Below are 56120 nucleotides of genomic sequence, written 5' to 3' on the forward strand. Positions count from 1 at the left end.
AACTGTACCAGACTCAAAATACTTCACGTCCGGGTCGCCACCGACGCGGCCGACCAAAGTCACAACATTAAGACTCATAAATTTTTTCGGGAATGTGCTCGATTGGTGATGTAGTTAAAATCTCCCTGAACGGCGAGATCCTCCAAAATTAACTTGGAACAGCGCGAATCAGGGCTTCATCCTGATTTTACACCCACTTACCAGAACATATTTATTGTGGATGATTGGCGAGCCTGAATTCAACATATGCTCGACAATGTACATTTCTGACTAGACTCAGGATGAAAAACGTAATAGAATCCACCTCGGTTACACTTTTGTAACAACATTATTGCACACATTAGTATTTTAGTTTTGGGGGGGTACAAATCAGTGGGTCTTCTCAATCGATTTTCCTTATCTAGAGATATGGGTATCGACCTCGGTACTGCTAACACGCTCGTTTATGTATCCGGCAAAGGTATTGTTCTGCAAGAACCGTCCGTAGTGGCGATCGATCAAGACTTGAAAATACCGCTGGCGGTTGGAGAAGATGCTAAAAAAATGCTCGGGCGCACGCCTGGGAACGTCATAGCACTGCGCCCGCTGCGTGACGGGGTAATCGCCGACTTCGATACTGCCGAACTCATGCTCAAGACTTTTATCCGCAGGGTTCACGAAGGCAAAAGCTTAGTTTCGCCGCGGATCATTATTGGCATCCCCAGCGGTGTCACTGGAGTCGAGAGGCGGGCTGTCATTGAGGCGGCTACTCAAGCTGGTGCTAGAGAAGTACGGTTAATTGATGAACCTATCGCTGCGGCGATCGGGGCTGGACTGCCTGTGGCTGAGGCGACTGGCAATATGATTATAGATATCGGTGGGGGTACGACGGAAGTTGCGGTTTTGAGTTTGCAAGGTACGGTGATCAGTGAGTCAGTCCGGGTGGCGGGCGATGAACTCAATGAGGCGATCGTCCAATACATGAAAAAAGTTCACAATTTGGTGATCGGCGAACGTACTGCTGAAGAAATTAAAATTCAGGTTGGTTCAGCATATCCAACTCCACAGGATGACGACGTGATGATGGAAGTGCGTGGGTTGCACTTGCTCTCCGGTTTGCCACGAACTGTTACGATCAAAGGCCCAGAAATTCGCGAAAGTATGTCGGAACCTCTTTCAGTAATCGTGGAAGCCGTCAAGCGTACTTTGGAACGCACTCCCCCGGAATTAGCAGCAGATATTATTGACAGAGGAATTATGCTGGCCGGTGGTGGGGCGCTGATGAAAGGTTTAGATACTCTGATCAGTCACGAAACAGGAATTGTCACTCACGTGGCAGCAGATCCTCTGTGCTGCGTAGTTTTGGGAACCGGTAGGGTCTTGGAAAACAAACAGTTGGAACGGGTTTTCAGCGGGCAGTCGTCACGCAATATGTAGTTAACAAATTTAGGATTTTGGATTTAGAACTAGGGCTGCCATCTAAAATCTAAAATCCTGACATAACAATTTTAGATTAGTGAGATTATGCTAAAAAACACACTCCGCAGGTGGTGGGATCTGCGTCTACAAATTGCTCTTTTAGGTTTAGCTGTAACAGCCGCTTGGGGAGTTCGACAAACACAAGGTGCTGCACTATTTGAAGTTTACAATTGGGTGACTCGTCCGTTTCACGCCAACGGCTCTGGACAAGAGCAGCTCATCTCGGCGCGCACTCAAGAATTGCAAGCACAGGTATTAGAATTAGAAACTCAAAATCAGAAGCTAAAAGAGCTTGTAGGTTACGTGTCTGCTAAGAAATCTAAAGGGATTGTCGCTCCTATTGTCGGCCGCAGTGCTGACCACTGGTGGCAGCAAGTAACTTTGGGGCGCGGCAGTAATGATGGTATCAAAACAGATTTTACTGTGATGGGCCCGGGCGGTTTAGTAGGTCGGGTTGTCAGCGTTACTCCTAATACTAGCTTGGTGCTGTTAGCTAGCGACCCTACAAGTAAATTGGGTGTGGGAATTACCCGCAGTCGCAACATGGGTTTTATGCACGGTAAAGGCGGAAATCAGGCTGTGATGGAGTTTTTTGATAATGTTCCCAATGTCAAGCCTGGGGATGTGGTTTCAACTTCTTCTTTCAGCCAGTTATTTCCTGCTGGTTTGCCGGTGGGAAAAGTGGTTTCGGTGGATCTGAATAAAACTCCGGCCCCGGAAGCTATTGTTGAGTTTTCTGCACCGATGAATTCTCTGGAATGGGGGGTAGTTTACCCCCACGATAAGCAAGCCGAACTCAAGGCTTCGCAGGGTGAATCTTCTGCACCGTCAGGGGGAGCAAAGCAGCAATGAAGCGTTTACCTCGGATGTCTTCGCGATTGCGCCAATTTCTCAACTTCGGCGTTACATTTGTTTCTGTGATGCTGTGCATATTGATATTGCCCACCCGGATGCCGGGAATGGAATTGTTGGGAATTAGCCCGAATTGGCTGTTAATTTGGTTGGTAGCTTGGAGTATTAAGCGGAAGCGTACAGTTTTGGGAGCTGCTAGCATGGGTATGGCTTTGGGGTTTCTTCAAGATGCGATGACTGCTCCTCATCCCACCCATGCTGTAAGTCTAGTTGTTGTCGGTGTCTTAACTGTTGTTTTGCAGAAAAGCTGGTCGATTCCGGCTGATATTGTTGAGAGAGATCCGATTCCGATCGCCTTAATTGTGTTTGGGATGGCGGTGGTGGCGGAAACGGTGATGGGCCTGCAATTTTTCGCTATGGGCGATCGGGCTTTACTGGACATTTGGAGTTATCACCAGCGTGTGGCTTTGTGTTCTGCTATTCTCAGCAGTCTTTGGGCTCCGGTGATTTATTTTCCCCTCAATCGCTTGTGGGAAATGACAAAGAAATTAGAAAAATCTTAGTCAGTTGACAGTTGACAGTTGACAGTTGACAGTTGACAGTTGACAGTTGACAGTTGACAGTTGGTAGGGGCGGTGCCCCCGTTCCCGCCCCTGACAGGTGTAGGTTTTCCCCTGGCAAAACCCAGCAAATCTAGACAGTGCAAAGGTTTTGGGCTTTTGCCTCTTAAAATCTCAAACTCTTATGGGATAAGGCTTTTACCAAAAAACTACACCCGTCAGCGTGCCCGCCCTCTCTCTCTCTCAGTTGACAGTTGACAGTTAACAGTTGGCAGTTTTCATTAGACCTCTTGCAAAAATCGGAAAACACCCTGAAATTATCTGCGTTTATCTGTGTTTATCTGTCTGAAATCTGCGGTTGAAGGATCGATCGAAGACTTATGCAAGAGGTCTATTAGTTAGCTTAATTGGGGCTTACACACGGGTAGCGAGAAACCGGGTTTTTTACGAAAATACTTCTAATCAGCCCACTGATTCGGTAAAAAACCCGGTTTATAAAATTCGGAATGCGTCCAAGACTGTAGTCAGTCTACTATCACTTGTGGTGCTGAACCTAATAAGTGATGAACGGCAATAATCAAGTCGCTAAGAATGAAATTCGGCTGGTGCTTTTGCAGTTGATAGCGGCTGCGAATGCCGCAGGTAACGGCAATTGTAGGTATTCCCAATGCTTGTCCGGCGAGGATATCTGCTTCGGTATCTCCGATCATCCAAGCCGAGTTCAGGGATGACTCAAATTCTTCTGCAACTTCAGCCAACAATTCAGTTTTTAAGGCTGTATAGTTGTGATATGCAGCATCCGGCATCTGAGTGCCACGAATGCTGGTAAACAATCTGGCTAAACCGTAATTTTGCAATAGTTGAACGGCTTGATTTCTCGGCCGCAAGGTGACTAAAATCAGTCGCACGCCGCGAGAATGCAGAAGTGCGATCGCCCATTGTACTCCTGGCTGGATGCGATCTAAGTGCAACAAGTCTGGCTGATTGACAATCCGACTCACGCATCCGAGAAAAATGTGAATTTCTTCTCCCGACAAGCCGGAACTTTTGGCTATTTCAGTATCGGGGACTCGGTTTTGTTTCATTTGCCAAAACTGCTGTTTGCTGAGAATTTGGAGTTTGAGGTTGATTCCCTGGGCCGCGTAGGCTGCTTGGGTGTCGGCCAATCCCTGTTGATAGGTTGTGTAATAGCGATCGGACACATCGACAATAGGCCCGTCTAAATCGCAAAATACGGTCATCCGGGGGGACGAGTCAGCGTCTGATGGTAGCTTGTATTGAAGGTTTTCGGAGTCTGGGGTAACAGCAGTTAACATATAAGGTTAAGTAAATCTGGGTAGCGATACATTTATTTACTTTAGCAAGAATTGTATAAGTTAGAATAGAAAGATTAAACTTAGATTATTAAGAAAACCTATTTAAATTCGGGATCCTCTTCGAGGGCTGCGCCAACGGGCGATCGGGCATGGAATGGGGCATTAATCTGCCTGCTGACTAATGACTAATGACTACTGACTAATGACTTCTTCATTCTTTTTGCATTTGTTGATGATAGCTGGAGACATTAAACTTTAGACTTAAGTTTTTAGCCATTTGTCCTCATATGCTCAAACACAGCGATTTTGCGCGGAACGTAGAAACCAATCGGGTTCAGGTGCTTTCAGAAGCACTGCCTTACATTCAACAGTTTGCCGGCCGCACGATTGTGGTCAAATACGGCGGCGCGGCAATGAAGGATGGCCGTCTCAAAGAAAAGGTAATCCGAGATATTGTGCTGCTATCCTGCGTGGGGATGCGTCCGGTGGTGGTTCACGGTGGAGGCCCGGAAATTAATATTTGGCTGGAAAAGCTGGGCATTGAGCCGCAATTTAAGGATGGTTTGAGGGTGACTGATGCCGCGACGATGGAAGTCGTGGAGATGGTTTTGGTGGGGAAGGTGAATAAGGAAATTGTTTCGTTAATTAACCAAGCTGGTGGCAAGGCAGTAGGGTTGTGCGGCATTGATGGCAATCTGATTCAAGCTCGTCCAGATGGCCGGGAGGGGATTGGGTTTGTGGGCGAAGTCAGCGGCGTAAAAATCCAGATTTTGGAGTCTTTGGTCAACAGCGGATATATTCCGGTGGTGTCGAGTGTGGCTGCGGACGAAAACGGTCAATCTTACAATATTAATGCTGACACGGTGGCTGGAGAGATTGCGGCTGGTTTGGGAGCAGAAAAGTTAATTCTGATGACTGATACTGCGGGAATTTTGGAGGATTATCACAACCCAGACAGTTTGATTGTGAAGTTAGATATTCAAGAGGCCCGACAGTTAATTGAGTCTGGGATTGTTTCTGGGGGGATGATTCCGAAGGTTAATTGTTGCGTGCGGAGTTTAGCTCAGGGCGTTAAGGCTGCTCATATTATTGATGGTCGCCTGGAACACGCTTTGCTGCAAGAAATTTTCAGCGATTCGGGTATTGGGTCGATGATTGTTGCTTCGGGATACGGTGGGACGAAGTAAAATGTATTGAAGGGCGATCGCACTTTCGGACAATAAGGGCGATCGTCCTTTTTTCAAAACTGTAGCAACCAATAGTCAAATCGCATAAAAGGTGAGTAATTGACTTGCTATACTTAAAGCATCATGCTAGTTTGTAAGTCAGATGAACACCATCGCGATCGCCCTTTCAGATGAACGCCTACTAAAATTACAACAAGTCGCGAACAACTTAAATGTCTCGATAGAAGAGTTAGTTTTAATAGGCATAGAAAACTTACTCGCACAGGAAGAAGTTTCTTCACAAAATACCGCTCAAAATATTCTCAACAAAAATGCTGAAATCTCCCCTGAGATAGTTGAGAAATTTTATGCACTAGCCTCGGATTGGGAGGAAGATGTTGCTGGACTGTCTTCAACTGCCCAAATGTCTCAGCATCCTGCCTATCAGGAAATTATTAGTATGGGAACTCAAATCCTACCGCTGTTGCTATCAGAATTGAAAAAAAATCCTGTTTACTGGTTGTCGGCTTTGGGTGCAATTACGGGTGAAAATCCGATTAAACCAGAACAAAGGGGAAGGATAAAACAGATGGCTTCAGCTTGGATAGAGTGGGGTAGAAATCAAGGCTACGCGATTGAATAGAATGTATAGAAGACCAGAATTTGAATTTAAGTGGCCGAATTTGTCTGGCACGGATTATCAAGTTACCAGTCCGAAATCTCAAGAATATAACTGCTTTGCATGGGCTGCTGAGGAAGACGATCGTTGGTGGCAACCGATACCTGGAGAGCAATTTTATTGGCCTGACGGTGTGCCACAAGAGGAGACTCTAGAAGCGTATATTCAGGCTTATGAGACGCTGGGATATGAAATTTGCAAGGACGATATATTAGAAGTTGGATATCAGAAAATAGCGATATATGTTGACTCAAGCGGTATTCCAACTCATGCAGCTAGACAATTAGCTAATGGTAAGTGGACGAGTAAGCTTGGCTGGTTAGAAGATATTGAACATGAACTCGATGGATTGGTTGGCGACAGGTACGGAATTATCGGTCAAATTCTCAAACGTGCGGTAAATTAGGGAAGAGCGATCGTGATAAAATACTAAAATAAGCTTAACAATAAAAAAGTAAAAGTTAAGTTATGTTAAAATATCCTCAACAAGACCGCTTTTCCACCATACCGCACAGGAATCAGTGCCATGTCCATTTCTCAACCTGAAAAGCCACAGTATTTAAAACCGATTAATCCCCCCGATCTTCAAATGCGGGCGATCGCCTACAGTTTAGATACTTTAATTCCAGGGCTCTACATTTGGCTGGGTGTGATCAGAATTCGGATTGGGGGTAGCGAGCCCGAAGAAAGCTATCCGGGGACTATTCATAGTCCAATTGGCATTGCTTTAGTATTCCCTGGCTACCGCATCTACAGCACTTATCAAGGTAGCTATGACTCTACGGATAACTATTTATGGTAAAGCGGAGTTAGGATGGTACCAAGAGATGGTCAAATAATTAAACATGATCGATGATGAATTACGACAACAAATTTCAGAAATAGCTAGTAAATTTAAGCTGTTTGAATGTAATACTTGCGCTTTAAGCATCCAAGAGTTTTTAATTCAAAGGGGTATTTCTGGAAAAAAAGTCAAAATTTACACTGGCAGTGCTAAGGGGAAATATGGTAATATTACCATGATGACCTCAGACAAAATATTGCTACGAATGGAAGGCATGAAGCGATTGCAGTTCAAATTAATGGGGAGGAATTAATTTTTGATAATATCCACAATCAAGGAATTTCTAAACAAGAGTGGTTGGGAAATTTTTATTGTTTGGCGATCGAGCTGGGCGGTCAATTTGAAATTGCGGAAATTGAATTTTAGCTGAAAGGAGATGAAACAATGTTAGATTTGTATGATTTGCTAGGAAAAATCAAGCAAAGATCGTCTTTATACTTGGGGAAGCGATCGCTTAGTCATCTTCATGTTTTTTTGGACGGTTATACCTTTGCCCGCCGTCAACTTGGTATTCCTATAACAGAACAAGAAACAAAGTTTGAAGAGTTTCAAGAATGGATAGAGAATCGATTTAACCAAGCAGACACTCAATCTTGGAGTCGGATTATTCTTTTTTATTCTGAGGATGAATCAGATGCTCTGAAGCGCTTTTTTGATTTATTTGAAGAATTCTTGAATAGTGAACAGTTACCAAAAGATGATGCAACAAATAATTGCGAAATGTCTGATGAGTTGAGTGTTGTAGGTGTAAATGGTTGAGTCGGATATTGAGAGGGATGGGAAAGGGCGATCGCACTTTCGGACAATAAGGGCGATCGAGCTTTGACGAGTTTTTATAGATGCCGACTTGCCTGACTTAGACAAGCTAAATTCGCTTCTTTTAAGTTATGTTAAAGTGTAATCAACAAAAACGAGTTTTAGGGTAAGTTATAATCAAGATCGATGTGTCCGGTTAATCTCCCATGACTACACAATCTGCTTCGCGTTATGTCGCACGTCACCCTGAAATCTTACAAGGGGAACCAATAATTGCAGGAACGAGAACTTCTGTTCGTGCGATCGTGGAATTGTGGCGTTTGGGTATTACTCCTGAAGAAATCCCGATGCACTTACCTCATCTGAAATTAGCTCAAATTTTTGACGCACTGAGCTTTTATTTGGATAACCAGGAAGAAATAAATACTTATATTGAGCGCAATCGAATTCCCGAAGAATTGATTCATCCTGCTGTGAAAGCTGCCATGAAAAAACCGTGAAACTATTTGCAACTATTCATACAGATGAAGATGTTTCTAGGCTGGTAGCGACTTTGCTGCGGGCTAGGGGTTTTGATGTGACGACAACGAGCGAACAGGGAATGTTGAGTCAATTGGATAATCAACAATTGGCTTATGCTGCATCTGTCGATCGATGTTTGCTCACTCACAATCGTGTGGATTTTGAGCGATTACACCTAGAATATATGACAGAAGGATGGGAACATTCTGGAATTATTGTGACTCCTCAAAAGAACGCCTATGAGATTGTCCAACGGGTTGCTATTCTATTAAATACGTTGACGGCTGATGAAATCGCCAATCAGCTTTTATATGTGTAAATTGAGCGTCTATTGAAAAATGAGCGATCGCCCTTTGGGATTCGGCATGGGAAAGGCGATCGCACTTTCGGACAATAAGGGCGATCGTACAGCGACAAAGCATCTACCTTACAATAAAAATTGAAACTAATTAGGGGGTGAGCAGGAGTTATAATGAAACTACCCAATGGCGATCGGGCTGAAGTTTCTCTGCAAAAGCTAGTCGGCTACTGCTTAAATCCAGATCGTTCTCGTGGAAAACACAAAGCCAGAGTCTTTGCATCGGTTTTGGGAATTACGGCTAATAATGCAGAAGTTTTGCAAGAGCTTATTCAAAAAGCAGCCATTGAAGGTGAAGTTGTCCAAGAAAATACTACTGATTTTGGGCAACAGTTTAAAGTTGATTGGACTGTACCCGATACAGCGGGGATTGAGCTTCGGACAATCTGGAAAATTACTTTGACTAATTCTAACCCTCGTTTGATTTCAGCTTTTTTAAACCATGATAAAAAACTTTAGACTTTTGGATTTTGTGGCGATTCTCAAGCCGGTTTCAAATACGCGATTAACTCTAGTGGAACCGGAATACGAATCTGTTTCTAGTTTGCCAGTAGGACTTGTTGGAACTATTGTCGAAGTGTATGATACGGGAAAGGAATGTCAGTATTTAGTGGAGTTTTCTGATAGTCAAGGGATTGAATATGCTATGGCTATTTTGAAGGCAGATGAAATTTTAGTTCTGCAATATGAACTCGCAGTTGCTTAGGAATGTGAAGGGAATAGAAGTTCGATAAGCGCGAAATCACTTTTGGAAGGAAAGGGCGATCGCCCTTTGGGATTCGACATGGGAAAGGCGATCGCCCTTTTGGTTATTTGGGGAAAAGGGCGATCGCACTTTCGGACAGTAAGGGCGATCGCACTTTGGGAAAAAGAAACAAGTGCGCTACACTCAAAGCATTATGAGACTGCTTTGAGGTATTGTGTTACAGGCTTCAAATCGATATCATCGTTGTCAGTCAGTATTTTGAATAAATCGCGCGGGATGCCGGCCGCAATCAAAGCTTCCATAGCGCGATCGAGCTTTGAGAAGTCTTCATAGATGCCAACAAACTGACTTACGCAAGCTAAAGATTCATCTTTCGGGTCATTGACTCCTGTGTATCTGTACTGAATATCAAAACCTGCTTTTTCGCCAATTTCTTCGATATCCCAGTCTACAAGATTAAGATCGATCGCTTCAACGGCTAGGGCAATATGACCGGGCGGTATGGTGTCAAGAGGTTCGCAGCACCAGCCCTCAGAATTGTTCCAGACACTCTTACCTTGAGATTCTCGAATTTTCATGTATTTTCCCTCACTGAAAGTAGCAGCGAAACCAGGCTTTGCCTTCAGGGCGAACATCTGCAAGAGACCGTTCATATTCCGTTGCTAGCTGTTGGCATTTCTTTTTCGCTTCTTTTAGGTTATACGCTTGTACGGGTTCGTTGATGGGATTGCCAAGCTCTTCTTTTTCCCGATCTGGATCTCTCACTCGTCCCCCTTTTTGCTGCTGTTGCTGGATGAGGGGGCTTGCTGAGCCTGAAACCATATCTCGATCGCCTCTTCCAACCCTTCTCCTATATTTAGCTGCTTGAGAGTACACGCAGCTTTAAACTGAAGTCCTAGTTCTTTTCGGACATCTCCCGATAGCTGTATGTAATTTGGGTCATGTCGCTTGGCTGACACTTCTGTACTTTTTCCCATTTAGGCTTCCTCCAATTTTTATATTCTCACGATCGTACACCTGTTCTGCTGATATGTTATCATGTTAACAAGTTGAATATGTGCGGGAGTGATAAAAAAGGGCGATCGCTTTTGGGATAGCTGGATGGAAAGGAGCGATCGCCCTTTGGGATTCGGCATGGGAAAGGCGATCGCAGTTTGGCCAGTCCTCATAGATGCCGACACTGAAAGTAGCATCGCACTTTAGGAAAAAGACCATCGCCCCTAAGAAGAAAAGGGGCGATACTACTACATTTCAAAGCAGAATAGGGGAAATTGGGGAATCAGGCAACGAAAAGTCAGGAGGCAAAAACACGGGCGTATCTGGTCGAGGTATAGGCGTACTCTGAAGAGGTGGCTGATTAGCTAACAAGTTTGCAGTTGTGATACTGGAAGCCTGAACATTATTCAGTTGGGCTAATTGTTCACCTGTACTTTTCACAGTCAGGAGAGTATTCGCACCTGCGGTTTGAATCAAGATGTCATTGATATTTACATCGGCTGGTACTTTGATAAAATCAGTCGTATTGTCAAAGTCGGTGATGATGTCTAAACCGCCACCTGTAGACAGGGCAAATGTATCATTTCCCTGTCCGCCAGTGAGGGTATCAATGTCCCTGTCACCTGAGAGAAAATCATCGCCTTCACCACCAAACAATTGATCGTTGCCTTTGCCACCAAATAAAGTGTCGTTTCCCTCTCCACTTGAGATGCTATCTTGACCGTCGTTTCCCAGAATTAGTTCGCTGATGGTAGAGCCTGTAACTGTATCATTGCCACCTAGAACAAATACACCACCAGGAATATTTGTTAGTAGTCGAGGGGATAATTCGATTAATTCTGCGGTGTTATCGCCGAACAAGCGAAATAGACCATTATCATTGATGAATCTTAATGCCATCGTTATTTGTTCTCAAGTCTGAAGTTTACTGGAACCAGAACGGGATTTTATGGGAATGAAATTGAAAGTAATTGCTTTTAACACAAAATGAGCGATCGCTTAGCATTGACAAGGTAGATTTGTCCTAATTCCATTCAAGTTAATTTTATGGATTAAGAATTCCAGGTTCTTTTAAAGTCACCATTAGAATTTACATAATTCAATCCATTTATTCCGCTAGCAAAAGTGGCTGTTATCACACCCTCTTGAAAAGCATTTTTTCCTTGAGATTCCTGTTTTAATAAATTACCTATGTCGTCAAATCTGTCTGACTGGTGAGATGGAAAATCGAAGTCACGCAACATTATCTCAGAGAAAATATTGACGACCTCATTGTGATAATCGGTGGCTTTGTTTGATGCTTTTTCCTTGGGACCTGAACCCCGTTCTTTATAGCCCGTAAAATCAACTATATAGGAATCGTTAGCACTACTAGCTCTAGGATTATCACCTGCTAAACCTGCCACGGTATCCGCGTCTGAAACGACCAACGCAATAGACTTAGTTGCGGCCTTACTAAACTCTACTACACGATCATCAATCCGGTCTCCTGGGTTATTGCCATCAATATCGTAACGATCAGCAGGAAAAGCTGGATCAAGTGCAACAAGCTCCTTAACACCTCCACTTATCCTTCCTATCTCAGAGGCAACGTAAGAGCCTAAACTATGACCTAATAAAATAGTTTTTTCAGGAGCTATTCCTAATTCTTTCAACCTATTTGTAGCCCAGTCAGCAACTGGTCTGATCCGCTTCGCAGCGTCGTAAGGAGGCTGCGAATCACTTTTTGCTGCATCCTTCCAGTCTAAGTACAGTACCTGAGAGTTTGGGTAATATTGACTATATGCTGCTCTTTTTGCTAAGCCAGTTATCTTCTCATCTTCCTTACCACCACCACCACGACCATGAATCACTACAACAGTGTCTTTGTTGGGGTCAATATTACTACGTTCAGCTTTACCCTTATCACCATCTTTATCGTAAAGCGATAGCTCGACTCGGAATGTCTTGTTTTCTACTGTGATAGCTTTGTTACTATCCCAAGACAGGGAAAAACTGGCATCACCTGTTTCTTCAGCATATCCAAAATTCACCCAATATTCACCACTTTTGGTAGGAGTAAAAGCGTATTTTTTACCCTCATAAGCATTCTTAAGCCAATCACCATTTTGACCGCTAATATTACTCCATTCATTATTACTAAAATTAGCGCTAACTGGTATGGCTCTTATCTTGTAATAATCATCGGATTTTACTGAAAAATTGTAGGTTACATCCGCTTCAAAATCTGCTTTTCTCCATAAAAATACCCCAAATTTATTAGAACTTACACCAGTATTACTCGGAAACCCATCACCCCAATTTCGAGAAATAACGTTTCTGTAAGAAGCAGCATTCCCGTCATTACGAGTAAATAGCTCCCATTCTTTGTTAACGACTTTTCCTGAACTCCAATCAAACATTAATCCCCCCCAGTCTTGAGAAAAATTAATGTCCCCAACTTTTGCATACTCTACTGAAAGTATTTTTCCATCGATCGCAACAGTTGCAGTATCGTCCTTACTCTTCAACGCCTTAATCTCACCGTCACTCAACTCCTTACCCTTAACAACCGCCCCAAAAATCGCCCCCTCATCTCCCGGTGAATCCGTAACATTCAACCGCGCATCAACAGAGTGCCCGATTTCTTCCAGCAACACATCCGCAACCGCCGCCGGATTCGCCGCATTCCCCGCCAAAAATTCCTTCGATAAATAAATCGTATCCGTCGCCGCTGCAAAAGCCCCATTCGCCCCATCAATCTCAGCAGACGAGACAACCTTCACCGGCGGAATATCACTAAAATCTCCCTGAAACCATTCTTCAGCTAAGGCTTTCGCAGCCGCAGCATCCCAGTTTTCCCCAAAAGCCACATTCAGCTTAGCTGCGAAATCTGGATCGGCTGCAAACTTACTCAAATCCCCATAAACCTCTGACATCGCCTGACCTGTTAGCAAATCGACAGAGCTATCCGGTAAACTCGTGTTGGAGTCGGTACTCACCGCACTAGCCATCCGGGTTAGCAAATCGTCAGGCAAGATGATATTGTCATAGGCTTCTGGCGTTAAAGTCGGGATATTAACTTCCTGAGCAACACCCCCCGTTAGGACGCGGTTAGCATCTAGCTGCGGGATAATAGCCTTAGTCGGTTCTAGGCTGGCATTCCAAGGTGCGATCGCACTTTCGTTATTAAATTCAGGCGTGAAAAAATTAGACACGTTATTTCCTCGTGTTGAATCGGGACAAGTACAGAGACTTACCGCGTGTTTGCTGGTATTAAATAAATGATTTCTCGTCAAAAACGATCGCGCCCATGACTGACTCTGAGTATTCCTACTCCGCGCTACACCGCTTCAACAAACTCAACTATGCCTGATGTATGTAACAATACACTAAGGATAGCTAGCATACAACTAACAAACGTTAGCAATTTTGGTTATGCTAGCGTTAGCTAAATATCATAAAATCTGAAAATGGCACAAAAAGAAGACTTATTTGCCGAAGCAGCCCAAAACTGGGACTTAGAAAGGCTTTACGAAGCTTTCGCAGAAGCTAAACGGCGTTGCAGTCCCGCCGAAATAGCTAAAAAAATGTTTCAGACTCCCAAAAGTGCAGAGGTTTATCTGTGTAAGACTTTATACCAATATGTTAAAAAACTGGCAGATTTACCGAACGAACCAGTGGGAAATTGGAGAAATGTTTGCGATCGGCTAGAGGAAGGAGGATTTAAAGTTCAGTCGTCAGCACAATTTAAAGTTAATAATTCTTTGCCGACAGAAGCATTAGTAAAAATAGTTAATATAGGTTGGCTTGAACAAAGTACAATATCGATGGATATCAATATTCAGTTAACATTCCCTTCAACTTCAGAAACTCCAAAAAAAGAAGACTTAGATAAAAACGGTTAGATGTGCGATCGCACAACCCAAACAAATCCCACAAATCAACCCTCTCTTCTCTTAGTCCGCGGAGGCGGACATCGTTTGTATAGCCGCGGTTTCAACCGCCGAGGCTTCCTCGATCTACGCGCGGTTTCAACCGCCGAGGCTTCGTTGATCTACGCGCGGTTTCAACCGCCGAGGCTTCGTTGATCTACGCGCGGTTTCAACCGCCGAGGCACGCGCGGTTTCAACCGCCGAGGCTTCCTTGATCTACTATCCAAAACATCAAGAATCGCCCGATCGCACTTCCTCAAAATCTTCAGCATCCGCCGGCAAACCAGAACCCTCGCCATTCCTCAACCGTGGCGATTCGCCATTACCCGCACCCGCAGCGTAACCCCCAGAATACCTGTCATCCAAACCCGAATCCCTCAGCGAAATCGCGCTTCTTTGACTCTGCGACAATCGATCAGATCGGCGATTTGTCCCAGAAATCGGCGGCTTCCGAGTTAAAGTTTTCCAAGCAGCCTTAATCCCCGTCACCACGCTGCGAGTTGTCACCTGCACGTTTTGCGCCTGCTTCTTCGCGCTACCAATACTGCGATCGACCTGTTTGACAACCTCCCCCGCACTTTGCACCCCATCGCTGACATCATCCGTCAACTCGCTAATTTCCAGCCCCGTCAACCGAATCGCCTCCAAAGTCGGCGGAAACTCGCGCGAAAGCGTGTCAGCGAGCTTTTCCACGCTGCGCGCCGCCCGCGTCAATGCTTGCACCGCAGGTATCAGAGTCACTAAAACAGCAGTTAAGCTAACCGCCACTAGCAAAATCGAAAGTCCTAGCCAAAATAAGGGATCGCTCACTTGAATCTCGGATTTGGGGTTTGGGAATTCATAGGCTGCTGTGGATTTAATTTTACAGTCAATGTGTCATGAAATTCTTGTGGGATGGGCATCTTGCCCGTCCCGAAGGCTGAATATTCTTGTGGGATGGGCATCTTGCCCGTCCCAAACAGCAATGAATAATGGCTGAAAGTGGTCGAGTTAGCGGACGGGAGGGCGCGACGGGGGAGTCACTTCGACTTCTGTTTCCGACAGCGTTTGACGTTCCCGCTGAGTCGCTTCTAAACCCGCGGCGATCGCCTCCTTGAGTCTAACCAAAGTTTCGTCCCAATTTCGCAGTGCAGTCTCCGAAAGTCGATCGGCTTGCAATTGGACGCTAGTCGATAAATCCTCCGCCAACTCCGGCAAAGCATCGGCAGATTTTTTCAATATCTGCCGCGTCTCCTTGCCCGTTCGCGGTGCCATCAGCAAGCCCGTCACGGCCCCGATCGCCGAACCCACCAACAGACCGCCAATAAATAATCCCGAACGTTTACTTGACATTTTTATAACTACTCTTCATACAACTTTAGGATACCTTACCTCAAACGTCGATCGCGCCTGCGCCAAAGCGTCCGTCCCAAACCCAGCAATCCCAAAAGTTGCTGAACCTGTTGCAGTTGCGATTCCAGTTGTTGATAATTCCGCCGTAATTGGTGAGTACCTTGCTGCCTTTTAGCAAAGAAATCCGGCGATTTGCCGAGGACATTGCTGCTACAGCGCTCTATTGCTGCGATCCGAACTTCAAAACGTGCGATCGTCCGCCTGATTTTCCACACTCTCGCAGCTATATAAAAACAGACCAGAGATATCATTAAATTGATAATTACAACAGCCGTCAGCATTTCTTACCTATTTTCAATTATTAACATATTCCGCTGTTTTTGGCGAAATTATAGCCCTATGTTGTAGCGACACAGCAGTGTTCATTAGTGTCAAATCAAGTCTGAAGCCTGAGAAATCTCGCTTTTATCTGAGGCAAGATCCCCCTAAATCCCCCTTAATAAGGGGGACTTTGATAACTTCCTGTCCCCCCCTTCTTAAGGGGGGCTAGGGGGGATCAGGCCTTAATCGTCAGACAGCAAATCTGCACTACGTCTTATCTTAAATTGACACCAACGAACATGATTGTGTCCCCATCAATCGGGATAAAACCTCAAGCCTGAGACATAGCCGGCAAACAAACCTTAGTACCGCCCAAACCGCAATAACCGTTCGGGTTTTTAGCAAGATACTGCTGGTGATAGCTTTCCGCGTAATAAAACTCAGGAGCATCAATGATTTCAGTAGTAATCTTGCCGTAACCAGCGGGCGTCAGAGCTTGCTGGTAAGCATCCCGCGAAGCTTCAGCTAGCTGCTTTTGGCTGGCTGAATACGTGTAAATTCCCGATCGATATTGAGTACCCGAATCATTACCCTGACGCATTCCCTGAGTCGGATTGTGGCTTTCCCAAAAAACTTTTAGCAGCGTTTCGTAACTCACTACTTTCGGATCGAACACAACCAAAACAACTTCATTATGTCCCGTCATCCCGCTGCAAACTTCATTGTAAGTAGGATTCGGAGTAATCCCCGCAGCGTAGCCAACCGCAGTCGAAAAAACACCTTTTTCCTGCCAAAATTTGCGTTCCGCGCCCCAAAAACAGCCCAGGCCAAACATGGCAGTTTCCATGCCGTTTGGAAACGGAGGCTTGAGGGGATTGCCATTAACAAAGTGAGTTGCCGGTACCGGCATCAACTCTGCCCGCCCCGGCAATGCGTCTTGGGGAGACGGCAGACTCGACTTTTTGCCAAATCCAAATAGCGCCATAAGTTTGTGAGGAGATCTCTGATAAACGTCTTTACCTTACTTAATAATATCAGATTTTTGCGGAAAATAGTCGGCCTTTTGAAGATAGACGATAAAAGGCACGAGGCAGAATTGTTTTTCGGAGTTTTTTTGTGATACCGCTCACTATAAATGAATTTTTCAATCACACTACATAGTGCTATCTGTCACCACAAAATGCCTGAAATATCACCTGTTGTTGAGGCAACAATCACCCGGATATTCTGCAAAACAGGCGATTATTAAAAGTATAGCGTTGTAGAATTATTCAATACGATTTATTTGGAGTGTGTAGAAATGGCAGCTAAACCTTGCAATAAACCTTTAAAATCTAATCCATTTATTACTTACCGCGATCCGATTACAGGCAAGTGGATTGTGATCTATCATGATTTCTCGAAATTAGCAGAACAACCACAGCTAGCACTGGCTTGAGATTTTTTATTGATTTTATCTTAAAATCAAGAATGTTTGGCAACTTGTTGGGTGGCTCAGCTTAGAGGTTTTCGATGATTCAGCAAATCAAATTATACCAATTTGCCAAATTAATGCAAGAGTATATGTAGGGTGTGGATCCCTCGACAATCTCTAAAAAAGAGTAAAAATCGGTGGGGCGACGCACCTTACACATTAGGTGAACTAAACAACCCTCCGTTTCACTCCGGCCAACAATTTTATAGTTGCCACATTTTTTATAAATGGTATTATATCATATAGCGGTTCTCAGAAAGATGAGGTACGTTGTTGGGCTTTAGCCTTCTTAGTCTAAGTGGTTATACGATCTGCCAGTTATACCTCATCTTTTTGAGAAAGGCTATATCACTCAATTATCCTTAGTAAATTTTTTTGTAGTGAGAAATTGAGTTCTCTTGAAATTATGCGGACTGAAGTCTCACTACGAACCTATTTGATTTTTTTTATTCGAGAGCTGACGCACCCTAATTTTCAACATGGCTCATCTCTTTTCGCAATTCCAAATACCGATAGAGATATTCCGAAATTATTCCGTGCAAAAACAAGTCGCGCGCTGCATTAAACGGACTGTTTGGTGCTAGCGGATGGCGGTTGACAATTACATGATTCCAGTCGTGATTTCCGGTAATCTGGCTCACGTACACTCCGAAGTTTTCATCTAATTGAAGCGACATTACCGCTCGCGCAAATTCGTCGCTAGTCAAACAGAGAGAATAAAATACTTTAAACAATTCGATCGCAGATTCTAAATCCAAAATCCTCAGCCACCTCGGCCTTTCAAAATCTATTGCAACTGTTACAGGTTGAATGCTATCATAATTAATTCCGCGTTTTTGGACAAGCTGCAACCAGTTGGGATTTGTCAGCATTGCCTGGTTGTAATCCCAGACAAAGTTATACAAAATTAAATCGTGTTCGAGAAAGGCATTTTCTGCTAAATCGCTAACTGTACGCGGATAAAGTTTTGACTTTTCAATCTCGGTGTCCGGGCCGTTGTCAATTAAGAAGTTGATAATGTTGGAACCGATGCTGATGTGCCGCACAATTAAATAACAAGCTTCGGGCGAGACAAAGTTATTTAGGAAAAATGCAGCCGATTTGTGCATTAAAGTGTAAGCGCGAAATTGAAAGGGCAACAAACGCTTTGCGATCATAATTACCGCTAGCAACAAGTTAGCAATTATTTTGATCGGGATGAGCAAATAATTGCGAGTCCAGTTTTGCAAATCCCGCATCATATATGCTTTTGCAACTAAATCGACGGGAATTGACCGATCGCAAAACAGGACATCCCAAACATTCGGATCTCGGCGGTTGTACGGTTTCGTCGCATAGGGGATTTGCCGCTCATCGGGGAGACTTTCGATATCTTGTTTTTGCAGCTTTTGCATTAGCGGATTTCCTCCAATTGCAGCAAATATAAACGAGCAGTGACGCGGGCGGTTTTGACAATGCGACGGGCGATGTCCTCTGTCATCCATTCGGCATTAATCAAATTTTCTAATTTGGCTAAATGCGACTCGTCATTAGCTCCGTGATAAGCTAAAAACGATACTTGTTCGTCTTGCAAACCGAGAGTTTCTTTGATTTGTTTTGCCCACTTTCCCGCCAACCGATTTCCCAATCCTTCGATGATAAACATACTGCCAATTAAATCAACCGGATTTTCCCGCGATGCTTGGTGGAAGATAAAAGCTGACAGTGCTTCGCTGCCAATATTCTTATCATATTCCACAATTTTTGACAACTCGCCGCCGACAGAAACATAATTCCGTTCTAACATTTGATAGTCGCGGTGTTCGTCTTGGGCGTGTCCTATAAAAGTCGATCGCAAACGAAAGTCAGTCATGTTAGAAGCAGCCCGAGCAATCCAGCGCGCTCCCTCGACAACTTGCGGGCGGAGATTGCACAGCAAAGCTTGATAGTCTTCTATTGTAAACTCTCCCCGGTACAATTTGCGGACAATAGGAACGGAACGAATTTCGCGATCGAATCTCAGCCAAATCCAGGCTAACTCCCGCAACAAATAAGCTTGCGGAGAGTAAAACATTTCCGGTTTAACACTTTCGAGAGGCGAAGCTTCGGGAACATCAAGGGATTGAAAACTTTGAGAAGTCATAGATTTATTAGTGTTTTCCACAACAGTTAACATCATGTAAGCCGTTGTAAAGCGACCGCTTTCCGGAACAAAACAAAAGATTTTTTGTCCAGACTGCAACTTGCCAGAGTTGAACAATTCCTCTAACATTAAATAAATCGCTGCACAGCCTGTATTTCCCCGCGAGTACAAGTTAGTAAACCATTTTTCTTCGGGAATCATGCAGCCTGCTTGTTCCAAAAGTTCGACAATTTGTCCCCGGAAAAAGTGAGACGAATAGTGGCACAGCAGCCAGTCAATTTCCTGCGGACAAACTCTCCCTGATTTAATCAAGCCCAGCCAACCTTCAACGCCTAATTTCATTACATTGTCTAGCAAGCGAATATTTTGCCGCAAGTCAAAGGCTCCGGCTGTGGCTGCATCGAGGTAGGATGAATAATCTAACCAGCTTTTGGTTGATGTTTCGTTTGCTAATCCTGAATACATACAAACTGGATAGGCGTTGGCGTGGGAAATCAATTCAATCCATTCTATTTTTAAGCTAATTCCTGAGGCATTCGGATGGTTTTGGAGCAAAAATGCTCCGGCGCCGTCGGATAGCATCCAACGCAGAAATTCTGTATCGAAAGGTAGGGGTTTTCCGGCTTGGACTGATGTTTCTGTTTCAAATTTGCTGCTTTTGAACAGGCGCGAGGGAAATTCGGAGGCTACGGCGATTGCTGTTTGTTTTTTGCCGAGTTCGAGTTGAGATGTGGCGTAGTTTAAGGCGGTAACTCCCGCACAGCAAACTCCTTGAGTTGAAACTATTTCTAGGGGAGATAATTCGGAAAGTTCCCCATGTACTGTGCTGGCAAATCCTGGTACTAATAAGTCTGGTAAAGTGGTAGCGCAGGCTAATAAGTCGATCGCCCCTGGTTCCAGATTTGCCTGGGCGATCGCGTCCCGGACAGCAAAAGCCGCCATTTGGCTGTTAGAATACAGTGTTTGCTGCTGTTTGTCGATCGCGTAATAGCGCAGTTTAATCCCGTTACTGTTGAGAATGCGCTGTCTGACTCTCGAAGGGCGATCGGCAATTTTGCCTAGATACTCCTCCATCTCATCATTATTAATCGCTTCTCCCGGCAAAAATTTCCCAATCCGATTGATATAAGCGCTGTGCATACCCTAAACCTCTCAAAATACTAATTTAGTCGAGTTCGTTGTTTGTTAAGTAAGTAAGTAAGTAAGTGAGTGTAAATCAATTTAACCAGAAAGAATTGGTTGAAAGCCTCTCCCTGATCGGGAGAAATTAAAATCAGACTATTCATTACTCCAATCCTCGGACTTAAGGGTAGAGGCCGCTCTCAAACTGTCAACTGTCAACTGTCAACTGTCAACTGTTCAACGACATACTTAAATCAAGCCTGAAAATATCTAAAATTGATTGTGCTTTGTGAAGCACTGAACCTGCAAGGAGCAACCAGTTGTATTGTAGAGTCAGGGGAAATCAGACAAGTTCAGCAACAGCGGCAACAAGTAACATGAAGCGGGGTGAAGTTTTTTGTAAAATTAAGCCAAAATATAACTAGAGTTCCTTCCCTGCTTCCCGACTGAAATGGATATTGCAAAACTAGATGCTTGGTATTCTCAATCTCAGCGCCGCGCTGCTGTTTCCCTGTTGATGAAACGAGTAGGCGTCACTCGCACTAGGGCTGAATGCTTTGTCAGGCTTTGGATTTACTTATCAGTGAAACAGCTTCAGGAAAGCCAGCCCCGCGTCAAACCGCCGCTGACTAAACTGGAATTACCAGCCACAGAAGTGCAGTGCACTCACCGGGAAGCAGCAGAACTATTTTACTCGGATTCCGATCGCGGGAGCGATCGCGCCGCCGGCATGATGTTAGATAAACTAGAAGCACTCGGATTGATCGAAAAACACTTTGACGGAAACGCTACAGCAATTCAAATTCAACCCATCCCAGAAATTTTAGATCCGCCGAAGCCCGAAAATTCAGTCAAACTCAAATTAGATGATTTTAACCCTCGGTGCGATGCAATTCCCGTCGCTAATTTACTAGCAAGCTATTATAACTGGATGAACCGCAGTACGAACGCAGTTCCCCAAAAGATTGCTAAAGTTATTCGGCTTTCGGCTGCTCAATATTCAAAAGGAATGCGAGTTTTGCGTCGCTGTGACAATCTCAATCCAGTCGGATTTTATTTACTTTATCCCACCGCTAGCGAATCGGATGTTAATTTTTTTAGTGCTCCGAGCAAAAGCCTGCATTTAAGTTCTGTTTCTGATATCGATCCTTTCAAGATGGCGCTACCAGGAGATCGGAATTGCCAGTCAGTGTTTGTCCGCTGTTGGGTAATCGATCCGAAATATTTAGAAGAATACCGAATTACTTTGATTGAGGATGTACAAAAAATTTTAGTAGAAATCCAAACAGATTTTCCCAATCTTTGCGACTTGTACACGTTAATTATTCACCCCAGCTATGAAAAAATGTCCTATGCTTTGGGGTTTCAAAAGACTAACAGTGATGCTCAGTTATCTCTTTATTGGATGTATTTAGCGTTGGATAGATTTTTGGCGCTGGATATCAAGGAAGCACTAAAAAATTTGTAAGTCAGAAACCCCGTTTGAGTCGGCGGTTGAAACCGCGCCTACACAAACAATGTCCGCCTCCGCGGACTCAAGAAGATCGCCTAATTTCAACCGCCTTTGCCTTCAACCCGCGGAGGCGGGTTTTGTCTGTATAGACGCGGTTTCAACCGCCGTGTCTTCGTAGTTTACAATACCTCGCAACCGCCTTTGTCTTCAACCCGCGGAGGCGGGTTTTGTCTGTATAGACGCGGTTTCAACCGCCGTGTCTTCGTAGTTTACAAAACCTCGCGACCGAGATAAGATTGGAGAACTTCCGGCACTTTTACCGTCCCATCCGGCTGCTGGTAATTCTCCAAAATAGCCGCCATTGTCCGCCCCACAGCTAAACCGGAACCGTTAAGCGCGTGCACGAATTGAGTACCTTTTTTCCCCGCTTCTTTAAACCGAATATTTGCCCGCCGCGCTTGAAAATCTGCGACATTGGAACAACTCGAAATCTCGCGGTATTTGCCCGCAGAAGGCAGCCACACCTCTAAATCGTAGGTTTTTGCCGCCGCGAAACCTAAGTCGCCGGTACAAAGCTCGATCGCCCGATAAGGCAATTTCAGCGCCTGCAAAACACCCTCAGCATCCTGCACGAGCTTTTCGTGCTCGGCTTCAGAGGTACTCGGATGCACCAGTTTTACCAATTCCACCTTATTAAATTGGTGCAACCGAATCAATCCCCGCGTATCTTTGCCGTAACTTCCCGCTTCCCGGCGAAAACAAGGAGTGAAAGAACAGTGATAAACTGGCAACTGTTCTGCTGTCAAGATTTCACCTCGGTACAAATTCACCACCGGAACTTCAGAAGTAGGAATTAACCATAAATCGTCTTGATCGCACTTAAAACTTTCTTCAGCAAATTTCGGCAATTGACCTGTAGCAGTGAGGGATTCGGTATTAACTAAAAGTGGGGGAATTACTTCTATATAACCAGCTTTTGTATGGCGATCGAGCATGAATTGAATAATCGCTCTTTCCAGGGCTGCACCTGCGCCAACTAACGTGACAAAGCGGGGACTAGCGATTTTTACTGCCCGTTCAAAGTTGATAATTCCTAATTTTTCGCCGATTTCCCAGTGGGGCAAAATCTCGGGATTTTGGGGAATGTATTCGTCTCCCCAGCGCCGGATTTCGATGTTTTCATCTTCATTTTTGCCTAACGGAGTTGACTTACCGGGCAAGTTCGGCAATGGTAACAATAGAGCTTCTATTTGAGCTTTTAAGTCTTTTTCCTGTGCTTGCAATTCGTTCGACTGCGTGCCGACTTCGTTACCTTCGGCTTGCAGAGTCTGAATTTCGGGAGATTCGAGGGGTAAACCCGATTTTCTTTTTTGCCCGATGAGTTTGGCTATTTCGTTGCTGCGGGCTTGCAGTTGCGATCGCTTACCTTCCAACTCCCGCTGCTGTTTGTCTAGTTGCAGAATTGGCTCGATTTCGTGATTGCCTCCGCGAGTGTTGAGGCCCTCTTGTACGGCTTGCGGATTTTCTCGGATTAATTTGAGGTCTAGCACGGATTTATTTTAAATAATATAGGACTTGCCGATCGCCAACCCGATTTCTGGAAAAATATCGGCTTTCGCGAGCATAGATCTACGAATCTACAGGCTTTCTGAGGATTTTTGCGTCAGTCCTATCTTAGGTTAACAGCGACAATGCGATCGGACATACAAGCTTTGGCAATCATTTAGCACCTCAAATATAATTTATTCTCATCGAAAAAACTGCGTTGGTGTCACCCATGATGGGTGACACCCCACAAAAGGATGCTATACTAACCACATTAGTAGATGCACCCTGATAATTTTCTCCCCTAACCAGCGATGTTTAGGGGCTTTTTGTTTTTTGGGCGACATGAAAGTTAGGGCCCAGATGAAAGTTAAGATAGGACGTACGGTTGAAACCGCACGCCAAACAAACGATGTCCGCCGGACGCCGACTAAAGAGAATAACGTAATTTCAATCGCTGTGTCTTTTATCTTCAACCCGCGGAGGCGGGTTTCGCTTGTATAGGCGCGGTTTCAACCGCCGTGTCTTTTATCTTCAACCCGCGGAGGCGGGTTTCGCTTGTATAGACGCGGTTTCAACCGCCGTGTCTTCTTATCTATCAAATCTAAATAAAAATGCGATCGACAAATCACCTATTCTGTTTCCTAGAAATATTTTCCAGCGAAGGCGGGATTCAATCCTACATTCAAGACATCCTGAAAGCTTATTTGTCACTAACCGCAGCCAACAACCTTCCGCCACAAGCAGAAATTTTGCTGTTGCGAGATGGGCCAGATTGTCACAATCCCTTCGAGTCCAAAAATCTCAAATTCTCTTACCTAAAAACTGATCCCGCTTGGCTTGGCCGTTTTAAGTTTGCCACCAAATTGCTAACCTGCTTGGTGCAAAAACGACCTCAACGGGTTTTCTGCGGTCACATCAAACTTGCACCGCTGATTCAAACATTATGCCAGCCGTTGGGAATTCCCTACACGATTTTAACTTACGGCAAGGAAGTTTGGGAAACACTTCCGCTAAAATATCAAATAGCAATGAGACAAGCCGATCGCATTTGGACGATTAGCAGGTACACGCGCGATCGCACTTGCGAACTCAACAACTTAAATCCCGAGAAATTCCAAATAGTGCCTTGTACTGTAGATGAAAAACTATTTACTATCGGCCCCAAACCGCTGCATTTATTAGAAAAGTACGATCTGACTGGTGCTAAAATATTGATGACTGTAGCCCGATTGCGATCGACTGATAGTTACAAAGGCGTCGATGTCACAATTCAAGCTTTGCCGGAAATTGCCAAAAGTTTTCCCAATGTGAAATACTTGGTTATTGGACGCGGGGACGATCGCCCTAGATTAGCAAAACTCGCCACCGATTTGGGAGTTGCCGAAAGAGTTATATTTGCGGGTTTTGTACCGACAGCAGATTTAGCAGCACATTATCAGTTAGCCGATGCTTATGTAATGCCCTCCCAGGAAGGCTTCGGTATAGTGTATTTGGAAGCTCTAGCTTGCGGAATACCAGTGCTCGCCGGGGACGCGGACGGATCTGCCGATCCGCTGCAAGATGGTAAACTGGGATGGCGAGTTCCTCACCGAGATCCGGCAGCAGTAGCGGTTGCTTGTGTGGAAATGCTGCGAGGAAAAGATAAAAAGTGCGATCGGCATTGGTTGAGGGAACAAACCCTCGCAGCGTTCAGTTTTCAATCCCTTTGTCAATCTCTAATTGGGATTTTTCAGATAGATCGCCCAGATTAATTTATGACGTAGAGGGCAGTTTCTCAATGTATAATAGGAAAATTAGCTCAAACACTATCTAAATTTATTAGTACAATTTGATTCCCGTACAGTAACTGTCAACTGTCAACTGTCAACTGTCAACTGATAGAGTTATGCCTACCTGAAAAGACACCAAAGGAGACCACCGTGAACCAAGGCACCCCCAAAATCTCTTTAAACCTACCCCGTATTAGCAATTGGCTGATATTGCTGGGCATCGCCTGCGTGTTGGTGTCAATTGGTTTGGGTTGGGTAGTTAAATCATTGTTGATTGTAGTAGGTTTGTTGCTGCTGACACCTGTGGTAGGATTTTTCGCGCTTCAGTGGTGGCTGAAACGCAATTTAATTGAAGACAAGTGTCCTGTTTGTCAGTACGAATTCACAGCTTTAAATCAAACTCAGTTTCAGTGTGCCAACTGCGGTGAACCTCTGAAAATAGAGGAAGGTCATTTTAGCCGTTTGACGCCGCCCGGTACGATCGATGTTACCGCCGTTGAAGTATCATCTGTTCAACAGTTAGAAGATTAATTGGGAATTGGGCATGGGGCATGGAGCATAGGGCATAGGGCATGAGTTAGTTGTTGGTTATTTTTGTTTGTTGTTACTTGTTACTTGTTATTTGTTATTTGTTACTTGTTGGTTGTAATAACCAATTCTTGATGCCCAATGCCCAATGCCCAATGCCCAATGCCCAATGCCCGATTCCCAAAATTATTTTTCCAATCGCACTGCATACCACTGCAAAAACTTTCCAGGCCCGACATCTAATTCACAATAAGTATCAATTAAATACTTAGCTTGAGCTTCCACCGAAGGAAATTTTACCACATCAGCCGGCAAATCTTCGTGTTCCTGGGATAAGACCGCTTTCAGCTTTTCTAATAGTTCCACCGCCGTCAAAAACTGCTCCGGCTGGTTTGTTTCTAATACCACAAAGGTGTCTTCGTCATACAGTGACATAGTTTTAAAGGTTGAGGTTAATTATTTCTAAAGTTTCCAGCAGTTAAGCTAGCCAAAGTATAAACTCTTAATTACAATTTCTGGGGCCCGGGCTCGAACGTGTTAAAATAGAACAACATCAGAATTCCTACCGGATTACCGTTATTAACTTAGTTCTTAACCGGGTTGTCAACAGATCCGCCACAGCATTTCTGAGGAAATTTGTCAAGTGCAAATTTGTCAACTGTCCAATTGTCAAGAAATATTCGATCGACCTTTATCTAATTATAACTGGCACTATACATTCCCATGATCACATCTACCAATTCAACCGCTGCGGCGCGCAAGCCCTCGAAATCAGAAGGTCTCAAAGAACGCAGCAACTATTTACGAGAACCCGTTGCGACTGAACTGTTACAAGAAACAACCCACTTCACCGAAGACGGGATTCAGATTCTCAAATTTCACGGCTCGTACCAGCAAGACAACCGCGACAATCGAGTTAAAGGACAAGAAAAAGACTATCAGTTCATGCTCCGCACCCGCAATCCCGGCGGGTTAGTTCCACCCCAGCTATTCTTGGCGTTAGACAAGCTATCAGAAGAATACGGCAACCACACGCTGCGCGTCACAACCCGCCAAGGTTTCCAAATTCACGGCGTGCTGAAAAAAAATCTTAAAGCAGTGTTTTCCTCAATTATTAAAAATATGGGGTCAACCTTGGGAGCTTGCGGCGACTTGAACCGCAACGTCATGGCACCGCCAGCACCTTACAAAAATCGCCCAGAATACCAGTATGCTTTGCAATACGCCAACAATGTCGCCGATTTGCTGACACCGCAAACCGGTGCTTATTACGAAATTTGGCTCGATGGCGAAAAGGCTATTTCCGCTGAGGAAGACCCCGCAGTTAAGGCCGCCAGACAGCAAAACGCGAACGGCACAATCTTTAGCGACGACAAGGAAGAGCCGATTTACGGCGAGCATTATATGCCGCGCAAGTTCAAGTGTTCTGTTACTGTACCGGGAGACAATTCAATAGACTTGTACTCTCAGGATTTGAGCTTGGTGGTAATTACCAATGAAGCTGGCGAGTTGCAAGGTTTTGACGTGTTTGCCGGCGGCGGTTTGGGGCGCACTCACAACAAAGAAGAAACTTTTGCTCGCGTTGCGGACGAGATTTGCTATGTTGCCAAGGATGATGTTTACAATTTGGTCAAGGCAATTGTAGCAACCCAAAGAGATTTTGGCGATCGCACAGACAGACGACACGCCCGACTCAAATACCTGATTAACGACAAAGGCGTCAAGTGGTTCCAAGAAAAAGTAGCCGAATATTTTGGCAAACCGCTAGAAGCGTTTAAACCTCTGCCTGAGTGGAAGTATTTTGATTTCTTGGGCTGGCACGAACAAGGCGACGGCAAACTGTTTGTCGGCATTTCCGTAGAAAACGGTCGGATTAAGGATGAAGGCTCGTTTCAGCTAAAAACGGCTTTGCGGGAAATCGTGCAGAAGTACAATTTGCCTCTGCTGGTGACACCGCACCAAAACGTGACGATTTACGATATTTCGCCGGATATCAAATCAGAAATTCAGGGAATACTCGATCGCCGCGGCATTCAAGCGGAAACTGCGATCGACCCCTTAGTACGTTATTCTATGGCTTGTCCGGCATTTCCCACGTGCGGGCTAGCGATTACCGAGTCCGAGCGCGCGATTCCCGGCATTTTAGAGCGGATTCGGGCGATTTTGACCAAAGTTGGCTTACCAGACGAGCATTTTGTAGTGCGGATGACTGGCTGCCCCAATGGATGCGCTCGCCCTTATATGGCAGAATTGGGATTTGTTGGGAGTTTCCCGGAATCTTACCAGATTTGGCTGGGCGGTTCTCCCTCACAAACCCGGCTGGCAAAACCCATTGAGGAAAAGCTGCACGTCAATGATTTTGAAGCTTTTTTCGAGCCAATTTTTGTTTATTTCAAGCAAAAACGGCAACAAAGCGAGAGTTTTGGCGATTTTTGCGATCGCGTTGGGTTAGAATCTATCCGTCAATTTGTAACCAATCACCAATCTGCTGACTCGATGACAACTGAGATTAATGATTTAGATGTTACGTCTAGTAACGGCGATGAAAACGAGACAGCCACTGCTGGCGGTGGTAAAGTCCGCCGTCGCATCAGCGTCCGCGATGAAATCTACAACGAGCTCAAGGAAGAAGCAGCCCGTCAGGGCAAGCCTATCACGCAGCTAGCTACAGAGGCAATTTCCACTTATTTGAAGAAGATTAAGGAGGAAGGATAAGCCGATTTTCGATTGTCAATTTTCGATCGCATCAGATAAAGTTCAGACCAAAGTAACATAAGGGCAGAGCATTTGCAGAAAAAACCTTGAATTTGTCAAATAATTCCGGTTGTAAATGCTTTGCCTTTATTGTTTCTGAACAGTTTTTTTTTAGATAAAAACGGCGATTGAAATCGCTTCTATACAAACAATGTCGGCCTCCGCCGACTAAGAAATAAGTCGGGTAAATAGTCTATAGCCCTTCTCAGATAGGTGAGGTATGTTGTTGGGCTTCAGCCCTCTTATGGTGATTATATAGTAAGCGAGATCGCATCAAAAACTCCAATTACAGTAATACCTCATCTTTCTGAGAAGTCCTATATCTCTTCTCTTCCTCTCTTCCTCTGTGTTCTCTGCGGCCTCTGCGGTTAAATAAAAAAATCTAATACAAAGCGAGCAATCCAAAATCTCATGGCTCAATTACAAAGATTAGCAGTTACCGCAGCCCAAATTAGTGCTAACAAAATCGACTTAACAAAAGAACAACAGCATTATTTAAATCGCGTGTTGCGGTTGCAAGCGGGCGATCGATTTATAGCAATGGACGGCTGCGGACATTGGTGGTCAGCAATTCTAGAAGTGCAGGAAACCGGGTTATTTGCCTCGATAACAGAGGAGATTGCGGTTAACAGGGAGCTTCCCGTCGCAGTAACTTTGATCGCCGCTTTGCCCAAGGGAAACGGCTTTGATGAGGTTGTCCGACAGGCCGCGGAGTTGGGAGTGGCAAGTATTGTACCCGTGACGAGCGATCGCACTTTGCTCAAACCAAGTACGCAAAAAGTCGATCGCTGGAGAAGAATTGCTGCGGAGGCGGCGGAACAGTCGGAACGTCAAATTGTGCCGACGGTTTATGAGCCTCTTTCCTTTGATTTGGCGGTACGGATGAATTATCGACTGTAATAGCTGGTTTAGAACCCCCCCAGCCCCCCTTCTTAACGGGGGAGGAAGAGCCGGAATCGATCGCGATTGCTATTGGCCCGGAGGGCGGCTGGACTGATGGAGAAGTGGAAAGGGCGATCGAATTTAGTTTTGAACCTGTTTCTTTGGGTAGGAGAATTTTGAGGGCGGTAACAGCACCGATGGTGGCTTTATCCTTGGTAGGAGCCGCTTTTGAAAAGCAGCCATCCCAAAAAATATTTTCCTGAAGTGCTAGATATGGTAAAGGAAGCTAAAATGTCAATGAGTCCTTAGGCATAAAACTAAAATGTTAAAATCAGTAAAGGGTATATATCGAGACGGCAAAGTTGTGTTATTGGAAACTCCGGGCGACTTAACCGAAGGGAAAGTTATCGTTACTTTTCTGGCAGAATCAGGATTAGTAGAGCTGCAATCTCTCGGTATCGATCGGCAACAAGCAGGAGATTTACGGGTAAGGTTGAGCAGGTTTGCAGAGGATTGGGAACGACCTGAAATGGATGCTTACGATGCTTTATAGGCGAGGTGATGTAGTGCTGGCTTTGTTTCCCAACGCTGATTTGCGGACTGCGAAACGCCGTCCAGTTTTGATAGTTCAAGCGGACAATCTGGGCACTGGTTTAGGACAAACTATTACAGCGATGATTACTAGCAATTTAGCCCGCGCAGGACACCCAAGCCGGGTTTTTGTTTCCCTAGCAACACCGGAGGGCCAGCAAACACGATTGTTAGCTGATTCCGTAATCATGACAGACAATCTGGTGACGCTTCTAGAAGTTGAAATCGATCGCAAAATTGGTATTTGGTCAAATATGCCGGCGGTAGATGCAGCTATCAAATATACTTTGGCAATCCCATCGACAGGGCGAACCGCCAAATATAAAAAAAAGTTTTAAATTTATTATATCAAATCTGTCTTGTGTTAAGAGAATTCGTAAAATAGGTGTTTAAGGGCAATGAAAAGAAATTTAAGGAAAAGCCGATCGCTCTTTTGGTCAATCGCGCTTTTGACAATGTTAGCTACAACATCAGTTTTCGCACAATCTGAGCACTCTGCGATCGCTCAACAGATTAATTGCGATCGCCCCCAAGGAGATGCACAAGTCAGATCTTGTATTAGGTTAAGGTACGAAGCCTCGGATAAACGGCTGAACGAGGTTTACAAGCAACTGGCTGCTAAATTGAGCAAGGAAGAGAAAGCCCTACTTGCGGAAGCTCAGTTAGGCTGGATCAAAGTGCGAGATAATAGCTGCGAATTTGAAGTGTATAGAAATCGCGGTGGTAGCGGGTTTCAAGGCTTTCTGAATGAGTGTTTGGAACGAGCTACTAAACAGCGCACAGCCGAATTAGAGAAATATTTACAGAGATAAACAATGATGAAAATGCGATCGCCCTTAAGCTTCACAATCAACTTACTAATTTTTAGTGTAGCTTCCCTCCCAATCTTAGCACAATCCACACCGACCATTCAAAGCATCCCCAATGGCGACTACTTTTACGGACAAACAAGCAAAACAAATCAGCCCGGTAAAGAGTACATATTCTTAAGGAAATCCAAGAAGACTGTCACAGGATTTGGCTACCAAAGAAATACAAGTTATCGTTACTGTTTTCGAGGTAATGTCAATAAAAACACTATGATCCATCCCACCGTGATTGAGTTCACGGACGGCCCCGCAGGACATAAACTTTATCAGATTAAATCTATAGATTTAAATAGTTTTCAGAGACTCAATGGTTCAGACACTCAGGTAAATGGCAGACAAAGGCTGACAGAATGTATCAAGTTATTCGAGAAAAATAAGAAAATTTAGAATCCAACAAAACCTCGATCGTAACAAAGATTAATTTTCCGACATCTGCGTTAACTTGCGTGCATCTACGGTTCAAAGAAAATCAAAAAACGGGAGTATAATTCATGAAAATGCGATCGCCCACAATCACCGCCATTATCTCAGCAGTCTTAGCCACCGCCAGCATCCCAGCAGTTTTCGCCCAGCGACAGCCATCAACCACCGAAATCAACATCGATAAAAATTGTCGCCCCAACCAACAACTACCGCAACTTGAAAGATACACTATCTTCTTCAGAAACGAATTCACAACTAACGGTCAAAAATATTGGTTCTACAGCGCCCGCTATCAAGATGGAGGCGTGGTTCTGTGTATATCAAAACCCAATTTTGACCAACCAAAACATTTAAATCAACCCAAAATACAAGCCAACTTTATTGATAAAATAGTCCGAGATACCAAAAACCAAACTGCCTTTATCGTCACAGTCAGAGAAGGAAATGGTCTTGATACACCCATGACAAATTATGGCCTAGATTTCAAAAATGTCGATCGACCAAAACTCACCTCCCTTTCCCTCCTACAGCAACGCGGAACCCTCAAAGACGGCGACCCCAGCCTTCCCAACGGCAGCTTCTACCGCGAACACAGCTTCCAAGGAAATGCAAATCAATCCATCACCATCGACCTCAAAAGCAGATCCTTCGAGCACTTCATCACCCTCATCGCACCCAGTGACAATAAAATTGTAGATATCAAAGCAGTTCGCGTCAACAAGAGAGAATCCCAAATAACCGTAAAATTGCCCAGTAACGGCACTTACAAAATAGTTGTTCAAGGACTCGATCGCACCAGCAAAGGTTCATACACCCTCAGCATTAATTCCAATCAACTTTAACAAACACCAGCCCAAATATTATATAGCACTTCTCAGGACACATCCGCGTTCATCCGCGGTTATAAAATCTAAATCTTATCCTTGCAAACAGCCGAAAATTACCCACAAACATCAAAGCAAAACTTGTTAATCACTGGCAAAACCAACCAAACATCAGCCAAGATAGAAACACACCCATTCCCCCAACCGCCATGACAGACATCCACGAAATAGCCACCGCCCTCGAAAGCCAAGACTACAAACAAGCCGCCCAACTCATCAAACAACTGCAAAAAGAATCCCCCGAAAATCCTTGGGTACAATACTACATCGGTCGTTACTACGAACTCACCAACAACCCCGACAAAGCCCAAACCACCTACAAACAAATACTCCGCGACATCACCAACCCCAAAATCGTTTCCCAGGCCCGCCAAGGCATTCAACGCATTGAAACGGCACAACAAAACCTCCGCCAACAAGCCATCGAAACTGCCAAAAACGACCCCAGCAGCCTAGAACCCGGACTCCTCATCCTCGAACCAGTGAGTCCCGAAGACAAACCCGCAGCCGTACAAAATATCAGCAGAATCTTCAAAATCGACGCCTACACAACCCGGATGCAAATCCAAAGTCGCGGCTGGAGACTCTACAAAACCGGCCCTATCGCCGAACTCAGAATTTACGGCCAAGAACTTCTCAACGCCGGAATTCCCGTATTTTGGGCAACCCTAGCCGACATTAAAAACATCCAAATTTTCCGAGTCCAACACTTCCAGTCTCTCTCTTCTCCAGCGGTTGTTTGTAAAGATAACCTAAATCGGCTCGGTGCTATAGAATTTAACTGGTCAGAAGTCAGCCAAAGAGTAGAAGGCTTATTACCAATGTTCATGGAAATCATGGACTACTCGCCCAACCGCAGAAACGAGCAATTTCGCCACAAAGAAATCACCCAAGATTACGCTCAAATCTGCGACTTGCACATTCCCAGCCGCAACTGCATTCTGCGAATTTGCGACCAAAGTTACGAATTTAAACAAGGCGTTGACTTCACTCAAAGTTCAGCAACTAGCGTAGCTTCACCGCAGTCAAAAAACAAAAAATCTAGTGTCAAAAAATCCCCACAAATACCTCAAAGTACCACCAGAATTAACTGGAATCATTTGCTAGAAATATTTGACCAACAGCTTGACGTTACAGTTTGGTCGGAATTTACTCCCTTTGCGGAGACAGTTCTCGATTACACGCATATGTTAAGCAAAATCGAATCTCATGTAGAGGTAGAGCGCAAATCCGAAACTCCTTGGGACTCGGCGTTCCAGCTATACAGCGGATTAGCCTTTCTCAGACACCCAGGAAATAGGGAATAAAAAAAGAGTTAAAAATTAAAAATGAGGAATCCCATTTTTAATTTTTCAACCCCAGCATTTGGAATTATCCAATCCCCAATTCCCTATTGCGAATTCTCCATTTCCTACTTGGTTTTCACCTGACGAGCCATTTCCCGGAAATTATTCATGCTTGGGCCTGGGGTGCGACGATTTGCAGTTGGTGTCGGCATTAAATTATTAGGAGCAAAAGTCAGAACAGGTTCAGCTTGACTCGACACTTTGCCGTTAGTTGCAGCAGCAGGTACCTTCGGCACTTCCGAAGTCTTAGCAGCAGCGCTAGCGACTGGTTCTTTTTCTTTCTTAGACTTTTTCTCTACCTTAGCTTTATTCGCCGGTTCAGACTTCTCAGACTTGACAGCCTCAACTTTTGCCGGTGCGGCTGCAACAGGCTCAGCCTTCGCAGGTGCAACCTTCGCAGGTTCTTTATCCGAAGATTCGCCCAAATCTAGGAAATATTCAGACTTTTTCAAGCCCAACAGTCCAGCGAAAAAGCCGAAAATACCGCCGAAGAAATTTTTGATAAAACCAAACATTAGACTTACTCCTTTTGTTTTTTTAGAGAAATTTGTACAAGTTTGTCAACAAAGTTAGATTACGAGCTAAGGCAACCTTTGTCTATATTTCTTAATCAAAATTTACATTTTTTGATTAAAAATGCAGAGCTTCTAGTAATTTTTACTCAGTAATGCCAGTTTTAACTTTGCACTTATTTACGATTATCTCAGAATTTATGACTGATTTGCTATTGGCCAGCGATACCTCAAGCCGATTCGCCATCTGTCCTACTCGGGGTCAAACTCCCTAGGGGAGTAATTTATGCTGTAATCGGCAAGCAATTTTCTTTTCAAATGAACAGTTCGCTCGATCGCAATCCCGTCATTCTCATCCACGGCATCTGGGACACAAAGACTATTTTTGACAAAATGTCCGCCCGCCTCACCCAACTTGGATGGTGTGTCCACAGCCTCAACCTCACCCCCAACGACGGCAGCCTCGGCCTCGACTCCCTAGCCAAGCAACTGGCAGACTACATTTCTGAGACGTTCGATCCAGAACAGGCGATCGACATAGTAGGCTACAGCATGGGAGGCATCGTCAGCCGCTACTACGTCCAGCGACTCGGAGGTATTAACCGAGTCCAGCGTTTCATAACCATATCTTCCCCCCACAAAGGAACCCTCACCGCCTATTCCCTGCGCCTACCAGGATACCTGGATATGCGCCCCGATAGTGGCTTGTTGCGCGATTTGAACCAAGATGCGACTATGCTCAAACGCATAAATTTTACATCAATGTGGACGCCATTTGATGTGATGATTTTACCGTCGCACAGCTCCCAAATGCCAGTAGGTAAAGAAGTTAAACTCAACGTTTTGCTGCACCGCCAAATGGTGACAGATTCTCAAAGTATTAACGCATTAGTTCGAGAACTAGAGGCTCCTATTGTACCCTCTAAATTTACCCAAACAATCTCTAGTAACAATCTCTGATTCCTAGTACATAATCTCCAACTTGAGCGTATTCGCTGCGACCGAAAATTGCTTCTGGATCGCAGTAATATTTAAATTCCAACAAATTTCCAAACGGATCTTCTAGAAAAAAGGTGCGGTGTTCTGTGGGCAAACCTGGAAACCGCCGTCTTGATTCTTGATAAAAATTCAACTGTTTTTGCCGCGCCATTTCTAACAGCGCTTCCCAGTCAGACTCCGAGGTAAAAACTAAGCCGAAGTGTCTGGGATAGATGCCGCGCTGGGGTGTTAGAGGTTCGTGGGTGACGTGGGCGACAATCTGATGGCCGCAGAGATTTAAAATGAGAGAACTGGGTGACTCCCGACCCAATTCGCAGCCGAGCCCGCTGACATAGAATGCTTTGGTTCGATCGATATCGGTTACGGGGAAGGCAAGATGAAATAAGACTTGACTGTTCATAACAATAAGAGACGCTACTAGAGGCTATGCAAAACTCAGAATTCTTTTTTAATTATTTGTCTTGGTCTAATCCTTGGCTGGTGGCGATCGCCCTGAATACATTTTTACTCGCGATCGCCACCCTTGCTCCCAAAAAATTGCTTACTCCGGCTGGACAACTCCACGGTTGGCTGCTGGGTGTTATCATCTGGGGCAGTTTGGGATGGCAAGGCTATGCTGTGGTCATGTTCTACTTTCTGGTCGGATCTGGAGTTACCCGCATTGGCAAAGCCCAAAAAGAAGCTGAAGGTATTGCCGAAAAGCGATCGGGCGCCCGAGGCCCGGAAAATGTCTGGGGTTCGGCTTTAACCGCTGCTATTTGTGCTGTGGCAGTTTTGGCATTATGTATTTTCCGAGACACAGGTTTAGGAGACACAGGCGGTATTTTAGGAGACACAGGCGGTATTTTAGGAGACACAGGCAAGATGCCTGTGCCACAAGATGCTATTTGGCCTGTGTCACAAGATGTGATTTCCTTGTTGTTGCTGGGCTATGCGGCGAGTTTCTGCACCAAACTTTCCGATACCTGCGCTAGCGAAATCGGCAAAGCTTACGGGAAGCATACGTTTTTGATTACTACCTTGCAGCCTGTACCTAGGGGTACGGAAGGGGCGGTAAGTTTGGAAGGAACGATCGCAGGTATTGTCGGATCGATCCTGATTGCTCTTGTGAGTTGGGCTGTGGGTGTAATTGACTTGACAGGAATTGTCTTTTGTGTTGTTGCAGCTTTTATTGCTACGAACATCGAGAGCGTGATTGGTGCGACGGTGCAATCAAAGTTTGAGTGGCTCACGAACGAGGTAGTGAATTTTTTCAATACACTCATCGGAGCGATCGCAGCGATCGTCCTAGCCTCCGCTTGGAGAACTTTTTTAGCCTAGTCCAGCTTGCACGAAATCTCACCCAAGAAACCGGGTTTTGCACGATTATTCAAGGCATTAACGCAATATTTTCGTATAAAACCCGGTTTCTGCGCCCAGAAATATGAGTTATTAATCGTTAGTCATTAGTTTCAAGGAATCAACCAATGACAACTGACAACTGACAACTGACAACTGACAACTGACAACTGACAACTGACAACTGACTAATCGTCGTCTTTTGGCCCAAAAACCATTTGTACAATCATCGTTGGTTCGCCCCGCTTGTGATAGCGATCGGCCCAATTACGAATAATTTCATCTAATTCCTCAACAGCCTGTTCTAGGCGTTCCGGCGGAACATCCAAAGTTTCCATAACTCGCATGACTTTCGGTTGTTTTTCCGCCCAATCCTTCATCAGTCGGAAATATCTAGCCGTATCCTCCACCATCGTAAACGTGCGCTCTTCCTGTTCTGCGGGAGAGTAAGTAGCGCGGGTGAGGGCATAAAAAGGCATTCCCCAAGGAGAGTCAATTCGAGTCACGGTTCCGGAATAGATCAAGCGGCGCTTGATGTGTTCTGCTAGAGCTTCGCTTAAAGGCATTCGCCTTTCTGCTGACATTTCTTCTTGCGATCGTCTATGTAGAAACTCGATCAACTCCATAAACTGAAAAGAATTGATCAATTGAGCATCAGGTGGATTGGGAGGAATCTTGCCTTCGAGATATTTTTTCTCATCCGCCGTCAAGCTGTTTCCCGGAATCCGAGGGCGTCCCGGAACCCAAGGATACTGTTCCAGCCAGACATAAGGAAACTGAATCAAATATCTAGGTTCTTGGGAACCCAACATTTTCAGCAATTTTCCCTTAGTCAGAGCTTCCCGGACTTCCTCGACGATGACTTTCACCCGTTTAGGCTCAATGTGATGCAAGTGTCCGGTCATCCGCAGGTTGTTTTCCTGCTCCATATAGGTCATATAAATGGCACACTTAGCTGCCGTTGCCGCCGCGTCTAAAAACGCTCCGTGCCTGTGTCCGCTGGTTCTCATGGCGCTAAACGCCAGATATAGCATGATCTGATCCATTGCACTGGGACTCAGGCTTTTGACCAGATCTAAAGAGTCATTTTTCATAAAAACACTAGGTAAGTGGGAAACTCAGAGTATGAAAGACCTGAGAGGAAAACGACCAGGCGATTTCAATCGCCTTGAATCTTTCCATTACCGCCTTGGGGTTGTTCGATCAGGTGTACTTTTGTAATGTACTTTCGATGGGACAATTACCACCTCAAACCTTACAACCCTGTACGCATAATGTTTGCTCCTGATGGAGCCTAAGAAAGCGGGGTAATGTTCGCTTGTCGGTCAATGTTATAAGAGCTTGTGAGGCTTGCAGCACTGACGAGAGTGACTTTAAGACTGTTTAACTACAAGCGACAGAGCGGAAAACTAGCGTCGCATTCAAGGAGTGTCCTGACTCAAATAACGTAGACCTCGAAAGTCTGAGGCCCGTCAGTACAGCTTGCTCGATTACTCTTACAAGCTCAGTGGCGTTGATTCCCTGAGTTACTGACAATCTCCGAAATAGTAAAACTTGGAGGCATCTTTTCATCCTCCATAAAAGAAATATTGCGAGACCGCCGAATCAAGCATAGCCGACAGTCGCCGGAAAGCTTGGCAGCTACCCTAAGATTCAGGCCGGTTAATTTTCCTGAGGTCACTCGGGCCTTAGCTTAAAGGCGATCGACACCGAATAAGTGGTTCTTATTGGCGAATTTAAGTCGAGAGCTGCACCCTCTGCACTCAGGGTGTAGCTATATATTAAGTTAGTTATCGCACGTCAATTATAGTGCAGCGGTTAAAAATTAAACCCCACCTGTGGGGGGAAAACGTAAAGAACTATTGCGATCGGAAGAATTTGAGGCGACTCAGAGAGGGGGAGAATGGGAAAAAGAGAAAGAGCATTTTCAATACAAAACCGCCACCTACGAGAATATATCTCTACGTAGATGGCAGCTCCAGTTTATATTGTGACATTTGTTACAAAAAAAATCTTCTAGGGAGTATCAATAAAAAGTGCAGTGGCCTGACGAACCTGACAAACTATAAATCCCAGAAAATGCGATCGATCGACACGGGCGACCTCCAAACCAGCCTCGAAACCAGAAACAAGTCAGTTGCGGAACTAGCTTTCTGGCAATGCGATCAAAATTATTATAGTGCCTGAGTGTCAGTGTTGACCTGCATCAAATCATACCGTCCGGTGCCTCTGCGGGGAGCGCGATCTCCTCTTTGTTGAGTTTGCGCTGATAACATATATTGAGCGGTAGAAGTTTTTAGCTGTGGGACTGGGGATTCTATGCTTAGAGCGGCGGTAGCACTCAAGCTAAGGCCCAACAGGCTGAGTAAAGCAATTGCAGTGTAGGTGTGCATGGGTAGTATCCGTGTCAGTGTCTAGTTACAGATACGGACTTTTCCCTTGCTAATCAGGATTGATTTCCTTGAATTTGCCAGACTACCCAAAAAAACATGATGGGAGAATTATTTGATTTTAGTCCTGGACGCAGGGGCGAGCAGAAACCGGGTTTCGACTCCGCTTAACCAGCAGTTTTTTACGAAAATCTTGCGTTGTACTCCACAGATGAGGTAAAAAAACCGATTTCTTTGGTCTTAATACGTAAGTCCTCAATTTTTTAAATTGTCTCACCCAAAATAAATTTTAGTTACCTGAATTGACAGGTAAAAAGTCTGGGAGCATCTCAGTTTTGATGTTTTGATTTTATAGTGCGAGCGTCCCCGCTCGCGATCTATAATCGCGAGCGGGGACGCTCGCACTGTAAAGAAATTGCTTTTTTGCATTCATTGAGATGCTCCCAAAAGTCTCTCCAGCCTGGAACATACAAAACCGCCAAATATTGAAAGAGTAAATCCCTCAATAGATGGCGGTTGCAGCTCGATCTGCTATTATTTTTAACACGCAAAAATATCCTAATGACTGTCAACAAGAAGTGCAGTTGCCAAACGAACGTGACCAACTAGAATCCCAGAAAATCAGATCGACACGGGCGGCAGAAACCCACTCATTTGCAGAACTTTCTTTCGTCCTATGCCATTAAGCTAGTATGTAATGTGTGTAAAGATCGTGCTGAGCAAACTCTCTGCGTCCGCTGCCTCTTTCTGGAGAACGATCGCCTTTTTGTGATTGAGTGGACGCCAAGAACATATAATCAGCAGTGGCAATTACGAGCAGTTCCACTAGGCGTTCAAAATATCGAGCGGCGCTGGCACTCAAGGTAATGCCCAACAGGCTCAGTAAAGCAATTGCAGTGTAGGTGTGCATGGGTAGTTTCCGTGTCAGTGTCTATAACCTGATACAGACTTCCCCCCATCCATCAGGATAAATTTCTGGCAATTTTCGGAACTTTGCAAAAAACCTCACCTCTTCGATGTTACTGCACCCGCTAGGAGCCAAGCACCAGCAAAATTCAGCCTGCCCCATACCGTCAGAGGCTTTTCGGTTTCGCAACTCTGTAGAAATCTGTCGGTTTCCCAGTCCAAAGTCACGAGTTGCCAAGTTCGATCGGCTAAGGATGGGGGACTTGTCAGCGTCAGTGTCCAGTCTTGTGCGCCCAGACGGCGGAAAATGCCCGAAAATTGACTCTCGGTATTTGCTGTTTTACTACGCGGATTTACGTAGAAACCGGGTTCAACTTTCAAAGTTATGGGTTCTAATACAGAAATTTCGTTGAGAAACCCGGTTTCTCGATCGCTTTTGACTGACACAGGACATTCGCCGCTGGCGGGATATGCTTGAGGTCGATCGAGATAATAGCGCTGCCAATGTAGCCAGTCCGATCGATCTCGTGTCAAATTAAATAAAGGAACAACCGCCGCCCTCGCCTCGGAATCTTGCAGCAAAGCTTCTTGCAAAACTCTGACAGGCAAATCGCGCGGCTGACATCCAACTTCCGCACACAAAGCCGCCGCCATCCCCGCCGCCTGTCCGATATTCATCACCAAAGGCTGCAAGCGAGTTGCACCGTTGGCGATGTGAGACACGGAAATATTTTTTTCGCAAACTAGCAATCCGTCTGTAGTCGCAGGAATTAGCGCACTGTAGGGAATTGTGAAGGGAGTGCCAGTCCAGCGGCCGCCCCAGCGGATGGATTTGGGCTGCAAGGGAATGTCGCCGCTGGTGTAATGATGGTCGTTGGCATAGTTGCCGATCGCAATTGTATCGCAAATTCCCTCAGAATCGATCGGCAATTTCGCGACTCTACCCCCGACAACCGGCAAAATATCTTGTTCTTTGACTGTACTTATCCCTCGCAAACGGCGGCTTTCTCGGTAGTAGGGGTGCAAGGCGAAGGAAGACAGTAGGGAAGAATTTGATTGATTTTCGATATTGGAAATGGGGAAAATATTTTGTGCTAAACCGTAGCGGGGGCCGAGTTGGGTTTGAATGAAGCGGGCGAAACTTTGGCTGTGCCAGAGACTTTCTTGGAGGAATTGTTGTCGGGATGCTTGAGATTCAATTAGTCGATCGACCTTTTCACCATAATCATTACCACAAATCGGCCAATTAATCATCAACAATCCCCCAGGAAGTCGGCCGTAATTGAGAAATTGTTCGGGAGTGTAATCTTTCCAAGCATCGAAAAATCGATCGGGATTGTCAACAGGTGGCGCGGGAATTTCTGGCGCCACCGCGCCCTCGCCAAAATCCTGCATGATGGCCACCCAAGTTGGAGCTTGCACCGAATAGCGTTCTGTGAGATCGTTAGAGGCGATCGGCGCGCTAGGTTCTCCCCACTCAGCTTGGAATTCCCAACCCCAGCAGTGTCCAACATCCGCTAAAGCCAGCAAATCTCCCAATTCCGTTGCATCCAAAGTGATTTTGGCAGAAACCGTAAAATCTGCAAATCTCACCCCAGAAATTCTGTTGTCTTCAAAAATCACATCTTGAGCTGTTTGTCCAGAAATCCACTGCAAGTTCGGCAAACACTTAACCCAATCAGCAAAAATTTCAGCACCGATGCGGGGATCGTAAGTAAAAAAACTGACCCAGCCCCAATCCAAACCTCCCGGTTGTCGCTGCTGGAGTTCCCGGAGAAACGCGCCCCACAAACCAGTCTGAAATGCTGCTAATTCGTTGCCGTCGGGAGCACAAACGCCGGCCGAAGTCAGCATTCCTCCCAGCCAGGGGAATTCGCTGACTAAAATAGTTTTGGCACCTCGGCGGGCTGCTTGGACTGCTGCTGAAGTGCCGCCGGTGCCGCCACCAACTACTAAAACATCTGCTTTTAAGACGGGAAACATAGGCAATAGGATTGGAGATTGGAGATTTGGGATTGTTCAAGGCTTATGTAGGCGAGCCGTGCCGTGAATATACGGATATATGTTAAACACTTGTGATAATTACCAGCAATTCGTGCCGTGAATATACGGATATATTTTAAACACTTGTGATAATATCAAATGTTGAGTACCGTTAATCTACGGATATATGCTCGATATTTATAATAATTTTAAGTGTTCAATGCCGTAAATATACTGTTAGATCTTCGAGGTTTGCGATCGATCGCGACTTTGATTTGAATTTGTTAAGTCTTTATAAAGAATATATCGTAAATTATGTGACTGTCGCGCATTTGTGTGGTGAGATGACCGCAGAACTCGCAAATTTTGAGTTCTCATTTTTCGCAGGTAAATCTTATCAAGATGACACCGCAAACCACGATAAGATAGAAAAGGGAGAATAGATATAGAAAATTTTACATTCTATAATTTCCCAGTTACTTATTAATGGTTGAAAATGGAAAAAGGTTTTATTTTGTGGTTTACCGGACTCAGCGGTTCTGGCAAGACAACTATCAGCAAAGCTCTCGAACCAGAATTGAAGACCCGAGGCTGCAAAGTTGAAATATTGGATGGAGATGTCGTTCGCACCAACTTGTCAAAAGGCTTGGGATTTAGCAAAGAAGACCGAGATACTAATATTCGGCGGATTGGATTTGTCGCAAACCTACTCAGCCGCAATGGAGTTGTGGCAATCACGGCAGCTATTAGCCCCTACAGAGCTATTCGCGACGAAATTAGAGCAATGGAGCCAAATTTTGTTGAGGTGTATGTCAAAGCGGCATTAGAAGTGTGCGAAGTTCGAGATGTCAAAGGGCTGTACGCTAAGGTCAGAGCAGGAGAGATTAAGGGTTTTACGGGCATTGACGATGCTTATGAAGCACCCCTCAATCCCGAGATTGTTTGTTGCACAGACGAGGAAAGTTTGGAAGATAGTGTCAAAAAAGTTCTGAGCAAGTTGGAACAGTTGGGTTACATTTAATGTTGGCGGGGTAGGAAGAGGATAGGGGCAAAAAGCGATGGTGGTGAACAGTTCTTCGCGCGGCGCGCAACTTGAGAAAAAACCTCACCCTGCGGTTGTCTTGGCAAAAAGGAAAAGGGGAGATTTTCTCCCTTATCTTTGCAGGAAAGGGTCTGAGGGAGAGGTTTTCAGCACAATCTGCAAACAGGTTTATGGCGTAAGTAATGCAGTCAAAAATTTAATTTTCCAAAGTTTAACTGTGTCAGTGCTGGCGGCGACTGTGGGTTCATCTGTCGCGGTGGCCCAGTTTTTGCCTCCTCCTCCTCCTTCTCCTCCTTCTCCTCCTCCTTCCCCTTCTTATCCTCCTCCTTCCCCTTCTTATCCTCTTCCTCCTCCTCCTGCTTCGGGTTCGGGTTCTCCGATTCGCGTACCGGTACCGGCAGCGCCGGGATTTCCGTCAGTTCCGGCCAGTGCACCTTCGAGTGTACGATCGGAAGTTTACACTTTGGGCGCGGGCGATCGCATTCAAATGGACATTTTCAACGTCCCAGAATACAGCGGCCCCAACGGTCAACACCAAGTACAGGCTGACGGTTCCCTGAGTTTGCCCTTAATTGGCAGCCTGGGAGTGGCCGGAATGACCTTAGAACAAGCTTCTAATGCTGTCAAGGAGCGATACGGCAAATATCTCAAACGTCCTTGGATTACGCTGAAACTGCTGGCTGCGCGTCCTTTACAAATTGCGATCGCAGGCGAAATCAACCGCCCCGGAGCCTATACAATATCTTCAGCAGCAGGCCCTGGAGGCACCTCAGAGCAAATAGGCACTCAAATGCCCACAATATCGCGGGCGCTGCGACTCGCGGGCGGAATTACCCAGTCAGCAGACGTGCGGCAAATCAAAATCCGCCGCCCCCAGCGCAACGCAGCGGAACAAATTATCAGTGTGGATTTGTGGGAATTATTGCAAAACGGCGATTTGCGCGCCGATATGACTTTGCGCGACGGCGACACAATATTTATTCCCACTGTAACTAGCCTCAACCGCCAAGAAGCACCGACTTTAGCAGTAGCTAACATTACCGGGCAAAGCACTCAACCAATTAATATTGCTGTAGTGGGCGAAGTAACTCGACCCGGTACTTATACTCTGGCAAAAGAGCTTCAAAGTAGGTTACAAGAGAATGAATCGGGTGCAGATTCTGGTTTGTTTGCTGCTAAGGAAACTCCCGGTGGAGGGGAAAATGTTTTGCAGCAAACTGTAACTAGGGCTATTAAAATGGCGGGCGGCATTACGCCGGTAGCTGATATCAGACAAATACAAGTTCGCCGCCTGACGCGGGCGGGCACCGAACAAATTATTAATGTGAATTTGTGGCAACTTTTGGAAGCAGGAGATGTATCCCAAGATTTAACACTGCAACAGGGAGATACGGTAATCGTGCCCAAAGCCGAAAATCTCAATGCACTCGAAGGCACACAAGTTGCTAATTCTAATTTTTCACCGGATTCGATTAAGGTTAGTCTGGTGGGAGAAATCGTCAAACCGGGGTCTTTTGCATTGCAGCCCAACACTACTTTAAATCAAGCGCTGGTAGCAGCGGGAGGTTTTAATAAATCGCGGGCAGAAATGGATTCGGTGGATTTAATTCGCCTCAATCCTAATGGCACTGTTTCGCGACTAAGTGTTAAGGTGAATTTTTCTGCAACCGCCAATGAGGAAAGTAATCCCAAACTGCAAAATAATGATGTAATTATGGTAAGGCGATCGGGTCGCGCTGCGTTCTCGGATAATGTAGGTGGCACTCTCGCTCCTTTCAGTCCACTGTTGGGAATTTTCCGGTTGTTCAATATTTTTCGATGATTTCAATAGACTAGCCCTAAGACCAATTTTTTATGAGGCTGCATAGAATTCCGATCCCCCCTAACCCCCCTTGATAAGGGGGGGACAAGATTCTTCTCAAAGTCCCCCTTAATAAGGGGGATTTAGGGGGATCGGAATATGTGCAACTTCACATTAAATTGGTATAAGACCTCATCAACCCGGTTTCTACAAAAAAAATTAGTTGGTAGCGATATCTCTAGTCAGAAACCGGGTTAATGAAACTGCGCCAGCATTACAAACGTTTAAACTAATAAGTTGTAGCAATCAAATGAAACCAGGTAAAAAATCTTCAATAGCACTGTTTAATCACAATAAAAAAATCCTTGGACAGCAAAAGTTATCTTCCGTACTTTATGATGAAGAGCAGTTTTTCGGCAGGGAAAATACAGAAGAACCGTTAAGTTTTTGGGAAGTTTGCCGCAGTCGTTCGTTCTTAGTTATCGGCGTAGCAGCGGCGGTGACAACCGGAGTTTTTGCCTGGACTCTAACTCAAAAAAGCGAGTATGAAGGACGCTTTCAATTATTAGTAGAAACCCCTGTTACGCAAAACACTTTAGCAAAAGTCTACTCCGGGGAGCTGAAACTACAACCAGCGAGTCCCGCGACGCCAGAAAATCCAGGTTTTGACTACGAATCGCAAATTCAAGTTTTGCAAAGCCCGCAAGTAATGTCGCCAATTATCAAACAGTTGCGAGCGAAGTATCCAGAAATAAATTACAACTATCTTTTGAACGAAAAAGCAGATAATCTGCCATATTCTCAGGGAACTAGGCTGTCAATCAATCGCTTCAAAAATACCAAAATTATCGAAGTTAGATATCGGGATTTCGATCCGAAAAAAATTCAGTTTGTTTTGGAAAAAGTTGCCCTAGGCTACCGCAACTACAGCGTGCAAGATACCAAAACTCAAATTAGCCAGAGTTTGGATTTTGTGAAATCCAAAATTCCCAACCAGCAAAAGCGCCAACAAGCTCTGCAAACAGAAATTCAAAAGTTGCGGCAGCAGTACAATTTCATTGATCCGCAAATTCAAACCCAACAACTCGCGCAGCAAATCAGCCAACTTCAAACGCAAAGATTGGACGCGCAAACGCAGCTTAACCAGCAAAGATTGCTCTATATTAACCTGCAAAATCAGCTCGGATTAAACCAGCAACAAGCGCTGATGGCTTCGGCGCTGAGTCAAGCTCCCCGCTATCAAGGAATGCTAACTCAATTGCAGCAATTGGAAGGACAAATTGCGATTAATTCGGCGACATATACAGACCAAACTCCGCAAATGCAGTTGTTGCGAGAACAGCGCAAAAATCTGATTCCTTTGCTGAAGAAAGAAGCCCAACAGGTTCTGGGAACTGATTTGGCTAAGGTGAATTCGCAAGTGCTGGCTTTTCAAGATCCGGTGCGGATTAAGTTAATCGAACAGTTTATCGGTACTGCTAATTTAATTCAGATTTTGGGCGTGCGGAATCAAGTTTTGGAACAGGCTGCTAAGCAGTTGAATCAATATTCTCAAGGATTCCCGGTAATTTTTCGGCGCTATTCGGATTTGCAACGGGAGGCGGAGTTGACTAACAATACGCTGAATGGTTTGCTGGCAAAACAGCAAGCTTTGCAGCTTGAAGCTGTGGGTAAAAAAGAGGTGGCTTGGGAAGTTATTGCTAAGCCGGAAATTCCGCGCTACAAAAATGGCGAGTTGATGGCTGTTGCTCCGATTATGCCTTTGAATTTGGCTTTGGGGGGATTGGCTGGTTTGTTGTTTGGGATGCTGGCGGCGCAGTTGGCGGAACGGTTTAATAATAAAACTGTGTTCAATTCTCCTGAGGATGTCAAACATTCGATTCGGTTGCCTTTGTTGGGGGTAATTCCTGCTAGCGATAAAATTTTGAGACTGCCACCTGCTGAGGGAACTACGATTGATGTGGGAAGTTCGCCGGTGCCGACGGATGCTTTTCAAGAGGCTTTTCGATCGCTCAATGCTAATATTCGGTTGTTAAATGTTAATAGTCCGATCGCTTCTTGCGTAATTACGTCTTGTCAAGTAGCTGACGGTAAGTCTACGGTGGCGGTAAATCTGGCGCGGGCGGCGGCGGCAATGGGCCAGCAAGTGCTGTTGGTGGATGCGGATTTGCGGAGGCCGCAGGTGCACGAAATGCTGGGTTTGCCGAATTGGCAAGGCTTGCACAATGTAATTGCCGAGGATGTGGATGTCGAAGAGGTGATTTTGCGATCGCCCCGCGATGAAAACCTATTTGTGTTAACATCCGGGCCAGTGCCTCCCGATCCCACAAAGGTGCTGTCTTCCCGAAAAATGCAGCATTTAATGGCAGCTTTGGCAAGTCATTTTGACTTAGTTATTTACGATACTCCGCCGCTGTTGGGTTTGGCAGATGCGAATTTGTTGGCGGCTCATACTAACGGATTGATGCTAGTGGTGGGGCTGCATCAAACTGAGCGGGAGGCGCTGTTGTTGGCTTTTGAAGATTTGAAAATGGCGGGGATTCCGCTGTTGGGAATGGTGGCCAATAACGATAAAGGCAGCAGGTATTACTATCAGTCTTACGTGCAGAATTACATCGAGGAAAAGTCTGTTTAGGAGCGTGTAGTTACTCGTTATCAGGCTCTGCCTGGTAACGGAGATGCGGAGGCTCTGCCTCCATTGTCGATTCTCCCAGCCGAGGTAGAGCCTCTGAATATGGGTTAAGAGGCTCGGGTGCATCTGGCGCAAGGCAAATATATCCGTAGGGGCGAAGCATGACCGTAGTCAACATAAGATGATAACTAATAACTTATATGCGGTCATGCTTCTTCAGGCTTCAAAAACCAGATGCACCCAAGAGGCTCTGCCTGGGAAGCATTTGCCACTTCGATCGCCAACATAAACTTTAAAAACAAAATTTCTTAAGATTTGCAATTAATACTTTGCACTATAATTAAAAACAGAGAGATTTAAACAAATCCCGGCACTTGCAAATTAGCAATATCTAAAAGTATGGCTGGTAAATCCAAATTTTGTAATACATCAATACAACTCCCGAACTAGCTTCAAAACTATAAGGGAGTTTTGTATATTTTGAAACGGAGATAGAACAATGGGTATTTCTACTATCAACCCGGCAACGGGAGAAACGCTGAAAACTTTCGAGCCGATCGCAGATGAGGCCATAGAAGCTAAGCTGGCATTAGCACAGCAAGCTTTTAACAACTACCGCCACCAGCCGTTTGAGCAGCGAGCAATCTGGATGCAGACAACTGCGGATATCTTGGAGCGCGATCGCGAAATTTTCGCCCAAATGATGACGTTGGAAATGGGCAAAACGCTTAAATCGGCGATCGGCGAAGTAGAAAAATGCGCCTTAGTTTGCCGCTTTTACGCCAAAAATGCCGCTCAATTTATGGCAGACGTACCCGCAACCACCGACGCTAGCAGCAGCTTTGTCCGCTACCAGCCACTGGGCGCTATTTTAGCCGTCATGCCCTGGAATTTCCCATTTTGGCAAGTTTTTCGGTTTGCCGCGCCGGCGCTGATGGCGGGCAACGTCGGCTTGCTCAAACACGCTTCCAACGTGCCTCAGTGCGCTCTAAAAATTCAAGAGATTTTCGCCGAAGCAGGGTTTCCCGAAGGAGTTTTTCAAACTTTGCTAGTGGGCGCCGACAAAGTAGCTAAAATCGTTGCGGACGATCGCGTAAAAGCAGCAACTCTCACCGGTAGCGAACCAGCCGGCGAAAGTTTAGCAGCAAATGCGGGCAAAAATTTGAAAAAAGTAGTGTTGGAATTGGGAGGAAGCGACCCATTTATTGTGATGTCCAGCGCCGATTTACCAGCAGCTTTATCAACTGCTGTAACATCGCGGATGCTAAATAACGGCCAAACTTGCGTAGCTGCTAAACGCTTTATTTTAGTAGAAGAAATCGCCGATGAATTCATCAAAGGATTTGTCAAAAAATTCGAGGAATTGAAAGTAGGCGATCCGATGTTGCCAGAAACCGATATCGGCCCTTTAGCTACTCCGACAATTCTTAAAGAATTGGACAATCAAGTGCAAGCTTGCATTCAGTCAGGAGCAAAACTTTTGACAGGCGGCCGCGCACTGTCAGAGAAAGCCGGCAATTTCTACTTGCCAACTATTTTGACAGATATTCCCCTGGATGCTGCGGCGCGCCAACAAGAATTTTTCGGGCCCGTAGCCTTAGTATTTCGAGTTGCAGACATCGATGAGGCGATCGAACTAGCCAACAATACATCTTTTGGCTTAGCCGCGACAGCTTGGACTACAGTAAGCTCAGAAGGCGATCGATTTATTTCCGAACTAGAAGCAGGCGCCGTATTCATCAACGGCTTAGTAAAATCCGACCCCAGATTGCCCTTTGGCGGCATCAAACGCTCCGGTTACGGACGCGAATTGAGCATCCAAGGAATTCACGAATTTGTCAACATTAAAACAGTGTGGGTAAAATAAGTAAAGCTCGATCGGCTTCTTGCAAAAACCTCAATCCATCTGCGTTAATTCGCGTTGATCTGCGGTTAAAAATTCAACATTAGATTTTTGCAAGAAGTTGACTGAGGGCGGCTAAAAACTTTGTCAGCCTCAAAAGTTGTACAATAAATCCCAACCTTGTAAATTGTTTGAGAACAACAAATCCTGAGTAACCGAGGAAAAAACGGAAATGAACACAGCTCAACTCTTGGTCAAATGTTTAGAAAACGAAGGCGTAGAATACGTCTTCGGACTTCCCGGAGAAGAAAATTTAGAAGTTTTAGAAGCCCTAAGACACTCTTCAATTAAATTTATTACTACTCGCCACGAACAAGGCGCCGCTTTCATGGCAGACGTTTACGGCCGCCTTACCGGCAAAGCAGGCGTTTGCTTGTCCACCTTGGGCCCCGGCGCAACTAACTTAATTACAGGTGTTGCTGATGCGAATTTAGACGGCGCTCCTCTAGTAGCAATTACCGGACAAGTCGGCACGGATAGAATGCACATAGAATCGCACCAATATTTGGACTTGGTGGCTATGTTTGCTCCGGTTACTAAGTGGAATGCTCAAATTGTCCGCCCCAGTACGACATCAGAAATTGTCCGCAAAGCCTTTAAAGTAGCTCAGAGTGAAAAACCGGGAGCAGTTCACATTGACTTGCCCGAAAACATCGCAGCAATGCCTGTCGAAGGAGAGCCGCTCACTAAAGATAACCGCGAAAAAACTTTTGGTGCTTACCAAAGTCTGAATAAAGCTGCTGTGGCAATTTCCAAGGCGAAAAGTCCTTTGCTTTTAGTAGGAAATGGCACGATTCGGGCTAATGCTAGCGATGCTTTGACAGAATTTGCGACTCGATTAAATATTCCCGTCGCTAATACTTTTATGGGCAAAGGCGTAATTCCTTACACTCATCCTTTGGCACTTTGGACGACGGGATTGCAAAAACGGGATTACATTAGCTGTGCTTTTGAAGAAACGGATTTAGTGATTGCTGTTGGCTACGATTTAATTGAATATTCCCCGAAAAAGTGGAATCCTGACGGCAAAATTCCGATTATTCACGTAGGAGCTCTGCCAGCAGAAGTTGATAGCAGTTATATTCCTGTTGTAGAAGTTGTGGGGGATATTTCGGATTCGCTCAATGAAATTTTGCAGCGTGCCGATCGCATGGAGAAGACTGATCCTTTTGCTAAGCAATTGCGGGCAGATATTCGCGCTGGGTACGAACAATATGCTAAGGATGATGGTTTCCCGATCAAGCCACAAAAACTGATTTACGATTTGCGGCAAGTGCTGGGCCCGGAAGATATTCTCATATCTGATGTGGGGGCTCACAAAATGTGGATCGCGCGGCACTATCATTGCGATCGCCCGAATACCTGTTTAATCTCCAACGGATTTGCTGCGATGGGGATTGCGATTCCCGGTGCGGTGGCGGCAAAACTCGTTTATCCCGATCGCAAAGTAGTAGCAGCCACCGGCGACGGCGGTTTTATGATGAACTCTCAAGAGTTAGAAACTGCGTTGCGCGTCGGTACTAATTTTGTCACTCTCATCTTTAATGACGGCGGCTACGGGTTAATTGAATGGAAGCAGGAAGATCACTTTGGTCATTCACATTTCGTCAAATTTGGCAATCCCGATTTTGTAAAATATGCCGAAAGTATGGGTTTAAAAGGCTATCGCGTGGAATCCGCCACCGATTTTATTCCTATCCTGAAGGAAGCGCTGGCTCAAGATGTTCCCTGCGTGATTGACTGCCCGGTAGACTATCGGGAAAATGCTCGTTTCAGTCAATTATCTGACGATATGAGTTGCAATATCTAAGTTAGGAAACTGGCTTTTTTGCGATCGCCTAAATCAACATGGTTCACTTACCTGAAATCCTCTGTATTTCGGGTAAGGAACACTGTTCGATTCAACAACAGATTGGTACACCAATACTCCGGACAGTTCTTGGAACGATACTACAAGCTTTACAGGCTAAGGATCATGAAAAAGTCGAATTAAATGCAAGTCAGGGGTGGACATGACTTCCGAAGTATTGATATATTTGTTTACGGAATAAATAACCTACCTGCTCCCATATAGTCTTGGATATCGATCGCGATTTCTACAAGCTTTTCAACACAACGCTCTCGATAATCATATTCGTTAACGCGATCCGGGTCGCCAATCGTGATAATGGGAAATGAAGTTGGCTCATTTTCTTCGCGCATCACCTGTTCCAGAGAGTCTTCACCCTTTGCATTACGGTTTGCTGTCAATAAAAGCATTTGATTAGATTGAGCCAATCGCCAAACAACTCGATCGTCGCTATTAGACGCTAAGCCAATATCTTGAAATGTCACTAACCGAATGGGAGCAATATCTAACCACCCTCCTGCCACCAGACTTCCAGAAAGCAAGAGAGCTTGCCGATTCAAATTGTAGTCAGCCAGAATCATCATTGCTTTGTTGCTTCCCGCTGCGCTTTGCGTTGCTGAAGTTTGACTCGCGCAGCTTCATATTCAGAGCGAGGGGGAGTTGCAGCTATGCGAGCAAAGCGTTCGCGGTTGCGTTCTTCCCAATACTGGCGAGTTGCTTCGGCTGATTTCAAAACTTCTTGATACTCAGCTTCTACATCTGTCTGGTGCGCCTCAATGTAGGAAATGGCAGCGCCCAACTGCTCATCCGTAAGGTTAAATACATCGCGAATGAATTTAGGGGGATAGTGGGCTTTGAGATGATCTATTACATCATAAAGAGTTATGCGTGTTCCCGCGATCGTAAGCCCCCTTTCTGTGCGGACAATAGTCACTTTTTCATTAGGATTCGGATTAGGATTTAATACTGTGGCATCCATCTGTTTTTTCCGGTTGGTTATAATATTTGGCATTTTAACCCATTGTTTTTCAAACATCAAATTCTTTTGGCAATGCTTTCAAGAGATGTCAGCCGTTCATAAACCACATTTTTTAAATAAGTCGGGATTATAGCCTTGACCAATCATTCAAGGCTGCGATCGCAACTTAACTCAACTCTCAATACATATCAACTCGGAAAAATATTATTGCCAAGAAAACCACTCTATGGTATACTAGAAGATTGTGAATATTAATCAAAAGTAAAGTAACCAGCCCGGAGAAATCGAAATGACACAGCAAACCCTGCACGGAACCAGCCGCAAAAGAAAAAGAACATCCGGTTTTCGCGCCAGAATGCGTACCGCAACTGGTCGATTGGTAATCAAAGCACGCCGCAGCAAAGGTCGTCACCGCCTCGCAGTCTAGCACGGCCCAAGAATGAGCCCGATCGCACGCAGCCACCATGTTGCCCCTGACAAACCGACTCAAGCACCGAAAAGACTTCAGCGCCGTTTACCGCAAGGGAATCCGCCGCAACTCCGCTCATTTCAGCTTAAGAGCTCTACGCAAACCCAAAAGCGTCGAGATTGGCAAACCCACAGCCGATAAATCCTTGCAACCGAGTCGCACAGGCATTTCTATCAGCTTGAAAGTCAGCAAGCGCGCTGTAGTCCGCAACCGGATCAAGCGCCAGATTCGCGCCGCTTTGCGACAGCTATTGCCCCGATTAAAATTCGGATGGGATTTAGTAATTGTGGTGCGTCCGATCGCACAAGAGTGCAATTATGCAGAAATTCTGCAAGAATTAGAGCAGTTGTTGGTAGAAGCCGAGGTACTAGATGGGAATTCGAGAGGAAGTATATTATGAAGGCGGCCCCGCGCTGGGAGACTTGATTATCAACTTACTCCTGGGGCTGACTGTCGTGGGAATCCCCCTCGCAGTAGGAGCAATTGTTCGGGCTCTGTGGCTGCGCTACCGGATCACCAACCGCCGAGTGTCCGTAACTAGCGGTTGGATGGGGGGCGATCGCATCGACGTTATCTACTCAGATATAGTCAAAATTGTCACAGTACCTCGGGGTTTCGGGACTTACGGAGACATGGTGCTGACCATGAAAAATGGCAGCCGCTTGGAACTGCGATCGATTCCGAAATTTCGAGCAGTCTATGACTACATTAACGAAAAACTGCCCGCAGCAGCTCAAAAAGCCAACGCAGCAGCAAAAGCTAAATAACCGAAAGGCTTTTACCCTGATTTGAAGGCGAAATCTGTCGATTTTCCATTTTTCGATTTGAGATTTACTCCACAGATGAATCTGCCAGGTTGAACTCTTAGTCTAAAATTTGGGGATATTTATGACGATTGTCGGGCGTTTGCGTGCGTTTTTTGGGTGAAGTCAGCGCGAGTATTGGCTTTAGTCATTACAAAAATCTGGTAGCGGGCGGTCGATCGACAGGCAATGTCCTAAGATAGAGACAAAAGCCTAAAAGTTGAGACGGCCCGCATTCAGCGGGTAAAAATAGTTCTCAACAGTAAACTAAGAGCACCTAAATTAACTCAAAGCGAATGGATTTTGGTATCTCGTTTCTCTCCAACAACCTAATGCTGCCGATCCTAGATTTTTTCTACGGGATCGTGCCAAGCTACGGTTTAGCGATCGTAGCTCTGACGCTCGTGATTCGCTTTGCTCTCTATCCTCTAAATGCAGGCTCTCTTCGCAATATGCGGCGCATGAAAGTAGCGCAGCCGTTGATGAAAGAGCGAGTAGATCAAATTCAAAAACTGTATAAAGAAAATCCTGCCAAACAGCAGGAGGAAATGAGCAAAGTATACAAAGAATTTGGCAATCCTCTAGCAGGATGCTTCCCGTTGGTGCTGCAAATGCCGGTGCTGTTTGCACTGTTTGCAACGCTGAGGGGTTCGCCTTTTTCTGACGTAAATTACAGCGTCAACGTCCAAGTTTTGCCGAAAGAACAAATCGAAACTGTTCAACCGCAAGCCTTTGCTACGCCACCACAAAATATTTACGTGACGGGTACATTTCACGCTCCAGTTGTGGGCGTGATTCCAGCAGGTGACAAACTCGGAGTCGGCGATACAACCAAGGTTGAATTTAAGACCCCAGACGGTAAACCTCTCCAAGCTCTAGCGGCAGAAAATAAGAGCGAAATTGACTTTGTTCCCAGTTGGAAAGTCATCAAAGGCGAAGAATTCGTCAAGGTAGACGAACAGGGCAACATCGTGGCTTTAGCGACCGGTGAAGCCACAGTTCAAGGCACAATCCCCGGATTGGCTACCAACAAAGGATTCCTGTTTATCGAAGCTCTAGGCCGCGTGGGCGCGATCGACCCAGACGGCACAATCCACTGGGATATTTTGGTGATGATCCTCGGCTTCGGTATCAGTTTGTATATCAACCAAACTCTTTCGGGACAAGCACAAGGGCCAAACGACAATCCCCAACAGGCTACAGTCAACAAACTGACGCCAGTGATATTTTCGGGGATGTTTTTGTTCTTCCCGCTGCCCGCCGGCGTGTTGATGTATATGCTGATTGCTAACATCTTCCAAACAGTTCAATCGTTTATTTTGTCTAGAGAACCGCTGCCCGAAAATCTCCAAAAAATCGTGGACGAAGCAGAAGCGAAAACAAAAAAAGAACAGGGATTAGATGCACTTCCCTTTGAGCCGGGCCGTTCTAAGAAAAAGGCTTGATTGTTAAAATGAAAGAATCAGAAATGCAGCGCGGACAGCAATGGTTAGAAGAATTGCTAAAACTGTCCGCAATTCCCTCAACAGTGGTAAGCCAACAGCAAGATGATTGCTATTGGATGACAATAGATGAAAGCAATCTGACACCCGAACAAGTTGCTATCTTAATCGGCCCAGACGGTAATGTACTAGATGCGATTCAGTACCTCTGCAACACAGTTGCGAACATCGCTCACGAATCAGATGAACCCATTGCTTATACAGTCGAACTGAACGGCTATCGCATCCGGCGACAAGCAGAACTGCGATCGATGGCAGAGTACGCAGCAGATCAAGCGCGATCGACTGGAGGGGAAGTTGAACTCAAATCGCTGTCTTCGGCAGAACGCCGTCAAGTACACAGTTTTTTGAGCGAATGTGAGGATATAGAAACTTACAGTCAAGGCCAAGATGCCGATCGGCGTTTGGTAGTGCGACTGCGCTGACGGTAACAAGGAAAAAAGAAAAAAGGAAAAAGGAAAAAGCCAAAAAAGAGCTATTCCTTTTGACTTTTAACTTTTTACCCGCCCAAAAACAAGTACAAGCCCCGATGCCAAAAGTAGATATCCGAAAATTTTAGAATCGTGTTTAAGCTCCCAGATTCATCTGTGAAATAAATCTAAAATCTAAAATCTAAAATCTAAAATCGACTGGCTTGTGACTTGAGACGAGGATAATAAAACGGCGAAAGATGATTATGGAGACAATTTATATCCCTCACCTACTCGCAAAAACCGAGCGGAAAGAGGTCATTGATTTTGAAGAAATTATCCCCGATTTAGCAACTCTGACTCCCGTGCGGGGGCGGCTGCAAGTTACTCACAAAGGTAATTTTCTTGATGTGAAGGCGAAAGCTGAAACAATTGTGACTCTTAGCTGTCATAGATGCCTAAAACAATACAATCACCGTTTAAAAATCCAATCATCGGAAATAATTTGGCTCGAAGAAAAAGTGAGCGATCCTGATGCAAGTTCAGGAGAATTTGAAGTGGATTTAGAAGATTTAGTGGAAAATTTATCTCCCACAGGCTATTTCTCTCCGAGTGATTGGGTGTACCAACAAATGTGCTTGGAACTGCCGCACAAACAGCTATGCGATGTTGAATGTCCGGGAATAGATTTAAATGAGGATGATGCAGAAGAGGCAGAAAGTTCAGAAACAGTCTCTGACAGTCGCTGGGCGTCTCTGGCGGCACTTAAACGGCAATTGCCTTAGTCAATAGGCAGTTGGCAGTTGGCAGTTGGCAGTTGGCAGTTGGCAGTTGGCAGTTGGCAGTTGGCAGTTGGCAGTTGGCAGTTGGCAGTTGGCAGTTGGCAGTTGTTATTGCTACAATCCTCAATCTTATTCTTATACCAATTTAAAAGTCCCAGCTACCCGCGCCGGATACGGCTCCATGCCGTGTGCCTTGTGCCTACAGATATCATCATCGCGCCTACAACAATCTATATGTAGCCATACTTTTCAGAATTGGGAGAACAACGAATAAC

At 45.2% G+C, this 56120-nt stretch carries 61 protein-coding genes and 3 pseudogenes; 42 read left to right on the forward strand and 22 right to left on the reverse strand.

The genetic code is table 11. The features are described 5' to 3' along the window. A pseudogene (locus JGK20_RS17715) lies at nucleotides 1-78 on the reverse strand (single-stranded DNA-binding protein); the annotation flags it as partial. A gap of 330 nt (nucleotides 79-408) precedes the next feature. Between JGK20_RS17715 and JGK20_RS17720 the strand changes: the two are divergent. The 3 genes from JGK20_RS17720 to mreD all read left to right on the forward strand — a co-directional run bounded on the left by JGK20_RS17720 (nucleotide 409) and on the right by mreD (nucleotide 2873). Next, nucleotides 409-1416, forward strand: a complete 1008-nt coding sequence (locus JGK20_RS17720; protein WP_293181959.1) for a rod shape-determining protein — start codon at nucleotides 409-411, stop codon at nucleotides 1414-1416. Between the two features lie 87 nt (nucleotides 1417-1503). Further along, nucleotides 1504-2310, forward strand: coding sequence for a rod shape-determining protein MreC (gene mreC / locus JGK20_RS17725; RefSeq protein ID WP_293181836.1), 807 nt, complete (start codon nucleotides 1504-1506; stop codon nucleotides 2308-2310). After that, the gene (gene mreD, locus JGK20_RS17730; protein WP_293181838.1) at nucleotides 2307-2873 is read left to right on the forward strand and encodes a rod shape-determining protein MreD; all 567 of its coding nucleotides are present in this window, start codon (nucleotides 2307-2309) and stop codon (nucleotides 2871-2873) included. The genes mreC and mreD overlap by 4 nt, the downstream gene beginning before the upstream one ends. A 521-nt stretch (nucleotides 2874-3394) precedes the next feature. On the opposite strand, the gene JGK20_RS17735 is transcribed toward mreD, so the two are convergent. Then, a complete protein-coding gene (locus JGK20_RS17735) occupies nucleotides 3395-4186 on the reverse strand; it encodes an HAD family hydrolase (protein ID WP_293212077.1) in 792 nt (263 codons plus the stop codon). Nucleotides 4187-4473: 287 nt separating this feature from the next. On the opposite strand from JGK20_RS17735, the gene argB reads away from it, so the two are divergent. The 10 genes and pseudogenes from argB (at nucleotide 4474) to JGK20_RS17785 (ending at nucleotide 9217) form a co-directional block, all read left to right on the forward strand. Next, nucleotides 4474-5373 (forward strand): acetylglutamate kinase, encoded by a 900-nt coding sequence (gene argB / locus JGK20_RS17740; protein ID WP_293181842.1) that lies wholly within the window; start codon nucleotides 4474-4476, stop codon nucleotides 5371-5373. A 142-nt stretch (nucleotides 5374-5515) separates the two neighbouring features. After that, complete coding sequence (locus JGK20_RS17745) at nucleotides 5516-5995, forward strand: hypothetical protein (RefSeq protein ID WP_293181844.1); 480 nt, start codon at nucleotides 5516-5518, stop codon at nucleotides 5993-5995. Nucleotide 5996: 1 nt separating this feature from the next. Further along, on the forward strand, nucleotides 5997-6437 hold the full coding sequence (locus JGK20_RS17750; RefSeq protein ID WP_293231584.1) for a hypothetical protein: 441 nt from the start codon (nucleotides 5997-5999) through the stop codon (nucleotides 6435-6437). Nucleotides 6438-6557: 120 nt separating this feature from the next. Beyond that, entirely contained in the window at nucleotides 6558-6833 is a 276-nt protein-coding gene (locus JGK20_RS17755; RefSeq protein ID WP_293191644.1) for a hypothetical protein, read from the forward strand. A 43-nt stretch (nucleotides 6834-6876) separates the two neighbouring features. Continuing rightward, nucleotides 6877-7241, forward strand: a pseudogene (locus tag JGK20_RS17760) (papain fold toxin domain-containing protein). Between the two features lie 18 nt (nucleotides 7242-7259). After that, a complete protein-coding gene (locus JGK20_RS17765; RefSeq protein ID WP_293191646.1) occupies nucleotides 7260-7634 on the forward strand; it encodes a hypothetical protein in 375 nt (124 codons plus the stop codon). A 203-nt stretch (nucleotides 7635-7837) separates the two neighbouring features. Next, complete coding sequence (locus JGK20_RS17770; RefSeq protein ID WP_096828231.1) at nucleotides 7838-8131, forward strand: DUF433 domain-containing protein; 294 nt, start codon at nucleotides 7838-7840, stop codon at nucleotides 8129-8131. Then, entirely contained in the window at nucleotides 8128-8472 is a 345-nt protein-coding gene (locus JGK20_RS17775) for a DUF5615 family PIN-like protein (RefSeq protein ID WP_293191651.1), read from the forward strand. The genes JGK20_RS17770 and JGK20_RS17775 overlap by 4 nt, the downstream gene beginning before the upstream one ends. 153 nt (nucleotides 8473-8625) lie before the next feature. After that, complete coding sequence (locus JGK20_RS17780) at nucleotides 8626-8970, forward strand: DUF6883 domain-containing protein (RefSeq protein WP_293231586.1); 345 nt, start codon at nucleotides 8626-8628, stop codon at nucleotides 8968-8970. Continuing rightward, nucleotides 8954-9217 (forward strand): DUF4926 domain-containing protein, encoded by a 264-nt coding sequence (locus JGK20_RS17785; RefSeq protein ID WP_293231588.1) that lies wholly within the window; start codon nucleotides 8954-8956, stop codon nucleotides 9215-9217. The genes JGK20_RS17780 and JGK20_RS17785 overlap by 17 nt, the downstream gene beginning before the upstream one ends. Nucleotides 9218-9408: 191 nt before the next feature. On the opposite strand, the gene JGK20_RS17790 is transcribed toward JGK20_RS17785, so the two are convergent. Together JGK20_RS17790 and JGK20_RS17795 are read right to left on the reverse strand one after the other, a co-directional pair. Continuing rightward, complete coding sequence (locus JGK20_RS17790) at nucleotides 9409-9870, reverse strand: hypothetical protein (protein WP_293231590.1); 462 nt, start codon at nucleotides 9868-9870, stop codon at nucleotides 9409-9411. 108 nt (nucleotides 9871-9978) lie between these two features. Further along, nucleotides 9979-10194 carry a hypothetical protein gene (locus tag JGK20_RS17795; protein WP_293231592.1) on the reverse strand — a complete coding sequence of 72 codons (216 nt, stop codon included), beginning with the start codon at nucleotides 10192-10194 and terminating at the stop codon, nucleotides 9979-9981. 88 nt (nucleotides 10195-10282) lie between these two features. On the opposite strand from JGK20_RS17795, the gene JGK20_RS17800 reads away from it, so the two are divergent. Then, nucleotides 10283-10420 carry a hypothetical protein gene (locus tag JGK20_RS17800; protein ID WP_293231595.1) on the forward strand — a complete coding sequence of 46 codons (138 nt, stop codon included), beginning with the start codon at nucleotides 10283-10285 and terminating at the stop codon, nucleotides 10418-10420. A gap of 48 nt (nucleotides 10421-10468) precedes the next feature. Here JGK20_RS17800 and JGK20_RS17805 read toward each other — a convergent pair whose 3' ends face one another. Continuing rightward, nucleotides 10469-11113, reverse strand: a complete 645-nt coding sequence (locus JGK20_RS17805; RefSeq protein ID WP_293231598.1) for a calcium-binding protein — start codon at nucleotides 11111-11113, stop codon at nucleotides 10469-10471. Between the two features lie 152 nt (nucleotides 11114-11265). Further along, the gene (locus JGK20_RS17810) at nucleotides 11266-13410 is read right to left on the reverse strand and encodes a hypothetical protein (protein ID WP_293231601.1); all 2145 of its coding nucleotides are present in this window, start codon (nucleotides 13408-13410) and stop codon (nucleotides 11266-11268) included. A 255-nt stretch (nucleotides 13411-13665) separates the two neighbouring features. On the opposite strand from JGK20_RS17810, the gene JGK20_RS17815 reads away from it, so the two are divergent. Further along, nucleotides 13666-14100 (forward strand): DNA-binding response regulator, encoded by a 435-nt coding sequence (locus JGK20_RS17815; RefSeq protein ID WP_293231603.1) that lies wholly within the window; start codon nucleotides 13666-13668, stop codon nucleotides 14098-14100. Nucleotides 14101-14358: 258 nt separating this feature from the next. Here JGK20_RS17815 and JGK20_RS17820 read toward each other — a convergent pair whose 3' ends face one another. The 4 genes from JGK20_RS17820 to msrA all read right to left on the reverse strand — a co-directional run bounded on the left by JGK20_RS17820 (nucleotide 14359) and on the right by msrA (nucleotide 16765). After that, nucleotides 14359-14937 (reverse strand): DUF948 domain-containing protein, encoded by a 579-nt coding sequence (locus JGK20_RS17820; RefSeq protein WP_293231605.1) that lies wholly within the window; start codon nucleotides 14935-14937, stop codon nucleotides 14359-14361. Nucleotides 14938-15117: 180 nt separating this feature from the next. Continuing rightward, nucleotides 15118-15459, reverse strand: a complete 342-nt coding sequence (locus JGK20_RS17825; RefSeq protein WP_293181877.1) for a YtxH domain-containing protein — start codon at nucleotides 15457-15459, stop codon at nucleotides 15118-15120. A 35-nt stretch (nucleotides 15460-15494) separates the two neighbouring features. Then, nucleotides 15495-15800, reverse strand: coding sequence for a hypothetical protein (locus tag JGK20_RS17830; RefSeq protein ID WP_293231608.1), 306 nt, complete (start codon nucleotides 15798-15800; stop codon nucleotides 15495-15497). Nucleotides 15801-16111: 311 nt separating this feature from the next. Continuing rightward, a complete protein-coding gene (msrA, locus tag JGK20_RS17835; protein WP_293231611.1) occupies nucleotides 16112-16765 on the reverse strand; it encodes a peptide-methionine (S)-S-oxide reductase MsrA in 654 nt (217 codons plus the stop codon). A 315-nt stretch (nucleotides 16766-17080) separates the two neighbouring features. Here msrA and JGK20_RS17840 point away from each other — a divergent pair, with 315 nt between their 5' ends. Then, entirely contained in the window at nucleotides 17081-17218 is a 138-nt protein-coding gene (locus JGK20_RS17840; RefSeq protein ID WP_293153881.1) for a hypothetical protein, read from the forward strand. A gap of 503 nt (nucleotides 17219-17721) precedes the next feature. Here JGK20_RS17840 and JGK20_RS17845 read toward each other — a convergent pair. Both JGK20_RS17845 and JGK20_RS17850 read right to left on the reverse strand, forming a co-directional pair. Next, nucleotides 17722-18648, reverse strand: a complete 927-nt coding sequence (locus JGK20_RS17845; protein ID WP_293231614.1) for a hypothetical protein — start codon at nucleotides 18646-18648, stop codon at nucleotides 17722-17724. Further along, a complete protein-coding gene (locus JGK20_RS17850; protein ID WP_293231617.1) occupies nucleotides 18648-20516 on the reverse strand; it encodes a 3-oxoacyl-[acyl-carrier-protein] synthase III C-terminal domain-containing protein in 1869 nt (622 codons plus the stop codon). The genes JGK20_RS17845 and JGK20_RS17850 overlap by 1 nt, the downstream gene beginning before the upstream one ends. A gap of 433 nt (nucleotides 20517-20949) precedes the next feature. Between JGK20_RS17850 and JGK20_RS17855 the strand changes: the two genes are divergently transcribed. Continuing rightward, nucleotides 20950-21966 (forward strand): hypothetical protein, encoded by a 1017-nt coding sequence (locus tag JGK20_RS17855; RefSeq protein ID WP_293231620.1) that lies wholly within the window; start codon nucleotides 20950-20952, stop codon nucleotides 21964-21966. Nucleotides 21967-22220: 254 nt separating this feature from the next. Here JGK20_RS17855 and serS read toward each other — a convergent pair whose 3' ends face one another. Then, nucleotides 22221-23501 (reverse strand): serine--tRNA ligase, encoded by a 1281-nt coding sequence (gene serS, locus JGK20_RS17860; RefSeq protein ID WP_293181893.1) that lies wholly within the window; start codon nucleotides 23499-23501, stop codon nucleotides 22221-22223. A 609-nt stretch (nucleotides 23502-24110) separates the two neighbouring features. Between serS and JGK20_RS17865 the strand changes: the two genes are divergently transcribed. Both JGK20_RS17865 and JGK20_RS17870 read left to right on the forward strand, forming a co-directional pair. Next, a complete protein-coding gene (locus JGK20_RS17865) occupies nucleotides 24111-25250 on the forward strand; it encodes a glycosyltransferase family 4 protein (protein ID WP_293191679.1) in 1140 nt (379 codons plus the stop codon). 168 nt (nucleotides 25251-25418) lie between these two features. Then, nucleotides 25419-25799, forward strand: coding sequence for a hypothetical protein (locus JGK20_RS17870; protein ID WP_293212062.1), 381 nt, complete (start codon nucleotides 25419-25421; stop codon nucleotides 25797-25799). A gap of 183 nt (nucleotides 25800-25982) precedes the next feature. Here JGK20_RS17870 and JGK20_RS17875 read toward each other — a convergent pair whose 3' ends face one another. Further along, nucleotides 25983-26231 (reverse strand): chlororespiratory reduction protein 7, encoded by a 249-nt coding sequence (locus JGK20_RS17875; RefSeq protein ID WP_293181897.1) that lies wholly within the window; start codon nucleotides 26229-26231, stop codon nucleotides 25983-25985. A gap of 288 nt (nucleotides 26232-26519) precedes the next feature. Between JGK20_RS17875 and sir the strand changes: the two genes are divergently transcribed. From sir to JGK20_RS17915, 9 genes are all read left to right on the forward strand, one after another. Further along, nucleotides 26520-28511 (forward strand): sulfite reductase, ferredoxin dependent, encoded by a 1992-nt coding sequence (gene sir / locus JGK20_RS17880; RefSeq protein WP_293212060.1) that lies wholly within the window; start codon nucleotides 26520-26522, stop codon nucleotides 28509-28511. Between the two features lie 450 nt (nucleotides 28512-28961). After that, nucleotides 28962-29450: an RsmE family RNA methyltransferase gene (locus JGK20_RS17885; RefSeq protein ID WP_366039115.1), complete on the forward strand. Its 489-nt coding sequence runs from the start codon at nucleotides 28962-28964 to the stop codon at nucleotides 29448-29450. Between the two features lie 104 nt (nucleotides 29451-29554). Then, on the forward strand, nucleotides 29555-29695 hold the full coding sequence (locus JGK20_RS34590) for a 16S rRNA (uracil(1498)-N(3))-methyltransferase (RefSeq protein ID WP_366039118.1): 141 nt from the start codon (nucleotides 29555-29557) through the stop codon (nucleotides 29693-29695). Nucleotides 29696-29754: 59 nt separating this feature from the next. Continuing rightward, complete coding sequence (locus JGK20_RS17890; RefSeq protein WP_293181902.1) at nucleotides 29755-29985, forward strand: hypothetical protein; 231 nt, start codon at nucleotides 29755-29757, stop codon at nucleotides 29983-29985. Then, nucleotides 29975-30361: a type II toxin-antitoxin system PemK/MazF family toxin gene (locus JGK20_RS17895; protein ID WP_293191687.1), complete on the forward strand. Its 387-nt coding sequence runs from the start codon at nucleotides 29975-29977 to the stop codon at nucleotides 30359-30361. The genes JGK20_RS17890 and JGK20_RS17895 overlap by 11 nt, the downstream gene beginning before the upstream one ends. Nucleotides 30362-30478: 117 nt before the next feature. Further along, complete coding sequence (locus JGK20_RS17900; protein ID WP_293181906.1) at nucleotides 30479-30835, forward strand: lysozyme inhibitor LprI family protein; 357 nt, start codon at nucleotides 30479-30481, stop codon at nucleotides 30833-30835. A gap of 3 nt (nucleotides 30836-30838) precedes the next feature. After that, complete coding sequence (locus JGK20_RS17905; protein ID WP_293181908.1) at nucleotides 30839-31279, forward strand: hypothetical protein; 441 nt, start codon at nucleotides 30839-30841, stop codon at nucleotides 31277-31279. 110 nt (nucleotides 31280-31389) lie between these two features. Then, nucleotides 31390-32157 carry a PPC domain-containing protein gene (locus JGK20_RS17910; protein ID WP_293231623.1) on the forward strand — a complete coding sequence of 256 codons (768 nt, stop codon included), beginning with the start codon at nucleotides 31390-31392 and terminating at the stop codon, nucleotides 32155-32157. 191 nt (nucleotides 32158-32348) lie between these two features. Next, entirely contained in the window at nucleotides 32349-33506 is a 1158-nt protein-coding gene (locus JGK20_RS17915; protein ID WP_293181912.1) for a tetratricopeptide repeat protein, read from the forward strand. A gap of 104 nt (nucleotides 33507-33610) precedes the next feature. Here JGK20_RS17915 and JGK20_RS17920 read toward each other — a convergent pair whose 3' ends face one another. Beyond that, nucleotides 33611-34060: a hypothetical protein gene (locus tag JGK20_RS17920; RefSeq protein WP_293181914.1), complete on the reverse strand. Its 450-nt coding sequence runs from the start codon at nucleotides 34058-34060 to the stop codon at nucleotides 33611-33613. Nucleotides 34061-34375: 315 nt separating this feature from the next. On the opposite strand from JGK20_RS17920, the gene JGK20_RS17925 reads away from it, so the two are divergent. Next, nucleotides 34376-35017, forward strand: a complete 642-nt coding sequence (locus JGK20_RS17925; protein WP_293181916.1) for an alpha/beta fold hydrolase — start codon at nucleotides 34376-34378, stop codon at nucleotides 35015-35017. Here the strand turns inward: JGK20_RS17925 and JGK20_RS17930 are convergent. Further along, nucleotides 35001-35456: a VOC family protein gene (locus JGK20_RS17930; RefSeq protein ID WP_293191691.1), complete on the reverse strand. Its 456-nt coding sequence runs from the start codon at nucleotides 35454-35456 to the stop codon at nucleotides 35001-35003. The two genes, JGK20_RS17925 and JGK20_RS17930, sit on opposite strands and share 17 nt — an antisense overlap. A 26-nt stretch (nucleotides 35457-35482) precedes the next feature. On the opposite strand from JGK20_RS17930, the gene JGK20_RS17935 reads away from it, so the two are divergent. Beyond that, entirely contained in the window at nucleotides 35483-36376 is an 894-nt protein-coding gene (locus JGK20_RS17935; RefSeq protein ID WP_293181920.1) for a TIGR00297 family protein, read from the forward strand. Between the two features lie 206 nt (nucleotides 36377-36582). Here JGK20_RS17935 and hetR read toward each other — a convergent pair whose 3' ends face one another. The 4 genes from hetR to JGK20_RS17955 all read right to left on the reverse strand — a co-directional run bounded on the left by hetR (nucleotide 36583) and on the right by JGK20_RS17955 (nucleotide 41673). Next, entirely contained in the window at nucleotides 36583-37488 is a 906-nt protein-coding gene (hetR, locus tag JGK20_RS17940; RefSeq protein WP_293181922.1) for a heterocyst differentiation master regulator HetR, read from the reverse strand. 1080 nt (nucleotides 37489-38568) lie between these two features. Beyond that, the gene (locus JGK20_RS17945; protein ID WP_293181924.1) at nucleotides 38569-38787 is read right to left on the reverse strand and encodes a hypothetical protein; all 219 of its coding nucleotides are present in this window, start codon (nucleotides 38785-38787) and stop codon (nucleotides 38569-38571) included. 679 nt (nucleotides 38788-39466) lie between these two features. Beyond that, nucleotides 39467-39694, reverse strand: coding sequence for a hypothetical protein (locus JGK20_RS17950; RefSeq protein WP_293181926.1), 228 nt, complete (start codon nucleotides 39692-39694; stop codon nucleotides 39467-39469). Nucleotides 39695-39789: 95 nt separating this feature from the next. Further along, nucleotides 39790-41673, reverse strand: a complete 1884-nt coding sequence (locus JGK20_RS17955; RefSeq protein ID WP_293224789.1) for an FAD-dependent oxidoreductase — start codon at nucleotides 41671-41673, stop codon at nucleotides 39790-39792. Between the two features lie 496 nt (nucleotides 41674-42169). On the opposite strand from JGK20_RS17955, the gene cysC reads away from it, so the two are divergent. The 5 genes and pseudogenes from cysC to JGK20_RS17980 all read left to right on the forward strand — a co-directional run. Then, nucleotides 42170-42694 carry an adenylyl-sulfate kinase gene (cysC, locus tag JGK20_RS17960; RefSeq protein ID WP_293181930.1) on the forward strand — a complete coding sequence of 175 codons (525 nt, stop codon included), beginning with the start codon at nucleotides 42170-42172 and terminating at the stop codon, nucleotides 42692-42694. Between the two features lie 37 nt (nucleotides 42695-42731). Next, the gene (locus tag JGK20_RS17965; protein ID WP_293191696.1) at nucleotides 42732-44537 is read left to right on the forward strand and encodes an SLBB domain-containing protein; all 1806 of its coding nucleotides are present in this window, start codon (nucleotides 42732-42734) and stop codon (nucleotides 44535-44537) included. A 289-nt stretch (nucleotides 44538-44826) separates the two neighbouring features. Then, on the forward strand, nucleotides 44827-47151 hold the full coding sequence (locus tag JGK20_RS17970) for a tyrosine-protein kinase domain-containing protein (RefSeq protein WP_293181934.1): 2325 nt from the start codon (nucleotides 44827-44829) through the stop codon (nucleotides 47149-47151). 496 nt (nucleotides 47152-47647) lie between these two features. Next, complete coding sequence (locus JGK20_RS17975; RefSeq protein ID WP_293231626.1) at nucleotides 47648-49015, forward strand: NAD-dependent succinate-semialdehyde dehydrogenase; 1368 nt, start codon at nucleotides 47648-47650, stop codon at nucleotides 49013-49015. A gap of 205 nt (nucleotides 49016-49220) precedes the next feature. Continuing rightward, nucleotides 49221-50861: pseudogene (locus tag JGK20_RS17980) on the forward strand (acetolactate synthase large subunit); the annotation flags it as partial. 230 nt (nucleotides 50862-51091) lie between these two features. On the opposite strand, the gene JGK20_RS17985 reads toward JGK20_RS17980, so the two are convergent. Further along, a complete protein-coding gene (locus tag JGK20_RS17985) occupies nucleotides 51092-51484 on the reverse strand; it encodes an ACP S-malonyltransferase (protein WP_293191699.1) in 393 nt (130 codons plus the stop codon). Then, complete coding sequence (locus JGK20_RS17990; protein ID WP_366039122.1) at nucleotides 51481-51912, reverse strand: DUF433 domain-containing protein; 432 nt, start codon at nucleotides 51910-51912, stop codon at nucleotides 51481-51483. Before JGK20_RS17990 ends, JGK20_RS17985 begins: the two co-directional genes overlap by 4 nt. A 256-nt stretch (nucleotides 51913-52168) precedes the next feature. Between JGK20_RS17990 and rpmH the strand changes: the two genes are divergently transcribed. The 7 genes from rpmH (at nucleotide 52169) to JGK20_RS18025 (ending at nucleotide 55994) form a co-directional block, all read left to right on the forward strand. Then, nucleotides 52169-52306, forward strand: a complete 138-nt coding sequence (gene rpmH / locus JGK20_RS17995; RefSeq protein WP_006632320.1) for a 50S ribosomal protein L34 — start codon at nucleotides 52169-52171, stop codon at nucleotides 52304-52306. 37 nt (nucleotides 52307-52343) lie between these two features. Further along, nucleotides 52344-52748: a ribonuclease P protein component gene (gene rnpA / locus JGK20_RS18000; protein ID WP_293181943.1), complete on the forward strand. Its 405-nt coding sequence runs from the start codon at nucleotides 52344-52346 to the stop codon at nucleotides 52746-52748. Next, the gene (locus tag JGK20_RS18005; protein ID WP_293147797.1) at nucleotides 52720-53115 is read left to right on the forward strand and encodes a PH domain-containing protein; all 396 of its coding nucleotides are present in this window, start codon (nucleotides 52720-52722) and stop codon (nucleotides 53113-53115) included. The genes rnpA and JGK20_RS18005 overlap by 29 nt, the downstream gene beginning before the upstream one ends. Before the next feature lie 332 nt (nucleotides 53116-53447). Continuing rightward, the gene (gene yidC, locus JGK20_RS18010; protein ID WP_293181945.1) at nucleotides 53448-54596 is read left to right on the forward strand and encodes a membrane protein insertase YidC; all 1149 of its coding nucleotides are present in this window, start codon (nucleotides 53448-53450) and stop codon (nucleotides 54594-54596) included. Between the two features lie 8 nt (nucleotides 54597-54604). After that, nucleotides 54605-55078 carry a R3H domain-containing nucleic acid-binding protein gene (locus tag JGK20_RS18015; protein WP_293181947.1) on the forward strand — a complete coding sequence of 158 codons (474 nt, stop codon included), beginning with the start codon at nucleotides 54605-54607 and terminating at the stop codon, nucleotides 55076-55078. A 251-nt stretch (nucleotides 55079-55329) separates the two neighbouring features. After that, entirely contained in the window at nucleotides 55330-55848 is a 519-nt protein-coding gene (locus JGK20_RS18020) for a YceD family protein (RefSeq protein ID WP_293191704.1), read from the forward strand. 11 nt (nucleotides 55849-55859) lie between these two features. Further along, nucleotides 55860-55994, forward strand: coding sequence for a hypothetical protein (locus tag JGK20_RS18025; RefSeq protein WP_293231628.1), 135 nt, complete (start codon nucleotides 55860-55862; stop codon nucleotides 55992-55994). Nucleotides 55995-56120 lie beyond the last annotated feature (126 nt).

Source organism: Microcoleus sp. PH2017_05_CCC_O_A (assembly GCF_020738785.1).
Taxonomy (GTDB): Bacteria; Cyanobacteriota; Cyanobacteriia; order Cyanobacteriales; family Microcoleaceae; genus Microcoleus.

Excerpts from the sequence above, each read along its gene's own strand:
- JGK20_RS17720 (WP_293181959.1), top strand. The coding sequence starts at position 409 with ATGGGTATCGACCTCGGTACTGCTAACACGCTCGTTTATGTATCCGGC.
- mreC (WP_293181836.1), top strand. The coding sequence starts at position 1,504 with ATGCTAAAAAACACACTCCGCAGGTGGTGGGATCTGCGTCTACAAATT.
- mreD (WP_293181838.1), top strand. The coding sequence starts at position 2,307 with ATGAAGCGTTTACCTCGGATGTCTTCGCGATTGCGCCAATTTCTCAAC.
- JGK20_RS17735 (WP_293212077.1), bottom strand. The coding sequence starts at position 4,186 with ATGTTAACTGCTGTTACCCCAGACTCCGAAAACCTTCAATACAAGCTA.
- argB (WP_293181842.1), top strand. The coding sequence starts at position 4,474 with ATGCTCAAACACAGCGATTTTGCGCGGAACGTAGAAACCAATCGGGTT.
- JGK20_RS17745 (WP_293181844.1), top strand. The coding sequence starts at position 5,516 with ATGAACACCATCGCGATCGCCCTTTCAGATGAACGCCTACTAAAATTA.
- JGK20_RS17750 (WP_293231584.1), top strand. The coding sequence starts at position 5,997 with ATGTATAGAAGACCAGAATTTGAATTTAAGTGGCCGAATTTGTCTGGC.
- JGK20_RS17755 (WP_293191644.1), top strand. The coding sequence starts at position 6,558 with ATGTCCATTTCTCAACCTGAAAAGCCACAGTATTTAAAACCGATTAAT.
- JGK20_RS17765 (WP_293191646.1), top strand. The coding sequence starts at position 7,260 with ATGTTAGATTTGTATGATTTGCTAGGAAAAATCAAGCAAAGATCGTCT.
- JGK20_RS17770 (WP_096828231.1), top strand. The coding sequence starts at position 7,838 with ATGACTACACAATCTGCTTCGCGTTATGTCGCACGTCACCCTGAAATC.
- JGK20_RS17780 (WP_293231586.1), top strand. The coding sequence starts at position 8,626 with ATGAAACTACCCAATGGCGATCGGGCTGAAGTTTCTCTGCAAAAGCTA.
- JGK20_RS17785 (WP_293231588.1), top strand. The coding sequence starts at position 8,954 with ATGATAAAAAACTTTAGACTTTTGGATTTTGTGGCGATTCTCAAGCCG.
- JGK20_RS17790 (WP_293231590.1), bottom strand. The coding sequence starts at position 9,870 with ATGAACGGTCTCTTGCAGATGTTCGCCCTGAAGGCAAAGCCTGGTTTC.
- JGK20_RS17795 (WP_293231592.1), bottom strand. The coding sequence starts at position 10,194 with ATGGGAAAAAGTACAGAAGTGTCAGCCAAGCGACATGACCCAAATTAC.
- JGK20_RS17805 (WP_293231598.1), bottom strand. The coding sequence starts at position 11,113 with ATGGCATTAAGATTCATCAATGATAATGGTCTATTTCGCTTGTTCGGC.
- JGK20_RS17815 (WP_293231603.1), top strand. The coding sequence starts at position 13,666 with ATGGCACAAAAAGAAGACTTATTTGCCGAAGCAGCCCAAAACTGGGAC.
- JGK20_RS17825 (WP_293181877.1), bottom strand. The coding sequence starts at position 15,459 with ATGTCAAGTAAACGTTCGGGATTATTTATTGGCGGTCTGTTGGTGGGT.
- JGK20_RS17830 (WP_293231608.1), bottom strand. The coding sequence starts at position 15,800 with ATGCTGACGGCTGTTGTAATTATCAATTTAATGATATCTCTGGTCTGT.
- msrA (WP_293231611.1), bottom strand. The coding sequence starts at position 16,765 with ATGGCGCTATTTGGATTTGGCAAAAAGTCGAGTCTGCCGTCTCCCCAA.
- JGK20_RS17840 (WP_293153881.1), top strand. The coding sequence starts at position 17,081 with ATGGCAGCTAAACCTTGCAATAAACCTTTAAAATCTAATCCATTTATT.
- JGK20_RS17845 (WP_293231614.1), bottom strand. The coding sequence starts at position 18,648 with ATGCAAAAGCTGCAAAAACAAGATATCGAAAGTCTCCCCGATGAGCGG.
- JGK20_RS17850 (WP_293231617.1), bottom strand. The coding sequence starts at position 20,516 with ATGCACAGCGCTTATATCAATCGGATTGGGAAATTTTTGCCGGGAGAA.
- JGK20_RS17855 (WP_293231620.1), top strand. The coding sequence starts at position 20,950 with ATGGATATTGCAAAACTAGATGCTTGGTATTCTCAATCTCAGCGCCGC.
- JGK20_RS17865 (WP_293191679.1), top strand. The coding sequence starts at position 24,111 with ATGCGATCGACAAATCACCTATTCTGTTTCCTAGAAATATTTTCCAGC.
- JGK20_RS17875 (WP_293181897.1), bottom strand. The coding sequence starts at position 26,231 with ATGTCACTGTATGACGAAGACACCTTTGTGGTATTAGAAACAAACCAG.
- sir (WP_293212060.1), top strand. The coding sequence starts at position 26,520 with ATGATCACATCTACCAATTCAACCGCTGCGGCGCGCAAGCCCTCGAAA.
- JGK20_RS17885 (WP_366039115.1), top strand. The coding sequence starts at position 28,962 with ATGGCTCAATTACAAAGATTAGCAGTTACCGCAGCCCAAATTAGTGCT.
- JGK20_RS17890 (WP_293181902.1), top strand. The coding sequence starts at position 29,755 with ATGTTAAAATCAGTAAAGGGTATATATCGAGACGGCAAAGTTGTGTTA.
- JGK20_RS17895 (WP_293191687.1), top strand. The coding sequence starts at position 29,975 with ATGCTTTATAGGCGAGGTGATGTAGTGCTGGCTTTGTTTCCCAACGCT.
- JGK20_RS17900 (WP_293181906.1), top strand. The coding sequence starts at position 30,479 with ATGTTAGCTACAACATCAGTTTTCGCACAATCTGAGCACTCTGCGATC.
- JGK20_RS17905 (WP_293181908.1), top strand. The coding sequence starts at position 30,839 with ATGATGAAAATGCGATCGCCCTTAAGCTTCACAATCAACTTACTAATT.
- JGK20_RS17910 (WP_293231623.1), top strand. The coding sequence starts at position 31,390 with ATGCGATCGCCCACAATCACCGCCATTATCTCAGCAGTCTTAGCCACC.
- JGK20_RS17915 (WP_293181912.1), top strand. The coding sequence starts at position 32,349 with ATGACAGACATCCACGAAATAGCCACCGCCCTCGAAAGCCAAGACTAC.
- JGK20_RS17920 (WP_293181914.1), bottom strand. The coding sequence starts at position 34,060 with ATGTTTGGTTTTATCAAAAATTTCTTCGGCGGTATTTTCGGCTTTTTC.
- JGK20_RS17925 (WP_293181916.1), top strand. The coding sequence starts at position 34,376 with ATGAACAGTTCGCTCGATCGCAATCCCGTCATTCTCATCCACGGCATC.
- JGK20_RS17930 (WP_293191691.1), bottom strand. The coding sequence starts at position 35,456 with ATGAACAGTCAAGTCTTATTTCATCTTGCCTTCCCCGTAACCGATATC.
- JGK20_RS17935 (WP_293181920.1), top strand. The coding sequence starts at position 35,483 with ATGCAAAACTCAGAATTCTTTTTTAATTATTTGTCTTGGTCTAATCCT.
- hetR (WP_293181922.1), bottom strand. The coding sequence starts at position 37,488 with ATGAAAAATGACTCTTTAGATCTGGTCAAAAGCCTGAGTCCCAGTGCA.
- JGK20_RS17945 (WP_293181924.1), bottom strand. The coding sequence starts at position 38,787 with ATGCACACCTACACTGCAATTGCTTTACTCAGCCTGTTGGGCCTTAGC.
- JGK20_RS17950 (WP_293181926.1), bottom strand. The coding sequence starts at position 39,694 with ATGCACACCTACACTGCAATTGCTTTACTGAGCCTGTTGGGCATTACC.
- JGK20_RS17955 (WP_293224789.1), bottom strand. The coding sequence starts at position 41,673 with ATGTTTCCCGTCTTAAAAGCAGATGTTTTAGTAGTTGGTGGCGGCACC.
- cysC (WP_293181930.1), top strand. The coding sequence starts at position 42,170 with ATGGAAAAAGGTTTTATTTTGTGGTTTACCGGACTCAGCGGTTCTGGC.
- JGK20_RS17965 (WP_293191696.1), top strand. The coding sequence starts at position 42,732 with ATGGTGGTGAACAGTTCTTCGCGCGGCGCGCAACTTGAGAAAAAACCT.
- JGK20_RS17970 (WP_293181934.1), top strand. The coding sequence starts at position 44,827 with ATGAAACCAGGTAAAAAATCTTCAATAGCACTGTTTAATCACAATAAA.
- JGK20_RS17975 (WP_293231626.1), top strand. The coding sequence starts at position 47,648 with ATGGGTATTTCTACTATCAACCCGGCAACGGGAGAAACGCTGAAAACT.
- JGK20_RS17985 (WP_293191699.1), bottom strand. The coding sequence starts at position 51,484 with ATGATGATTCTGGCTGACTACAATTTGAATCGGCAAGCTCTCTTGCTT.
- JGK20_RS17990 (WP_366039122.1), bottom strand. The coding sequence starts at position 51,912 with ATGCCAAATATTATAACCAACCGGAAAAAACAGATGGATGCCACAGTA.
- rpmH (WP_006632320.1), top strand. The coding sequence starts at position 52,169 with ATGACACAGCAAACCCTGCACGGAACCAGCCGCAAAAGAAAAAGAACA.
- rnpA (WP_293181943.1), top strand. The coding sequence starts at position 52,344 with ATGTTGCCCCTGACAAACCGACTCAAGCACCGAAAAGACTTCAGCGCC.
- JGK20_RS18005 (WP_293147797.1), top strand. The coding sequence starts at position 52,720 with ATGGGAATTCGAGAGGAAGTATATTATGAAGGCGGCCCCGCGCTGGGA.
- yidC (WP_293181945.1), top strand. The coding sequence starts at position 53,448 with ATGGATTTTGGTATCTCGTTTCTCTCCAACAACCTAATGCTGCCGATC.
- JGK20_RS18015 (WP_293181947.1), top strand. The coding sequence starts at position 54,605 with ATGAAAGAATCAGAAATGCAGCGCGGACAGCAATGGTTAGAAGAATTG.
- JGK20_RS18020 (WP_293191704.1), top strand. The coding sequence starts at position 55,330 with ATGGAGACAATTTATATCCCTCACCTACTCGCAAAAACCGAGCGGAAA.